This window comes from Aureimonas sp. AU40, from assembly GCF_001463785.1.
Taxonomy (GTDB): domain Bacteria; phylum Pseudomonadota; class Alphaproteobacteria; order Rhizobiales; family Rhizobiaceae; genus Aureimonas.
Window position 1 is genome coordinate 57,672 of record NZ_BBWL01000044.1, and the last position, 55,910, is coordinate 113,581.

Below are 55,910 nucleotides of genomic sequence, written 5' to 3' on the forward strand. Positions count from 1 at the left end.
CTCGGGTCGCCCGCACCCATCTTCCTGATCTTGATCGAAGATCGATCGCGAGACGCCTTGGGGAGGCTCAGGCGCTCAGGCGCTCGAAGTCGCTGGTGTCGTCTAGCGTCATGTCGAAGCCATTGGACGCGGCGGCAGGGGCGTTTGATGCGGTCGGCGCGTGCGAGACGGGCGCCGTCTTCGGCTTGGCGTAGGTGGCGCCGAAGGCCTGCACCTTGGCGCGCAGCTCGGCGACGTTGGCGGCCCGGTCGGCCTTGGCCACCTTGGCTGCGGCGGCCGCCTCCAGCTTGAAATGGCCCGCACTTTCTTCCAGGCGCCCCGCCTCGGCGGACAATTGGCTCGCCGTCGCCGCCATCTCGTTGGCCGCCCCGGCGTTGGACTGGGTCACCTGATCGAGTTGCTGGATCGCCTGGTTGATCTGGTCGATGCCGATCGATTGCTCCCGGCACGCCGCCGAAATCTCCGTCACCAGTTCCGCCGTGCGACGGATGTCGGGCACCAGCGCGTCCAGCATCTCCCCGGCCTCTTCCGAGGTCAGAAGCGTCTGCGTCGACAATTGCCCGATTTCCTGCGCGGCGATCTGGGAGCGCTCGGCGAGCTTGCGCACCTCCGAGGCGACCACCGCGAAACCCTTGCCATGGCTGCCGGCGCGGGCCGCTTCGATGGCCGCGTTCAGCGCCAGAAGGTCGGTCTGGCGGGCGATCTCCTGGATCACGGTGATCTTCTCGGCGATGGTGCGCATGGCGACCACCGAGGCGCCGACGGCCGCGCCCGACTTCTCGGCGTTCACCGAGGCCTGGGCTGCGATCTTCTCCGTGGTGCCGGCATTGTCGGCGTTCTGGCGCACATTGGCGCTCATTTGCTCGATCGCGGCCGAGGCCTGCTCGGAGGCGGCGGCCTGCTCGGTGGCGCCGGAGGAAAGCTGCTCGGCGGTGGCGGCGGACTGGGCCGAGCCGGACGAGACCTGGGCGGAGGATTCGCGGATCGCGACGATGGTCTCGTTCAGCTTGCCGCGCATCTGGCACATGGTGGTGAGGAGATCGCCGATCTCGTCGTTGTGCCTGACCTCGATCTTCTCGGAAATGTCGCCGTCGCCGATCTTGCGAGCGTGATGCTTGGCGAGGTTGAGGCCGCCCGAGATCGATCGCGCCAGCCAGATGGCGGCGCCCACGCCCATCAGGAGGGCGAGCGCGACCAGCACGATCATCGTCTCGCGAGTTGCCGTGAACTCGGTCTCGGTGTTCTTCGCCAGGGTCTGGGCAAAGGTCGTTTCTTCCGCGATCAGCTTATCGAGCTGGCCGAATATGACATACATGAGCGGGCGCGCTTCCGCCATGAACAGAGCGTTGGCGTGCTCGGCGTCGTTCGCGGTCCCAAAGGCGGCGATCTTCTGAATGACAGGCTTCAGGTGTTCCCAATTGCCACTCTGCTCGATGGCCGCGGCCGACAAGGGGGAGGTTTTCGCCTTCTCCACATAGGACGCGAACGCCTTGTCGAACGCGGCGATCTGGTTGTCCAGCGACTGTTTCGCGACCTGCAGGCGGGCATCGTCCTGCTCGGACAAGGCCGCCATCAGATTGTACATCATCTGCGGAAGGGAGAAACGGACCGCGATCAGAGCGCTTCGCAATTCGCTCGAGACACTCGGGTTGCCGTCGATCTTGCCGATCGTGTCCGTGAAATCGCCGGTGATCTCGTTGATCAACGGCACGGCCTCGCGAGCGTAAAGTTCGTTGGCGCGCGTCATGGAGTTGACCTGTGCAATGTCCATGATCTTGTCGATCATGACCTGCCAAGTCTTGAGATTGGCGATGACAGAATCGGCGACTTCCAACGCTGCGGGCGTCTCACCGCCCAAACCGGACTTGTAGTCGGCCAAAGCTTGGATTTCTTCGACAACGCCCTGGTCGATCTTCGATCGAAGATCCGCGATCTCCGCATCGTTTGTGATCGCCAGAAAGCGATTCATATTTCGACCCAGGCTGTGCATATTCTTCGCGGCGTCTTCTATGCGCTTGGTCTGTGCATAGGGACGGTCGATGAACGTCTGCATATTCTCGTTGGAAGACTGAAGGCTCAGAATACCGTAGTATCCAGCCGCCCCCATCATCCCCAGGACGCTGGCGAATGCTACACTGAGCTTCAGCTTGATGGACAGGCGCAATTCCACAACTCCCAGAGCAGACCTTTGCGAGATTTTTTCACGAAAATGTTGATAATGCGATAATAGTTAGTGCACCCTTTTGGTCAGGTTTTGACTGAGGAAGAGTTTCTATTGTACGTGGAGCTGACGGTTATTGTTGTTGGGGTGCTTCACCCGTCCAGCTCGGATGATATTACCTGAGGTTGGATAAAGCTGGGCGTCTCTGGTCGTCCGATGATCTTGCGACGGCTGGCTTTGCGGTGACAGGGCCCCGATCGGATGTGACAAGGCAAAGCTTCGCTTACTGCTTCCAGGTCTTGATCAGCATCTCGAGAAAGCGTTCAGAGGCGGGCGAAAGGCGGCCGCTCCGTCGCTGCACCAGGCCGATCGTGCGGGTGACGACGGGATCGACGATCGGCCGCGTGACGAGAAACGGGTGCTCACCTTGCGGGGTCGCCAGCTTGGGCAGAACTGAAATCCCCAGGCCCGCCTCCACCAGCCCCAGCGAGGTGTTGAGATGCGTCACCTCGTAGAACCAGTTCAGCCGCAGGTTGGCGCGGGCGAGCGTCGCGTCGAGAAGCGCCCGGTTGCCGCTTGACCGGTCCACCGTGATCAAGCGGTGGCCTTCGAGCTCCGGCCAGCGGATCACCTCCTTTTCCGCCAGCGGATGGTTCTTGCGCATCGCCAGAACGAACGGATCGTCGATCAGGGCTTCGAACGAAAGGTCGGGGTCGGAATTGCCCATGAGATTGATGCCGAACTCGACCTCGCCGCGCGCCACCGCCCGCAATCCGTCATTGGCCGTCAGGTCGAGAATCCGAAACCGGATGTGCGGGAATTCCTCGTTGAACCGGCGCACGACATTGGGAAGGAAGTAGAACGCCGCCGTCGGCAAACAGGCCATCGTGATCAGCCCGCGCCGCTGGCTGTTGGCGTCCTTCAGCGAGAAGAGCGAGGCGTCGAACTCCTCCAGCATGCGCCGCACCAGCGGCAGAAGCTCCTGCCCCGTGGCCGTCGCGGCGACGTGGCGCGTGGTGCGCTCCAGAAGCGGCGCGCCGATCGAGGCCTCCAGCTTCTGGATGCGGCGACTGAGCGCCGATTGCGACATGTGCAGCGCCTCGGCCGCGCGGTGGAAGCTCTCGAACTCCACCACGAGCTGGAACGCGCGCAGATCCAGGATCTCACAATTGATGTTCAAAACGCATTACTCCTCCCGATATTTGCATTTCACATTAGCTTCGTCCTTTGCCAAATTGCAACAGAACCACGGATTGATCCAGTGAGCGCATGAATGGGAGGGCTAGCGATGAACGACCTGATGCGGATCCCCTGCGTCTTGATGCGCGGCGGCACCTCTCGCGGTCCGTTTTTCCTGAGCTCCGACCTGCCGGCCGAGCCGGCGGCGCGCGACGCCGCGCTCCTGTCGATCATGGGCTCGGGCCATCCGCTGCAGATCGACGGGATCGGCGGCGGCAACCCGGTGACCTCGAAGGTCGCCATCATCGGCCCGGCGAGCGTGACGGACGCGGACGTGGACTATCTCTTCGCGCAGGTCCGCAACGACCAGCGGACCGTGGACTACGCGCCGAACTGCGGTAACATGCTGGCCGCCGTCGGGCCCTTCGCGATCGAGGCCGGGCTCGTTCCGGCCGCCGACCGGCAGACCCATGTGCGCATCCACAACGTCAACACCGGCAAGTTGATCGAGGCCAAGGTCCCGACCAGTGGCGGCCGCGTCACCTATCTCGGCGACGCCTCGATCGACGGCGTGCCGGGGCTTGCGGCGCCGATCGCGCTGACCTTCGTCGATGCCGCCGGGGGCAAGACCGGCAAGCTGCTGCCGACCGGCCTCGCCTCGGAGATCATCGATGGGGTCGAGGCGACCTGCATCGATTGCGCCATTCCCATGGTTCTCGTGCGCGCTGCCGATCTTGGCGTCACCGGCTGCGAGAGCGCCGCCGATCTCAGCGCCGACGCGGCGCTGGGCGCGCGTCTTGCCGCCATCCGCCTGGAGGCAGGAAGGCGGATGGGCATGGGCGACGTCGCCGACAAGGTGATCCCCAAGCCGGTCCTGATCGCGCCGCCCGCGCAGGGCGGAACGCTGGGCGTGCGCTATTTCATGCCGCACGAGTGCCACCCGGCCCTTGCCACCACCGGGGCCGTGGGCATCGCGACGGCCTGCGTCACGCCCGGTACGATCGCTTTCCAGGCGATCGGCGGGGCCGCCGTCCCCACGCGAATTTGTCTGGAACATCCGGGCGGACGTCTCGATGTCGAGCTCGAATTTCGTCAGGGTTCCATAGTAGCTGGCATCGTGAGAACCGCGCGTCGGTTGTTCGAAGGATTCGTCTTCGCCAAGCCCGCCGTCCGAATGGAACGGGCGGCCTGATCCAATCACCTGCCCGGCCGGGAGAGCCGGGTTCACTTTCCGGGAGGATATCTCATGCGTCGCATGCTTTTGGCTGCCGCAGCCGTGCTCGCACTCGTCGGCGCCGCCGACGCGCAGTCGGTCCGCATCAGCGTCGGCTCCTACAATCTCAACAATCTGCCCTTCCCGATCGCCGACGCGCTCGGCTTCTACGAGGCGGAAGGGCTGGACGTCACCACCGAGAATTTCGCGCAAGGCGGCTCGAAGGTCCTTCAGGCGCTGGTCGCGGGGTCCACCGACATCGCGGTCGGCTTCTACGATCACACGATCCAGATGCAGGCGCAGGGCAAGAGCGTCGTCGGCTTCGTCCAGCTGGCGCGCAATTCCGGCCTGGTTCTGGCAGGCACCAACGAAACCGATTTCGACCCCGCCAAGCCCGAGACGATCAAGGGCAAGAAGGTCGGCATCACCGCGCCGGGCTCCTCCTCGGACTTCTTCGTGCGCTACTATCTCCAGCGCCACGGCCTGTCGGAAAACGACGTGTCGATGATCGGCGTCGGCTCGGGCTCGGCGGCGGTCGCCTCGCTCCAGCAGGGCAAGGTCGATCTTCTCGTGAACTACGATCCCGCCGCGACGATCGTGGCGGAGCGGGGCCTGGGCAAGATCCTGATCGACGCGCGCTCGGACGCCGGCGCCGTGGATGTCTACGGCGGCATCTATCCGACCTCGGTTCTCTATGCCAGCCAGAGCTATATCGACAAGAATCCCGAGGTGATCCAGAAGGTCACCAACGCCACGGTCAAGGCCCTTCACTGGATGAAGGACCACAGCGCCGAGGAGATCGTCGACAAGCTCCCCTCCGACTTCGTGACCGGGGACAAGGCGACCTATGTGAAGGCCGTCGAGAACGCCAAGGCGATCTTCTCGCTGGATGGAACCTTCAAGACCGAGGATCTGCAGACCCCGCTCGCGGTGCTGAAGACGTTCAACGCCAGCGTCGAAAAGACCGACATCGACCTCTCCAAGACCTACACGAACGCCTTCGTGGAAAAGGTCGTGGTGCAGGCGTCGAACTGAGGGCCCCCGCCATGTCCGCCACCGTCAGAAAGCTCGCACCCGTGCCGAACGCCGACAACGGCCCCGCTCCTCCGTCCATGGTGACGATCGACCGGGTGACCATGGCCTTCGGCTCCTTCGTCGCCGTGGAGAATGTCGATCTGGAGGTTCGCGACGGGGAGTTCCTCGCCATCGTCGGGCCGACGGGCTGCGGCAAGTCCACGATCCTCAATGCCATCGCCGGCCTCCTGAAGCCCGCTTCGGGGCAGGTCGCCATCGACGGAAAGCCGGTCTCCGGCGTTCAGAACGACATCGGATATCTCTTCCAGCAGGACGCGCTCCTGCCCTGGAAGACGGCGATCGAGAATGTCGAGCTCGGCCTCCTGTTCCGGCAGGTCCCGGCTGGCGAGCGGCGCGCGAAAGCGCTGGCCTGGATGGAGAAGGTCGGGCTCAAGGGCTTCGAGGCCCGCTATCCCCACCAGCTCTCGGGCGGCCAGCGCAAGCGCGTGCAGATGGCGCAGGCGCTGATCACCGAGCCCAAGGTCATTCTGATGGACGAGCCGTTCTCGGCGCTCGACATCCACACCCGCCACCTCATGCAGAACGAGCTTCTGCGCCTGTGGCAGGAGGATCGCCGCGCCGTCGTGATGATCACGCACGATCTGGAAGAGGCGATCGCACTGGGAGACCGGGTCGTGGTTCTCGCCGCCGGCCCCAAGAGCCGCATCATCGAGAGCTTCCCGGTGGATCTGGCGCGGCCGCGCAATGTCGCGGAGATCAAGCTCGATCCCCGTTTCATGGACCTTTATCGCGACATCTGGGCGTCGCTTCGCGGCGAGGTGGAGAAGAGCTATGCGCGGCACTAACGTTCGCCTCATCCAACTCGCCCTTTTGGTCGTCGTCGTGGGCGGCTGGCAGCTCGGCGTCAGTGCCGGGATCATCGACCGGTTCTTCTTTCCCGCGCCGTTCGATATCGTCGGGCAGGTCGTGACCTGGGTCAGTGACCCCAGCTTCTACCAGCATGTCGGCATCACGCTCAGCGAGACCGTGCTCGGCTATGTCATCGGGACGGCCCTCGGCGTCGCCGCCGGCGTCTGGCTCGGCCTCAGCCCCTTCGCGGCTCGCGTGCTCGATCCGTTCATCAAGGGCTTCAACGCCATTCCCCGCGTCGTGCTGGCGCCGATCTTCGTGCTCTGGCTCGGGCTCGGCCTTTGGTCGAAAGTGGCCCTGGCGGTGACGCTCGTCTTCTTCGTCACCTTCTTCAACGCCATGCAAGGCGTGAAGGAAGTGAACCCGGTCGTTCTCTCCAACGCCAAAATCCTCGGCGCCACGCGCAAGGACCTGCTGCGCCACGTCTATTTCCCGGCGGCGGCGAGCTGGATCCTCTCGTCCCTACGCACCTCGGTCGGCTTCGCCGTGGTCGGTGCCATCATCGGCGAATATCTCGGCGCTTCGGCGGGCCTCGGCTACCTCATCGCCCGGTCGGAAGGCAATTTCGACGCGGTCGGCGTCTTCGCCGGCATCGTCATCCTGGCGGTCTTCGTCCTGATCATCGATCTCGTGCTGGACGTCGTGGAGCGCAAGCTCATCACCTGGCGCCCGAACGCGGGAGAAGAGCGCCCGGCCTGATACTAAGCATTCCAGATGTGAGTGACATGAACAGAGGCGGCCGGAAGGCCGCCTCGTTTTGTCTGCTGGGGCTGGTGCCGCACGACTGCAAACAGCCTGCGTGCCATGAGCACACGGCCTTTCGCTTGGGATGACCTTCGAGGCTTGCTATAGGCGGATAGCAAAACCCGGAGTGCCATCATGCTGGCCTCGCGACCACCATCCGAAGATCGAGACGCGTCTCAAGACCTTGACGAAGCGCATGGGGCGATGACTCCCAAACGCTTCGATCGGCTCCTGATCCGCGTCGTCGTCGGTTCCTTCACCTGGGCCGTGATGCTGCTACTCGTGTATGCGATCGAGCGGAGTTTCTAGGAAACTGTTCGAGACCCCGCCCGGTTCGTTCCGACGACTCCGGGGTCAAACGAGTTCGGCGAGAGCCTTGGCGTCGAAGCCGCGCAGGCCGGCGCTTTCGCCCGCGCGCACCTTCGCAACCCATTGCGGCTCCGTGATCAGCGCGCGGCCGACCGCGATCAGGTCGAACTCGTCCCGCTCCATTCGCTCGATCAGGCCGCCCAGCCCGACGCTCTCAGAGCTTTCGCCACCGAAGGCGGCCATGAAATCGCCGGACAGGCCGACCGATCCGACGCTGATCGTCCTGGCGCCCGTCAGCTTCTTAGCCCAGCCCGCGAAGTTCAAGCCGGTCTCGCCGTCGATCTCGGGGAACTCCGGTTCCCAGAACCGGCGCTGCGAGCAATGGAGAATGTCAACGCCGGCTTCCACCAGCGGCGCGAGCCAGTCTGTCATGAGGTCCGGCGTTTCGGCGAGGCGCACCGCGTAGTCCTGCTGCTTCCACTGGCTGACGCGCAGGATGATGGGAAAGTCCGGTCCCACCGCCGCGCGCACGGCCGAGACGATCTCGGCCGCAAGGCGCGAGCGCTCGCGCAGCGTGGCGCCGCCGTAGCGGTCGTCCCGCAGATTGGTGCCGGCCCAGAAGAACTGGTCGATCAGATAGCCGTGGGCGCCGTGGAGTTCGATCGTGTCGAAGCCGAGGCGCTTGGCGTCGGCGGCGGCCTTGGCGAAGGCCGCGACCGTATCGGCGATCGCCTCCTCGCTCATGGCCACGCCCCGCGCCACGCCCGGCGCGTCGAAGCCCGAGGGGCTCTCGACCGGCACGTCGGGCTCCCAGGACGTGAGGAAGCTCTTCACGGCGCCCGTGTGCCAGAGCTGCGGCCCCATGCGGCCGCCGGCGGCGTGAACGCCGTCGATGACGCCCTTCCAGCCAGCCAGCGCCGCCTCGCCATGAAAGAAGGGAATGCCGGGATCGTTGCGCGAGGCCGGGCGGTTCACCACCGTGCCCTCGGACAAGATGAGGCCGACGCCGCCTTCGGCCCTGCGCCGATAATATTCGGCATTGGCGGGGCCGGGCACGCCGCCGGGGGCGAAGGAGCGCGTCATCGGCGCCATGACGATGCGGTTGGGCAGATCGAGCGACCCGATCCGAATCGGGCGGAACAGGGTTTCGGTGGAGGAGGCGGACATACGCAAGGCTCCGTTGATCGTGACGGGCCTTAGGTATACTTTGTAGACCTAGCGTCAATTACGCACTCTCAGGCTCCCAGGTATACCGGAGGAAACCGAATGCCCGAATGCCAGCATTTCGCGGTGGACTGCCCCAGCCGCCTGCTCTTCGACCAGATCGCCGACAAGTGGTCGATGATGGTCCTGACCGTGCTGGACGCCGGGCCGAGGCGCTTCAATGCGATCAAGCGCCAGCTCGAAGGGGTGACGCAGAAGGCCCTGACCCAGTGCCTGCGCCGCCTGGAGCGAAACGGTCTGGTTTCGCGGCGGGTGATCCCGGTCTCGCCGGTGGCCGTGGAATACGAGATCACGCCGCTCGGCCGCTCGCTGCAGACGCCCTTCAAGGCGCTCTATGCCTGGACGCTGCAGAACATGGATGAGGTCGAGAGCGCGCGCCGGCGCTTCGACGGGCGCTTGGCGGCCTGAGCGGGATCGGTCACGGACGGCCCTCAGGCTAGGTTCTTGGCGACGACGAGAAGGCCGACGATCGCCGCCGTGACGGCCGCGAGGAGAACGGCGCCGGCGGCGACGTCCTTCGTCCGGCGCACGCTCTCGCTCCAGGCGGGGCAGACGACGTCGCAGAGATGCTCCATCGCCGTGTTCACGGCCTCCATGGCGAGAACGAAGCCGCAGGCAAGCGCCAGGATCATCCAGTCGGCGACGGTGATGGAAAGCGACCAGCCCACAGGAGCGACGACGGCGACGGCCAGGAGATGAAACCGGGCGTGCGGCTGGGTGGCGACCATATAGCCGATGCCCGAAAAGGCATGGCCGAAGCTCCCGATCCGCTTGCGCCAAATGGCTTGCAAGGCGGTCAGGGCCGGGGCGGGCGAAGTGGTCTTTCCAAGGTCAGGCGTGTTCACCGGTCCGGTCTCCAGTTCAATGGGTCTGTCCGCGTGCCGAACAGACGGCGGATCGCGCGCGCGAGGCCGAAGGCCGCGCCGAAGGCGAGGCCGGCCAGGATGCAGCAGGCCATCACGCGGCCTCGCGGATCGTGATGCGCCGCCGCTCGGTCAGGTGGAGGTCGATCGAGGCCCGCCCGTCCGGGCCGCTCGTGAAGGCGGAGGCGTCGTCGGAGCGCCGATAGACGCGCGACGGCCGCAGGCCGGCCAGATCCAGCGAAACACGCGCGGCGCCGGAGCCTGGAACCAAGGTGATGTCGAGTTGCCCCTCCGACGCAGCGGCTTTGGCGACCAGCGCCGCCGGGTAGGGGCAGGCGGAGATGTGAGGCGAGGTCTCGGCCCGGCTGGGGTCGACGGGATTCTGGACCAGATCGCGCAACCCGTCCTGGCGCCCGCACCGCGCCATGATCTCGAAAGCGTGCGACCAGATCGAGGCATCGGGGCGGTGTCCGGTCCCGCCCGATGTCGCCATGGGGTAGCGGGCGTCGAGCGCGCCCAGCATCGCCTCCGCGACCTCCTGGTCCCCCAGCTCAACCGCCGTGGCAGCCGCGCCGCAAAGACCGGCGATCCGGGTAAAGCGATAATTGCCGACATCGATCGGCCAGAATTGGCCGAGGCGCGCGCGAGTGCCGGCGCCCGTTTGCTCGATGAGATCGCCGCGCAGACGCTGCCAGTTCTCGGCGGCGAGGACGGGCAGGGTCGCGTTCAGAAAGAAGCTCGGCAGCAATTGCGTGAGCACGCCGCCGATGGCGGGCACGGCGAGCCCCGTATGGCTGGAGCGGCAGGTGACGAACCGCCCGCGACCATCCGTGAACTCGCTTCGCAGCATCGCCTGCTGGCGGGCGGCCATGCCGGCCCACACCCCCGAGCCGAACTGCGCATCATGCGCGGCGATGGCGGCGTAGCCGATGCTGTTGCAGACGGGAAAGAGCCAGTTCGGCTCGCAGGCGATCAGGCCGAAATCCGACCGGGCGTGTTGGCCCGCGATATTGCCGACCAGCGAGGGAAAATCCGCTTGGAACCTCCGGCCGGAGGGATGAATGAGCGAGAAGGCGCCCGGCACGCTGAAGCGCCTGTCGCCGGAGGCGGCCTGGAACAGGGCGATCTGCGTGGCGCAGAAACCGGTATACATGACGTTGTCGGCGGCGAACGGGTTCGGGTCGATCCGGCCGCGCCCCCAGAGGCTTTCCGCTGCCCAATAGCGCCAGACGCGGTGCGCTCGCGCCTTATCGATCAGGTTCGCCTGCGCGTCCGTGAGATAGGCCTGGAGGGCGGGCAGGTGGTTCCGCTGGATCATGGCGAGGGCGAAGCCGGCAAACTGCAACTGGTAGCGCAAGGCGGCGGACTGAAACGGATCGAGCCTTTCGAACCCGTCGAACCGGTCCAGCGGCTGCAAGGCGCGGTCGAGCAGAAAGCGCAGGCGCGCGAGATCGTCGTCGCCGAGTTCGCTGGGGGAGGCGGCTACTCGAACCAGGGGGCGCGCTGCCGGACGCTCCACCATGCCGGGCGTCGAAACCGGGACCGGGCGAAAGAAGGCGAGCCCCATCCCGGCCAGCCCCGCCGCCAGCGTGAGGCCGAGAACCGGCAGTCCGCCGCTCTCCGCCGCAAGGCAGCCGTGGTGGACGGCATAGAGCGACGCAGCGACGGCGGCGCCGAGCCAGACGGCGGGCGGCCCGAGCACGTTTCCGGTCGCGAAACAGAGAAACAGGGCGAGGCCGAAGGCGGCCGCCGACGCGCCGCCGATCCAGAGGGCCGTCATGTCCATGGCCGGCGCGGAAGCGCCGCAGATCACGAACCCGCCGCCGGGAAAGGCGAGCCCTAGCGCGAAGGCCTGCAACGCCGGAGAGGCGGAGACACTCCAGAGAAGGCTGGCGCCCGCCAGCACGAGACCCGCCACCAGCAAGCTCCGCCCGACCCGGCGGCGCGAGACCGGGCCGCGTGGGCCGAACCGCCGCGGCAGATCGAGGGCAGTCGGGTGCCCGGTTCGCTCCAAGCGGCTCACGCGGCGACCCTCTCGGCCGGCGCGGCGCCGAACCGGCGCTGCCGGCTGCGGAACTCCGCCAGGGCTTCGCGCAGGTGCCCGGGCTGGAAATCCGGCCACAGACGCGCCGTGAACAGGAGTTCGGCATAGGCGCATTCGTAAAGCAGGAAGTCGCTGAGCCGCTGCTCCCCGCCGGTTCTAATGACGAGATCCAATTCGGGCGCGCCGCCGGTGAGCAGGCGCGCGAACTCCTCCCGCGTCGTGTCCGACCGGGACCGGCGGGCGGCGTCGAGGATGGCGTCGCGGGAGGAATAGTCGAAGGCGATGCGCAGATGCAGCGCGCCGGCGCTCGCGGACCGCGCCTGCGCTTCCTCGATGCGTCGCGCCAGCGCTGGCGAGATCCGATCGCGGCGGCCGATCACGCTGAGGCGCACGCCCATAGCCACGAGGGTCTCGATCTCCTCGGCCAGATAGGATTTCAGCAGCGTCATCAGCACGGCGACCTCGGCGGGCGGGCGCTTCCAGTTGTCGCCGGAAAAGGCGTAGAGCGTCAGCGTGCCGACGCCCATGTCCTTCGCCGCCTCGACGATCGGCCGGATGGCGCGCACCCCGGCGCGGTGGCCCTGGCTGCGCGAAAGGCCGAGCCGCGTCGCCCATCGCCCGTTGCCGTCCATGATGATGCCGGCATGGATTTTGCTGTCGAGAGTGCTTTGCATTGCAAAGTCCTTGGATAAATGAATGGGCGGAGCAGGTCCGACGGCAAAGCGTAGCCGCTTCGCCGAGAAAAGCTCTAAGCGGGTTTGACCGAGAGATCGGAAGGGCTGCGCTTGGACGCGGCGGCGGCATCGCGCACGACCTGTTCCAGGATGGCGAGATAGTCGAGAAAGCTCTCGCGCCCCTTGTCGGTCAGGACGCAGGTCGTCACCGGTCGCTTTCCCGAAAAGCTCTTGTCGATGCGCACGAAGCCGGCTTCCTCCAGCACTTGGAGATGGCGGCTGAGATTGCCGTCGGTCAGCCCGCAGAGACGCTTGAGATCGGCAAAGCCCAAGCCCTTAGGCTGGCCGGCCAGCGAGGTCATCACGCCGAGCCGGGCCTTTTCGTGGATGACGCGATCGAGCCCGTCATAGGCGAAGGGGGCGGGCGCTTCAGATTTCGTCATAGCCATTCTCCGCCGCACGACGAACCACCAGGGCGAGGATGGTCTGGCCGATCGCGAAGGGAAGCGCCATGGCCCAGGGCGACAGCTCTCCCGGCCGCGCCGCCATCATCATCATCACGCCGAAACCGCAGACGAAATACCACGCGGCACCAAGCACGGCGCCTTTGGGAAGCGAGGGCGCGGCGGCGAAGACGCCGAGCCCCACCAGCACTTGCCAAAGGCCGGGGATCAACCAGGCGCTGTCCGGGGAGAAGCGGCCGATCACGGCGGCGAACACGCCGCCCGCGACCCCGGCGGGAAGAAAATGCTGGATGGCCTGATGCAGCATCGCGTCGGCGAGGCCGCCATGGGTGCGGCCCGTGCGCACGACCGTCTCCGCCGCGATCAACGCGGCGCAGAGGATCGCGGCCACGATCCAGGCCACGAAGAAGGCCAGCGGCGTGCCGGGCGGAAACACGCTCTGGAGCGTCGCGGTGGCGAGCGCGACGAGCGCCGTCGCCCCGAGCGCGAGCGGCCCGAACCCTCTGAACACGGTCCCGGCCGCCATCCGCCGGCGGATCGCCTCGATATCGGCCAGCGCGTCCTTCAGTTCAGACATCCTATCCCCCGAACACTTTATGATGCAAAGCATACTGCAATGCCAATTGAACGCAAGTGTCTGGTGTGGGCGATATGCGTTGAGATTCGGCGTCGCGGTCCGGGAAGGGATGCAGGCCTGGGCGAAGGAAAGCAGGGCCGGGGAGGGCTATGACCACGACTAGGGGAGGCGGGAGAGGTTGGCGGAAGGCCGCCGCTGAAAGGCCCTAATCGACGTTGCGCGACGGAGCGAGCCGCACAGACACGCCGTCGATCTTGCGCTCGACCGCAGACACTGTGCTGCCGACGGAACACGGGCGTCGCGTCCTGCCTCGCCCCGGCGCTTCAGGGCTCGGTGCCGCGACCACCAACGGCACGAAGCGCTGCTCCGTGGCTGGCTTTGATGCCAGCAAGAAAGGCGAGTGTCGATCGGCGTCCTTCACCGTTCCGCGAAGCTGGCGACGCCAAGTGAAGAGCTGGGAATGGGCGAGCGCATGGCAATGCGCGAGCGCGCCGACGGCCCGAGCGCACCTCGAACCGACGAACTGGCTCCGTGCCAGCATCGGCGCATGACATCGACATGGCTCCAAGCCCTCCTGCGACGGGAAGGGCAAAGACTCGACCCCTATAGCACCATCGGCAAGGTGCCGCCGGAACGACCCTTACGACGCTGGCTGGGGGCAAAGAGATGTAGCCCTCGCTGGCATCGCTACGGGTTGGCGCGGAACGGCCGCCTCCAAAAATATGGCAGTGGCCGTTCCAACGACTGGGCGGGGTGGTTTTCGGACGGTCCCCTTTCGGGCGGGAACCAGCGTAAGCTGCCATTCGTGGCCGCTATCGTCCCGTAAGTGAGATCGCTTCGAGGTTACGGGCGGACCGAATGAGTTCGGTCACAGGATATTGGCGATGAGAAGTTTGACACACTGCTTTCCCATGGTCGAGGTCATGCGCACTTTCGGACTTTGGTTGAAGGGTCGTGGCGCCCGTCAGGAACCCGTCGTCGTTACGACGTGAAGGACGCGCCACGCCGCAGTCCGCATCGAAAGAAACGCGATAGAGCGTAGAGATCGATCGAAATGGACGGGATGAATCAACAAAGACGACGACGCTATTGTCGACTCAAACCCGAACGACTGAATGGCTAGTCTCACGAGCTTGAAGTGACCCGCCAGTAGCCGCTCAAGCGAATACCACCGAGAGCGCCCCGTCGATCGCGGTGGTGATCGCGTCGATGTCGGCCGCAGTCGCGACAAGTGCAGGGGCGAGACAAAGGACGTTGTTCAGCCCTGGCACCGAGCGGTTGGAGGCGCCGATCATCACGCCGCGCGCCGTGGTCTCGGCGATCACCCGCGCGATGCTCTTCTCGTCCACCGGTTCCTTGGTCGCGCGGTCCTTCACCAGTTCCGCGCCTTGGAAAAGTCCCATTCCGCGCACGTCGCCGATCACGGCGTGCTTGTCCTTCAGGGCCACCAGATTGGCGCGAAGGCGGGCTCCCATGGCGAGGCAGTTTTCGAGGAGATGCTCGTCCTCGATGATGCGCATGTTCTCGAGCGCAGCCGCCGGCCCGCCCGCGCAGCCGCCGAAGGTCGAGATGTCGCGGAAATGGGCCATCGGATCGGCCCCGTCCTTGAACATCTCGAACACCGCTTCGGTCGTCACGGTGCAGGAGATGGCCGCGTAGCCCGAGGCGACGCCCTTGGCCATGGTCACGAAGTCCGGCCGGATGCCGAAGTTCTGGTAGCCGAACCAAGTGCCGGTGCGACCGAGGCCGCAGACCACCTCGTCGATATGGAGGAGGATGTCATACTTGGCGCAGATGTCCTGCACGCGCGCCCAATAGCCCTCAGGCGGCACGATCACGCCGCCACCCGCCGTGATCGGCTCCAGGCACAGGAGGCCGACCGTCTCCGGCCCTTCGCGCAGAATGACCTCTTCGATGGCGTCGGCCGCGCGCTCGCCGTAGTTCTCGACATCCCACTGCTTGCGGTACTCCATGCAGTGGGGAACCATGACGAAGCCATCGGGATAGGGGCCATACATGGCCGCGCGCTCCGGCTGACCGCCTGCGGCGAGCGTGCCGATCGTGGTGCCGTGGTAGTCGCGCTCGCGGTACAGGATCTTCCATTTGTTTCCGCCGTGATGGCGCTGCGCGATCTGGCGCACCATCTTGAAGACCTTCTCGTTGGCCTCGGAGCCGGAATTGTTGAAGTAGACGCGCGACAGGCCCGGCATTTTCTCGAGAAGCTTTTCGGCAAAGAGCGCGGCCGGGATCGAGCCCGCCGACTGGGCGAAATAGTTCATGCGTACGAGCTGGTCGCGCACGGCGTCCGCGATCGAGGTCCGGCCATAACCGACATTCACGGTCCAGACCCCGCCGGACAGTGCGTCGATATACTCCCGGCCCGCCGCATCCCAGACCTTCAGGCCCTTGCCCTCGACGATGATGCGCGGATCGTTCGTCTCCAGCGGCTTGTGCTGGAGCATATGGTGCCAGACATGCCGGCGGTCGGCTTCAATGATGGGGCGCAGGTCGTTGGGCTGAGGAACGGCGTTCATGGCGTGGCCTTCCGGAAAGCGGGAGAGGGAGGGACTGTCGTCAGTGCATGAAGTCGGGTTCGGAGCGGGCGAGCTGACGCTTGACGCTCTCGAGATGCAGCCGCGCGCTTTCCGGGTCGCCCTCGCGCATCTGGCGATAGGCGCGCTCGGCGATGGCGGGCGCGATGGGCTTCAGCGGGCGGCCGAGCGACATGGCCTTCACCTGCACCTCGGCGGCGCGCTCGAGATAATAGAGATCGTCGAAGGCCTCGGCGATCGTCGGCCCGAGCACCATGACGCCGTGGTTCTTTAGGAAGACGATGTCGGCCTCGCCGATCGTGCCGGCGATGCGCTGGCCCTCGCTCTCGTCGAGCGCGAGGCCGTTGTAGTCCTCGTCGACGGCCGTGCGACCGTAGAACTTGAGGGCCGTCTGTCCGGCCCAGACGAGCGGCGGGCCCTCCGTCATGGCAAGCGCCGTCGCATTGGGCATATGGGTGTGGAAGGCGGCCGTCGCGCGGGGCAGCGCCTTGTGCAACTGGGCGTGGATGTAGAAGGCCGTCGCCTCCGGCTGGCCCTCGCCTGCGATCACATGTCCCGCGAAGTCGCAGATCAGGAGTTTGGAAGCGCTGATCTCGGCGAAGGCCCAGCCGTAGGGGTTGACGAGGAAAAGATCGTCATGGCCGGGCACCACCGCCGAGAAATGGTTGCAGATGCCCTCCTGAAGCCCGAGCCGGGCCGCCATTCGGAAGCAGGCGGCCAGATCGATCCGGGCCTGCCGCACGGCCTCAGTGTCGAGCGACTGGTTGCGGATCAGCGCTGGAGCGTCGGACTGGACGGTGAATTCGTGGGCCAAGGCGGGTCGTCTCCTGAAAGGCGTTGGATGCGGCAGGCGAGGCCGCCTTCGCCGAACGGACGGTTCGGCGGCGATACGGTGTGGACGGATCAGGGCGACTCGCCCGGTTGATGGTCAGATGCGGTCCAGGGACTGCGCGAGAAGCTCGACCCCCTTGCCGATGCGGTCGGCCTCGATGGCGTTGAAGCCGAGGCGCATGAAATTGGTGGGGGCCGCGCCCTCGAAGAAGAACTGCTCGCCATACTCGAAGACGACGCCCTGGCGCGCGGCGGCCCAGGCGAGCTTTCGCGTGTCGATCGCGCCGGGCGCCGCGAGCCAGAAGGCGCTGGCCGTCGGCGAGCCGATCTGGCGGCACGCATCGAGGTCGCGGCTCAGCGCCGTGTGGAGGAGATCGCGCCGGCGGGCATGCTCGGCGCGGAAGGACCGCAGATGCGCGTCGTAGTACCCCTGCGCCAGGAACTCGCCCATCATGCGCTGGTTGTTGAGCGGCGGATGGCGGTACATCAGCCGGCGCAGCGACCGCAGTTCGTCCACCAGCTCCGCATCGGCGACGAGGTAGCCGAGCCGCAGACCCGGCGAGAAGGGCTTCGACAGGCTGCTGAGATAGATCACGCGCCCACCGGCATCGCCCGCCTTGATCGCCGGAAGGGCGTCGCGATCGAGGTTGAGCTCGGCGTCGTAGTCGTCCTCGATCAGGATCTGGTCGTTGCGGCGGATGTCGTCCATCAACCGGTCGCGCCGCTCGGAGCTCATCACGATGCCGGTCGGCACCTGGTGGCTCGGCGTCAGGTAGACATAGTCGCACTCGGCCATGCGGGGCGCGAGCACGATGCCGTCCTCGTCCATCGGGTGGAGTTGCACATCGGCGCCGTGCAGTTCGAAGATCGACAGCGCATCGCGAAAGCCCGGCGTCTCCATCGCCACGCGCGTCTGGCCGTTCATGAGAAGGGCGGCGATGAGATAGAGCGCGTTTTGCGAGCCGAGCGTGACGAGGATCTCGTTGGGCTTGGCCCAGATGCCGCGTTTCGGAAGCACGCGTGTGCGCAACTGCTCCACCAGCATGTCGTCGTCGCGGTCGAACCGGTCGTGCAGCCAGGACGGCGCGGTCTCGCGGCGCAGCGCCTTGCGCGAGGCCTCGCGCCAGCGCTCCAGCGGGAACAGGTCGCGCATCGGCTGGCCGTAGACGAAAGGATAGGGGAAGCGCGCCCAGTCCTGCGGCCGGAAGACGCCCGACGTCATGCCGGGCCGGAGCTTGAAGCGCCGCTCCCAGTCTGGCGCGCCGGCCTCGCTCGCCTCCGCCCCGGCGTCTTCCTCGCCCTCCGATGCGTGGCGGCCCGCTGCCGCGGCTGGCCCTTCGGCATAGGCGGGATGCAGGAAGAAGCCGCGGCGCGGCTGGCTGACGATATAGCCGCTGTCGAGAAGGCTCTCGTAGACGAGGTTCACGGTGTTGCGGGAAACGTGCAACTGGTCCGCCAGCTTGCGGCAGGACGGCAGTGGCTCACCGGCCGGAAAGCCGCCGCCGAGGATCGCGGAGACCAGTGCCTCGCGCAGCTGTTCCTGCAATCCACGCCCCGCCTCGAAGCGGACGGGGAGGAAGTGGTCGATCATCTCTGGCTCCGCATCACCTGCGGAGGAAAAGCATGCAAAAACCGCGCCAGCCCGCCAGATCCCAAGCGTCGTGCTTGACACCTGCCGGAAGCGTGCATGGCGGGCTCCACGTTCGGTCCGCCGAGGATTTGGGCAGCGGGGCGGGGGCGCTCCCGGCTCGGAGGCGCCCAGACTGCCTGCAGGATGTGCAGCATGCATGGGTCAAGGTCCTGTCCCGCAACCGGCGGGATGTGATCGTGCAGGCAGCAATCCCCCGTCTCCAGGTGTCGCCGCCGGTTGTCCGCGATCCTAGGAGCGGGATTTTGTCCGGCGATAGGACCAGTTTCGTCGGCGGTTGGGGCCAGAGCGACATCTGAATGCAGGAGAACCCTGCCGTGCGCGGCGCCGGGACAGTGCGACGCAACCTGACACGAGCGCATTGCAAAACTGGTCCTATCGCTGTCGGAATAGGCATTCCTATGATCCGCTCATTCCGGCAGCACTTCCCTCGACCTGCCGCCCGCTTTCCCAGAGCGTTTCGAAGAACAGGAGCCCCCGATGCCGAAGACGACGATGGCGAACGCCGTGAGGCCGTTGAATCTCCTGCGCGGGCTTGCCTTGGCAGGGGCCGTTCTGTCGTCCCTGTCCACCGCCCACGCCGACATGGCCGACATCAAGGCCAAGGGCGCCATGACGGTGGCGACGGAAGACGACTACGCCCCGTTCAACTTCATCGTCGACGGCCAGCCGGAAGGCTTCCACAAGGAACTTCTGGAAGACCTGCAGGCCTTCGCGAAGAGCCAAGGCGTCGAGGTCCGCCAAGAAATCCTGCCCTGGACCGGCCTCCTGGCTTCGGTCTCGTCGGGCCAGTACGACATGGCCTTCACCGGCGCGCTGGTCACTGACGACCGGCTTCGCGTCTTCAACTTCGCCCCGCCCTTCGCCTCGGCCCAGCATTTCTACGTAAAGCGCAAGGGTGACGAGCGGATCGGCGACATCGCCAGCCTCTGCGGCAAGACGGTGGGCCTCCAAGCCGGCAGCGCGCTCCTGGCCCGCCTGCCGGAGCTCAAGAAGATGATGGCGGACAAGAGCTGCGAGATCGGCGAAGTCGTAGAGTACCAGTCCTATCCGGAGGCCTATGCGGACCTTGCCAACGGTCGCCTCGACTACGTCGTCAACGCGCTGATCTCGATCAACGATCTCGTCAAGAATCGCGGCGACGTGTTCGAGAAGGGCATCGCCGTTTCGGGCGCGGGCTTCGCGGCCTGGCCGATGCCGAAGGAAAGCCCCGAACTTCTCGAATTTGCAACGGCCTTCATGAAGGAGGTCCGCGACAATGGCAGGCTGGCGGCCCTTCAGGCGAAGTGGTTCGGCGAAGCGTTCCCCGACCTGCCGACCGAACCGGTCACGGAGGTCGATCAGTTCCATAAGCTGGCCGGCCTGAACTGAGGCCATCGGCCGCCGCCGCCCGCCGCCGGCGCATCGCGCGGCGGCGGCAAGCTTCGCCCTCCCGGGGCAGCCGCGCCCACCGGGCGACCGGCCCCGATCCGGCCCTTCAAGCGACGACGAGCGGACATGACGCAAAAAGCCTGGCTACTGCTTCTGGAAGGCGCCTGGGTCACGCTTTGGATCTCAGGCGTGTCCATCGCTCTCGGCCTTGTCATCGGCCTGGCCATCGCACTCGTGCGCGCCGCCAAAATCCCCGTGCTCGATCAGGTGCTCGCGATCTATACGAGCCTTGCCCGCGCTACACCGCTCGTCACCCTGGCGCTCTTTCTGTTCCTGGCCGCACCCCGCTTCGGCATGCCGCTCGACCGCACGGCGGCGGCGATCCTCGCGCTGACGCTCAACACGACCGCCTTCAACGCCGAAATCTGGCGCACCGCCTTCCTCAACTTCTCGCGCGAGCAACGCGAGGCGGCGCTCGCCTGCGGCATGACGCCCGTCACCTTCTTCCGACACATCATGCTGCCGCAGATGATCACGACCAGCCTGCCGGGCCTCGTCAACGAGATGTCGTTTCTCGTCAAAAGCAGCCCGGCCATCGCCATCATCGGCCTCGTCGATCTCACGCGCGTCACCAACCGCATCAGCGCCGTGACCTACCAGCCGCTGCCGCCCATCCTCGCCGCCGGACTTCTCTACATGATCATTATCGGCATTCTCATCAAACTGCAGTCGCTGGCCGAGCGGAAGGCCAACCGGCTGGCGATGTAGGGAGGGCGCCATGACCGAATGGACGATTCTCTGGGAAGGGCGAGGCCTGGTCCTGTCGGGCCTCTGGCTGACGCTCTTGATCTTCGCGCTGTCCACCGCAGGCGCCTTCCTCATCGGCTGCCTCACCGTCTACGGCATGGAAGGAGGCGCGGTCCTCGCGTCCGCCCTGCGCGGCTTCGTCGATGCCATGCGCGCCCTGCCCTTCCTGGTGCTTGCCTATCTCCTCTATTACGGCCTGCCGCAGCTGGGCCTGCGCATGTCGGCCGTGACCGCCGGCCTCCTCGCCATGACGATCTATCACGGCGCTTACTTCGCCGAGATCCTGCGGGGCGCCCGCATGGTGCTGCCGCCTGGAACGGTCGAGGCGGCCAAGGCCTATGGCTTCCTGCCGCACAAGACCTTCCTGCGCATCATCCTGCCGCAGCTCCTTCTGCGCACACGTCCAATGATCGGCAACCAGCTGATCTACGCGCTGAAGGATACGTCCTTCCTCGCCATCATCACCGTGCAGGAGCTGACCGCAGCGGCCAACGCGCTCCAGGCCCGGTACTTCATCCCGACCCAGGCCTTCGTCGTCGTCATCGCCCTCTATTGGGCCGTCACCGTCTGCCTCGAGCTCGCCGTGAAGAACGCCGGCGCGCTCGGCACCAAGCGAGGCTTCGAGAATGTCTGACCGGCCGGCCGTCGAGATCCACAAACTCTGCAAAAGCTTCTCAGGCTTCGAGGTTCTGCGCGACATCGACCTCACCGTCGCCAAGGGCGAGGTCGTCAGCGTGCTGGGCTCCTCGGGGTCGGGCAAGTCGACCATGCTTCGCTGCATCAACTGGCTGGAAGAGCCCGATAGCGGCGCGATCCGCATCGCGGGGGAGCGCATCGGCTTCAACGAAGCCAGGAAACGCAAGATGACCAACCGGGAGATGGCCGCCATCCGCGCCCGGGCCGGCATGGTCTTCCAGAGCTTCAACCTCTGGCCCCATCTCAACGTCGTCGAGAACGTCATGATCTCGCCCGTCCAGGTGAAGGGCGTATCAAAGGCGCAGGCCCGCGAGGAGGCGATGCAGCTCCTGGACAAGGTCGGCCTTCTGGACAAGGCGGAGGTCTATCCCTTCACCCTGTCCGGCGGACAGAAGCAACGCGTCGCCATCGCTCGCGCGCTTGCCATGAGCCCGGAGGTGATCCTCTTCGACGAGCCGACCTCGGCGCTCGACCCGGAGCGCGTGGGCGAGGTGCTGCAGGTGATGCGCGACCTCTCGGCGGAAGGGTACACGATGATCGTCGTCACCCACGAGATGGACTTCGCCAGAGCCGTATCCGACCAGGTCGTGTTTCTCGACAAGGGCCTCATCATCGAGAAGGCGCCGCCGGAGAAGTTCTTCGGCAACCCGGATTCGGAGCGGGTGCGCAAGTTTCTCGAGCGAATGGACTGACGCCCGCCGACCGTCCGGCCGCCTCGTTCCCCGCATGCCATTGCGCCGCGCGCCCGCGCGGCCGAGACCATTCGACCCGAAGGACCCCTCATGACCAACGTCGCCTTCATCACCGGCGCGACCTCCGGCTTCGGCCGCGCCGCCGCCCGCCGCTTCGCCCGCGAAGGCTGGGCACTCGTCCTCACCGGCCGCCGCGTCGAGCGACTGGAGGAACTGGCGGCCGAACTGAACGATCAGGTGCCGGTCCACATCGCCGCGCTCGACGTGCGCGATGCCGCGGCCGTCCAGGCCGTGGTGGACGCGCTGCCGGCGGACTTCCGGAGCATCACCGCGCTCGTGAACAATGCGGGCCTCGCCCTCGCGCCGGAACTGGCGCCGCACGTCGCGCTGGCGGATTGGCATACGATGATCGACACCAACGTGACGGGCCTCGTCAACACGACCCATGCCGTCCTGCCGCTGCTGATCGAAACGGGCAAGGGCGCAAGCATCATCAACATCGGATCGGTGGCGGGCGAATGGCCCTATCCCGGCAGCCACGTCTACGGGGCGACCAAGGCCTTCGTGAAGCAGTTCAGCCTCAACCTGCGCTGCGATCTCCTGAAGACGGGCGTGCGTGTGACCGACATCGCGCCGGGCGCGGCCGAGACCGAGTTCACGCTGGTGCGCACGCGCGGCGATCAGGCAGCGTCCGACGCCGTCTATCGCGACACCACGCCGCTGACGGCGGAAGACATCGCGGACCAGATCGTCTACGTCGCCACCCTGCCGGCGCACATCGCCATCAACCGGCTCGAGATCATGTCCCAGCGCCAGGCCTGGTCGCCCTTCGCCGTCGATCGGGACGCCTGAGCCGCGCGCGGCGGCAGGGTCCCCGGCCATGGACATCATCGGCACCATCATGGCGGCCGGGCGCTCGGCGGTGGAGCTGTCGCTCTTCACGCTCCTCCCGGTGATGGTCGTCATGCTCTCGATCATGCGACTGGCGGAGGCGGCGGGCCTCCTCGACGGACTGACGCGGCTCCTCGCCCCGACCCTGCGTCCCTTCGGGCTGGCCGGGCTCAGCATCATCGCGCTCCTGCAGGTCAGCTTCGTCAGCTTCGCAGCTCCGGTCGCCACGCTCGCCACCATGGATCGGCAAGGCGTCTCGGACCGACATCTCGCCACGACCTTCGCCATGGTCCTGGCGATGGGGCAGGCCAACGTCGTCTTTCCCATGGCCGCGCTCGGGCTCGACGTCGGACGGTTCCTGGCGATCTCGTTGCTGGGCGGCCTCATCGCGGCGACGATGACCTACCACGTCTTCGGCCGCCATCTGTCGAGCGAGGGACCGGGCGAGGACGCCGTCGCGCGTCATGCGATCGTGGAGGACGCGCGTGGCATTCTCGCGATCATCAACCGCGCCGGCGGCGAAGCCTTCCGGATCGCCACGGGGTCCATCCCCATCATGGCGCTCTCGCTCAGCATCATCGCTGCGGTACGGGCGGCCGGCGGCCTCGACGGCCTGAACTGGCTGCTCTCACCGCCCCTCGACTGGCTCGGGATCGATCCGCGCCTCATCACGCCGACCTTGAGCAAGTATCTTGGCGGCGGCGTTGCAGCCCTCGGCGCCATGGCCGACCAGAAGGCCGCCGGCGAGATCGACGCCCAGTTCGTCAACCGTGCGGCGGGTTGGCTCGTCCATCCGCTCGACCTGCCCGGCATCGCCATCCTGACCACGGCTGGCACTCGAGTGGCCAAACTCTGGGTGATCGCGTCGGTCGGCGCATCGGCGGGAATTTTCGCTCGCGCGACGATCGGCATGATCGGCGGAGCCTGATCGGGATGCCAGGTGCGATCGTGTCGCGGCGCCCCGGGCGGGGCAGGAGCCATGGCAGGGGATCGGTCCACTTGTCCATGTTGGTCGCGCGCGCGTGTAGTAGGGAGGCCCTGCACCGTAAGCATCGATCAGGCTCCTGGCATTCAGTCAGACGACAGCGGCCAGAGGCATGAGGGCCGGGCTTGTCCGCACGATCCAAGTCCTCGACCCCTGGCGCCTCATCCCGCGACGACGTCCACGAAGCGGCTATGCACCCAGCCCGAGCGGCAAGGGCCGCGATAGGGCGAGCGCGTTGCTTGCGGAGAGGACACGCCGCAATCAGCCTCCGTCCCAGGAGCGGGGTAGACGATCCCGCGCCAGGGACCGCGTTCGTCGCAGATCGTCACGAGTGCGCCGGTGCTGAGGCGATCGCGTTCCCGGTGCTTCGAACTCGGACCTTCGCGGACCGAAAGGAAGTTGTCGCCCTTCGGGTCGAGCCGGGCGATCCGCCCGAGGCTGGCGCAGGCATCGAGCTCGGGATCACCGCCGACCTCGACGGTCTCCGGGCCTTGCGCATTTGCCGGCACCACGCACGCACCGGCCAGAAACGCCATGATGGGTAGAAGCGGGATGGCAAGCTTCATGGAATATCCTCGTCGGTTGAAGTGAGGCCATTAGCGACGGTTTGGCAACTCGACGGCGAAGGGCCGGCAAGGAATTTCGGTGCGTCGCGAGGCGCCAAACTTGAGTGATGCGCGGGCGCATCGGCGAGGATTGGCAACGGTCCATGCGGACGGGCGAAACATCTGCCGCGCCCGCGCGGCTCTGATGCGCTTGCGCAGCACTGACGCGCTTGCGCGGCGTGTCTCGCCCTGGGGTGACGGCGAAAAAGAACCGTCGGACCGACCCGACCGAGTTTCCAAACAGGCTCTTGGCGCCTGCCGCCGCCAAATGCGCTCGTCGCACCATCGTTCAACGTCGCCCCGTGCCGGGTCGGGCGGCCGATCGAACCGCATGGAACGCAAGACCGCATTCGCGGTCCATCCGATCTCCCCGCCCATCTTGCCGTAAAGCTGGTGCGGGGCGAAGACCCGAGACACCGGCAACGGCTCCGTGATCGTCTCGCGGGACGATCCACCCGGGCGCGTGCGATCCGCCACCCGGCATGGCTGGAAAGACGAGGCGACCGACGATCGCCGGGCTCCATGGACCAGCAGGCTGTGCTTGCCACGGCCAGGGGCACGCCGACCACCACGGTCGAACCCAAGCCACCGGATCCATCGGGCTCGGCGCGTCAGGGACGCGTCGGCGCGCTGAAGGCAACGTCCGCGTCGCGAAGCCAACCCGTTACAGGTCCTCCGGCGGCTGCGAGATACTCGACGCGGATCCAGCCGGGACGTTGCGACACCACCGCGACGGGATCGAACTGGACGAGATAGGGACGCTTGCGTCCCGGCGCGTCGATGGGTTCGGGATGCAGGACTGCCCGCTCGGCGGTGACGAGCCCCGCTCCGATCCAGTCCGCCCGCCGCTCGTCCAGATGGAGTTCGTAGGGCGCATCCTTCATGTCGCCGCTCGCCATCAGGCAGCCGCCGTGGTTTTCCTCGAGCCGAAGGCTGGGCGCCGCGCCCAGACGAAGCTCTCCGCGAATATGCTCGACCTCGCCCGGAAACCACGTGTCCACGCGCGCCCGCTCACCCTCCATACGGCCCTCGAGAAGAAACAGGCAGCCGAACTGCGGCGCGTCCGCCGTGCCGTTGCCGAGCCGTTGCTCGGCAAACACGCCGTGGACCGCCCCGTCGTCGCGCACGATCAGCGCGAGTGGGCCGTAGCGTCCCGACTGCGACTGGGAGGCGCTCGACGGGACGACGGACACGAGAAGCAGCGAGACGAGGCCGATGAAAGAAAGCTGGCGGCGCATGACATCCCTGGAGGCTTGTTTGGAAACTCGGCGGCGCAGGGCCGGCGAAGGATTTTCGGGGGTCGCGAGGCGCCAAACTCGAGGGGGGCGAGGGCGCACGGGCGAGGAGGGGCAGCGGCCCATGCGGATGGTTCGCCTTGGCGTGACGGCGGAATTAGGACCGTCGAACCGACCCCACAGAGTTTGCGAACAGGGTTTTCAGTTCGATCCCGCAAAGACCGTTCTTTCCACCGGCCTGCATTCCGCGTCCTTCCGAACGGGCCGAACGCGGATCTGGCTCGCAGGCGCGGTTCCCGGCGCCCCCCATTTCGCATGGCCGACGAAGACCCCGCCCTTCAGCAGGAGAAGGGTTGGTTGAGCTGGAGGATCATCATGGAGAAGTTCTGCTGGAGGCGGCTGTAATCCTGCTGCAGGATGAAGGACGGCGTGCCGGAGTTCGGATCGAACCGGCCCTCCCCGGCACTCTGGACCGCCTTGCGTCCGTCCGCGATCACGGAGTTGAAGCTCCCCTGAAGCGCCGGGCATCCTTCCGGCTTCTCGGCCCTGACGACACGGTCCCAGTTCTCGACCATCCCCGCCATCTCGTCGAGATTCTTCGCGAACGCCTGGCGTGTGGCGAGGTCGGCCGGGTCGGTGAAGACGGTCAGAGCCTCCTTCATGGCCGCCTTGCCGCGCAGGACGATGCCCGCGCGGTAGCGCTCCACGCTACCCTCCGGCGCCTTGTCGTAGGCCTCGCGCATCAGACGCTCGTCGCGCGCCTCGATCTTGTCGTAGAAGACGGTCTCCGCGTCCGCGACCTTGGCGAGCGATGCGACGAAGGCGGGGTCCTCCGCCCGCGCCTTGGCGCCGCCGTCCGTCAGGAAGCCCTTGGATTGGGCATAGTTGGACAGGCCGTTGTTGACCGGCTCGAAGGCGGCGATGGCGGCGGCATAGTCGCGGGCCGCCGGGTCGAGCTCCGGGATCGAACCCTGCATCGCGCCCGCAGTCTCCAGACGGGTGCGGATCTTGGTCACGAGCTGAACCGGAACGACGGCGTAGGTCTCCAGCGGGCGGTTGCCGGAAAGCTTGGGAGAAACCGTGTCCCGGTACGTCGCCAGGGCGTTGCCGAACGCACCCGAACTCTCGTTCGCGGCCGTGATGTAGGCGTTGGACTTGGCGAGCTCCGCCTGCTCGGCCGACGACAAGCTTTGCGTCGCAGTCCCTTTCGCCGCGCCGTCTTTGCCCTCGCCGTTGCAGCCGGCAAGGCAGGCGGCTGCCAGCAGTGCAAAACCCAACATCTGTGCGCGATCGCGATGTCGCATGTCCAACCCCTCTCCTCTGCCTGACCGATGGCGACGGGACGCCATCCCTACGTCTCTCGGCGAAAGGACCGCAACCCCAGCGTTGGTGGTCCCTTCAGGCAGCGCATGTATCGCGGCCGCGGGGCCCTGCCAGATCGCAGGTAAGACGCTGTTTGCGAGTGAGGTCGGCTTGGGACGGCCAGGGGTCGGAAGCGGCGTCGACCGGGCGTCTGGCCCGCGAAGCACTCAACCATTCGTTCAGCAAGACACGAACGGGTAGCGGGATCACGGAAGGAGGATCAGGACGACGATCGGTCCGAACGCCGCCAGGAAGTGCGTCCATCGGAAGATGCGGACGCCGGCTCGTACCCTCATCCAGCCGCGACGCCGGGACCACCATTCGAGAAGGGCGCAAACGGCCATGGAGGGGATGAAGAGGATCATCGCGAGGTAGCCCTTGAACCACCAGGACGCTTCGATCTCCTCCATCGTCGCGTTGCCGCCCAAGCCCATCACCCACACCGCGAAGCCGAAAGGCGTGGCAAGGATCGCCAGATAGGGAACGAGGTTCAGCACTTGGCCGAGTTCGCGCAGGAGGTCCCGGGGACGCCAGACGAACCGATCAGGCAGTTTCAAGCTTTCGCCCCCCTTTACAACCTTGCCGCTATGCGATCGGGTCCGCTAGAGGCCGGTCGCGGCGCGTACATCATCCAGCGTGATGTTGGCCAGAGCGTTTTCGAACGCCTGTCGGCCCGTGTCGAGTGCGCCCGCGATCGCCTCGTTGGCCGCGCGCTCGACCTTGCACGACGCCGCCATGGCGCCGGCATCGATGGCGAAGACGGATGACTGTAGCGCTCGATGGACTTCGAGAAGGGTAATATCTCGAAGCTCGCGCGTCAGCTGCCAGCCGCCGCGCGCTCCCGCCGTCGACCGGACGAGGCCCGCGTTTCGCAACAGACCCATCATCCGTCGCACGACGACCGGGTTTGTTCCAAGCATCTCGGCAATCCGATCGGAGGCTGCCAGACCGCCGTGCTCGGCCATATGGACGAGAACGTGCGTGACCCGCGTCAGTCGAGCGTCCTTGGCCACGGTGCGGCTTCCCTTCTCTTCGCTACCGCATTCGTCATAACCGGAACTTCGAAAGTTGCAATTCTTTCCGTCCACCCTAACTGCTACTCATAGAGTTGCAGTTATGGTGGCAGGTATGGACGACGCGATCATCATCGGCGGCAGCTTTGCGGGATTGACGGCAGCCCTTTACATCGCTCGCGCGCGGCGGCGAGTGTGCGTGATCGACGATGGCACTCCCCGAAACCGCTTCGCTTCACGCTCCCACGGCTTCTTGACCAGGGACGGCAGCGACCCCCTGGACATGCTGTCCCAAGCGCGTGAGCAGCTTGGAGCCTATCCCACGGCCCGGTTCGTCAAGGGTCTGGCGACCGGGGTCAGTGGCGGGATCGACGACTTCGCGGTCACCCTTCGGTCCGGCGACGTCCTGAACTCGCGTCGGATCGTTCTCGCCTTCGGTGTGAGCGATGTCCTGCCGGATCTCCCGGGCCTGGCGGAGCGGTGGGGCAAGACGGTGTTGGCCTGTCCCTATTGTCATGGGTACGAGTTCGCGGACCGACAGCTCGGGGTCCTCCAGTCGCATCCCATGTCCGCGATGCAGGCGAACCTCATCGCCGACTGGGGTCCGGTGACTTTTTTCTTGGATGGCCATGCCCCTCCGGAAGGCGAGATGATGGCGCGGCTCGCCTCTCGCGGAGTGCGCGTCGAGCCCGCGTCGGTCCGCGCGTTGGAGGGCGAAGGCACCAGTCTCTCCTCGATCCTTCTTGCCGATGGGCGCAGACTCCCGATCGACGCCTTGTACGTGGCTCCCCGATCACCGCTGAGAAGCGGGATAGCGGAGCAACTCGGCTGCACCATCGAGCAGGGGCGTTTCGGACCCATCATCACGACCGATGCCGCGCGGATGACGAGCGTTGCGGGCGTCTATGCCGCCGGCGACATCGCGCGTGCGAACAATGCGCTGATCGCGGCGGCGTCTGGAGCGGAAGCTGGCATCGCTCTGCACGCCGGACTGGTGTTCGAAGCGATCGGAAACTGACGAGCGAGGCCCGGCGTCCGCCAAATGGGTTTCAAACCGTCCGCTATCTCTCAGGATTGGGTGAGAGCGTATCCGAAGCTCAGGAATGCCGAAGCTGGGGGAGCGACCGAGCTTCCATCCCGAGCTCAGGGGACCGCCAGCGGCTTGAACGGTTAGCGTTTAGCATGTGGTCGAGCTTGTGCCCGTGACGCATTCCTCCGCTCCGGCCTCTGAGGGAGGGTGCGGGGATCATGCCGGGTTTCCAGTCTCGGGAACGAGGGGCGTTGCCGCCCGCTTGCGCTGGGCGAGCCGCATGACGAGCACGAAAAAGACCGGCACGAAGAGGACGGCAAGGACGGTGGCCGAGATCATCCCGCCGAGGAGGCCGGTGCCGAGCGCGTTCTGCGTTTCCGAACTCGGGCCGTGGGCGATCACCAGCGGCACGATGCCGAGCGCGAAGGCGAGCGAGGTCATCACGATCGGCCGCAGGCGCAGGCGGGCCGCCTCCCGCGCCGCCTCGGCAAGACTATGCCCCTCCGCGTGCAGCTTGCGCGCGAACTCCACGATAAGCACCGCGTTCTTGGCCGACAGGCCGATCAGCGTGACGAGCCCGACCTTGAAGAACACGTCGTTCTCCAACCCGCGCAGATGCACGGCCGCGACGGCGCCCAGGATGCCGAGCGGCACGACCAGCATCACCGAGACCGGAATCGCCCAGCTCTCGTAGAGCGCCGCCAGCACCAGGAACACGACCGCGAACGACAGGGCGACGAGGATCGGCGCCTGCGAGGCGGACTGGCGCTCCTGAAAGGACTGGCCCATCCATTCCACGGCGAAGCCGGACGGAAGCTGCCCCGCGAGCCGCTCCATCTCGTCCATCGCGCTGCCGCTCGACACGCCCGGGGCGGCATCGCCCGAGATGCTTAGCGAGGGGTAGCCGTTGGTGCGATTGAGCTGAAGAGGCCCGACCGACCATTCCGGTGTCACCACCTCGGCGAGGGGGACCATCCCGCCCCGGTCGTTGCGCACGTGGAGCTTCAGGACATCCTCCACCTGCATCCGGTCTTCCGCCCGCGCCTGGACGATGACCTGCTGGAGCCGTCCGGCGCGCGGGAAGTCGTTGACGTAGGTCGAGCCCATGGCTGCGCCGAGGGCGTCGCTGATAGTGGCAAAGGAAAGCCCGAGAGCACCGGCCTTTTCGCGGTCGACACGCAGCTTCACGGTGGGGCCGCCGGGCAGGCCGTCGACGCGCACGTCGCGCAAGGCGCGGCTTCGCCCGGCAAGGTCGATCAGCGTGTCGGCCGCCGTGCGAAGCGCCGCCGCATCGCGGGCCGCCCGGTCCACGAGCCGCAGCGAGAAGCCCGAGGTCGTACCGAGTTCCTCGATGGCGGGCGGCTTCATGACCAAGACCTCGCCCTCCGTCGCATCGCGCATCGCCTGCGTTGCAGCCTCGACTTCGCCGTCGGTGCTCCCGGTGCGCTTGTCGAAATCGCGAAGCGTGGTGAAGGCCATGGCCGTGTTGGGTCCCGAGCCCGTGAAGCCGAAGCCCAGGATCGAGAGGTTGTTCTCGATGTCGGGGCGCGAGGCGGCATAAGCGTCGAACCGCTTCACCAGCTTTTGCGTACGCTCGGCCGTCGCGTCCGCCGGGAGGGTGAACGAGGTCATGAACGTGCCCTGGTCCTCGTCCGGTACGAAGGCGGTCGGCAGCGCGCCGTATCCGAACACCAGCGCCCCGACGATCGCGCCGTAGACCAGCATGACGCGCCCGCAGCGCTGGACGAGCCAGCCGACCCAGCGGCTGGTGCCGCCGGTCAGGCGGTCGAAGCCGCGGTTGAACCAGGCGAAGACGCCCCGGCGCTCGTCGTGAGGGGCGACCGGCTTCAGGATGGTGGCGCACAAGGCGGGCGTCAACGTGAGGGCCAGAAAGGCCGAGAAGAGGATGGAGACCGCAAGGGAGACCGTGAACTGGCGATAGATCGCCCCGACCGCGCCGGTGGCGAGGCCCATCGGCAGGAACACGGCCACCAGCACCAGGGTGATGCCGACCACCGCTCCCGTGATCTCGCGCATGGCGCGGCGCGTCGCCTCGCGCGGCGACAGCCCTTCGCTCGCCATCAGACGCTCGACGCTCTCCACCACGACGATCGCGTCGTCCACGATGATGCCGATGGCGAGCACCATGCCGAACATCGTCAGGACGTTGACGGAATAGCCGATGGCCCACATCGCCGCGAACGTGCCGAGAAGCGCGATCGGCGCGACGATCGTCGGGATCAGCGTGTAGCGGACGTTCTGCAGGAACAGGAACATGATCAGGAACACCAGCACCATGGCCTCGGCGAGCGTCTTGGCGACCTGGACGATCGAGAGCTTCACGAAGGGCGCGGTGTCGTAGGAGACGGCGTAGGCGACACCCTCGGGCATGGAGGGCTGGAGCTCGGCGAGGCGCGCGCGCACGTTCTGCGAGGTCGCGACGGCATTGGCGCCGGGCGCAAGCTGGATGGCGGCGGCCGTTGCGGGCTTTCCGCCGTCGCGGATCGAGAATCCAAGGGTCTGGGCGCCGACTTCGATCCGCGCGACGTCGCCCAACGTCAGCTTCGAGCCGTCCGGATTGGAACGCAGGACGATGGCGGCGAACTCCGCTGGCGTCTCCAACTGGCCGCTCAGCGTCAGCGGAACGCTGACCGCCTGGCCGGGTACCGCCGGCGCCTCGCCGAGACGACCGGGCGCGACCTGCACGTTCTGCGTCTGAATGGCCTGTGTGATCTCGGCGATCGATGTCGAGAAGGACACGAGGCGGCCGGGGTCCACCCAGACCCGCATGGCCGCTTCCGAGCCGAAGGACTGGACGCGGCCGACGCCGGGCACGCGCTTGAGCTCCGGCGCCAGGGTGCGGGCGAGATAGTCGTCGAGCATCAGGGGATCGACGCTGCCGTCACGCGAGCGCAGCGAGACGATCATCAGGAAGCCCGACGAGGCGGACTCGACGGAAAGACCGGCGCGGCGCACGGCCTCCGGCAGCCGTGGCTCGACGGCTTTCAGCCGGTTCTGGACGTCGACCTGCGCAAGCTCCGGGTCGGTGCCGCTCTTGAAGGTGACCGTGATACTGGCATTGCCCGAAGCGTCGGCGGACGACTCGAAGTAGAGAAGGTCCTTCACCGCCGTCAGTTCGCGCTCGATCGGCGCGACCACGCTGTCGCTGACGGTCTGCGGACTGGCCCCGGTGTAGGACGCGCCGATGCTGACGCTGGGCGGAGCGATCGAGGGAAAGCGCGACACCGGAAGCTGCGGGATCGCGGCCAGCCCCGCCAGTGTAATGAAGATCGCGATGACCCATGCGAAGACGGGCCGCTCGATGAAGAACTGGGGCATGGGATCGACCGATCAGCTTTCGCTCGCGGGACCTGCGGCGGTACGGTAGGGCACGGCGTCGAGCTTGCGCCCCGGCTCGGCGCGGTCCTGCCCTTCCACGAGGACGGTCTCGCCGGCGGACAGGCCGGACAGGATCACGTATTGGCGCTCCACCAGGGGGCCCAACTCGACGTCGCGACGCGCGGCGGTCTTGTCCGCGTTCAGGATCGTCAGGTGCGTGCGACCCTCGCCGTCGCGGCCGACCGCCTGCTGCGGCACGCTCAAGGCTTGAGGATAGACCGCGCTCGGCACGCGGGCACGCAGATACATGCCCGGCAGGAGCTGGCGGTGAGGATTGGGCACCTCGACGCGCAGCGCGATGCTGCCCGTGCCGGGATCGGTTGTGCTTTCGGAATAGAGCGCCTTGCCGAAGAACTCGTAGGGTCGGCCCGCGATCGTCAAGATGGCGACCGGCAGTGTTCCGGCTCCCTCGCTCCCGCCGCTCGCCATCAGATCCTCGATAGCCTCGCGGCGCGTGGCGGACTGGCGCAGGTCGAGATACACGCGGTCGAGTTGCTGGACGACGGCGAGCGCCGACGCCGCGCCGACCGAGGCAAGGCCGCCCTCCGTGACGAAGGCCTGGCCGATGCGCCCGGGGATAGGGCTGCGCACGGTGGCGTGCGCGAGTTCCAGCTTGCGACGCGTCAGATTGGCTTTCGCCTCGGCGACGCTGGCCTTGGCCTGGGCGAGCGCGGCCGTGGCATCGCCGAGCGCGGCGGCGCTGGCGGTTCGAACGTCCGACAAAGCCTGGATGCGCTCGAACTTGAGGCCGGCGTTGAGACGATCGGCCTCGGCCCGGGCCAGAACGGCCGAGGCAGCCTCCACGTCGGCGGCGAGCGGGGCGGGGTCGATCTGGAACAAGGGCTGGTCGGCCGCGACCTCGGACCCTTCCGCAAAAAGCACCGTCTGGATCAACCCACCGACCTGCGGACGGATTTCGGCGGTGCGAAGGGCCAAGACCCGCCCCGGCAGCTCGTCCACCACCACGACCCGATGCGGCCGAACCGTCACCACCGCGACGCGCGGCGGCTGCGTCCAGACCTCGCCCGGAACCGGGTCGGTTCGCGCCTCGGTGCAGGCCGCGAGGCCGGCTGCGGCGGCAAGGAGAAGGGCCAGGGTCAAGAAGCGGGGCGGGCGCGTCATCGCGAACATCCATGGAGAGCATCGCTCGGATGCGACGCGGCCCTTATCGTGTCGCCGGGTGGGTGCGGTGTGGAGCTTGTGTTGCGGTTTCGTGGAGGCCGGCAGGAAGCGCTCGACGCCCGGCGATGCGGATGGCATCCAAGGGGCAAGGAGAGCACCCCGCATGTCAGCCCTGGTTCTGATCGCCGAAGACGACGACGAGATCGCCGCGATCCTCGACGCCTATCTCGTGCGCGAGGGCTTCCGCACGGTGAAGGCGCGCGACGGGCGCACCGCGCTCGACCTTCATCTCTCTCTGAAGCCCGATCTTCTGCTGCTCGACGTCACCATGCCGCGTCTCGACGGCTGGGAGGTTCTGGCCGAGCTGCGTCGACGAGGCACGACGCCCGCGATCATGATCACCGCGCTGGACCAGGACATCGACCGGTTGCAGGGCCTGCGTATCGGCGCGGACGATTACGTGGTGAAGCCCTTCAACCCGATCGAGGTGGTGGCGCGGGCCAAGGCCGTGCTGCGTCGCTCGGGGCTGGCCGGTTCGGGCGGCGTCCTGCGCGTGGGCAAGCTGTCGATCGACCTCGATGCCTACCGCGCCAGTCTCGACGATGCGGCCATCCAGTTGACGCTGACCGAGTTTCGCATTCTCGCGCACATGGCCCGCAGCCCCACGAAGGTCTTCACGAGGGGCGAGCTGGTGGACGCCTGCCTGCCGGGCTCGGACGCGCTCGACCGCACCGTGGACAGCCATCTCTCCAAGCTGCGCCGAAAGCTCGAACAGGCCGGCGCGGTCGGCTTCCTGCCGGGCGTGCGCGGCGTCGGCTACCGGCTTCTGGACTAAAGCCATGAGGCTACCCGCCGGATTGAGCCGCCAGATCCTTCTCGCCATGTCCGCCATCACCGTGGTGGCGAGCCTCGTCGTCTTCTTCGGCACCTATCTCGCCTACATCGTGATCATGGTTTTCTATCCCCGGTTGGATACGGGGGACGAGTGGCTGACGGTCACCGATCTCGCGATCCTTTCGGCCGCCATCCTCATCGCCCTGCCGATCGCGGCCGTGATCGCCCTTCGGCTGGCGCGTCGTATCCTTCAGCCCCTCGAAACGGTCGTCCAAGGCGCGCGCCGGATCGCCGGCGGCGACTTGACGGCGAGAGCCGAAGCGGGCGATCGCTCGCTGGGCGAGACGGCCAGCCTCGTCGACGACTTCAACATCATGGCGCAGCGCCTGGAAGACATGGCGGCCGACATGGCGGTGTGGAATGCCACGATCGCCCATGAGCTTCGCACGCCGCTCACCATCCTGAAGGGTCGGCTCCAGGGCATCATCGACGGCATCTTCGAGCCCGACGAGCGCTCACTGCGTGGCCTCGTCCTGCAGGTCGATAATCTGGCGCGGTTGGTGGAGGACCTTCGAACGGTGACACTGGCCGACAGTGGCCATCTCGATCTGCGCGTCGAGCCCGTTCGTCTGGCGGGCGGCGTCGCGGAGATGGCCGAGCTCCTGGCGCCCGATCTCAAGGCCGAGGGCCTGGAGCTACGGCTGGAGCTGACCGACATCTGCGTTCAGGCCGACGCAGCGCGCATCCGCCAGGCGCTCCTGGCCCTCGTCACCAATGCACGCCGTCATGCCGTGCGGGGTGCGATCACCCTCTCGCTGAGGGCATCGGAAGACGAGGCCATCCTGGGTGTCGCCGACGAAGGTCCGGGGCTGCCGGCCGAGATGGCGACGCGTGTCTTCGAACCCTTCGTGCGCGGCGACCCGGTCCGCTCCCGAGAGCTCGGGGGAAACGGGCTGGGCCTGTCGGTCGTGCGCGCCATCGTCGAGGCGCACGGCGGACATTTGCGATATCGACCATCGCCGGCGGGAGGGGCCTTGTTCGAGATGGCCTTGCCGTTGGGCAACGCGCCTCGACCGCCCCGGCGGCCCGGCATCTCGTTCCCGCTCGCCGATCCTTGAGCGATTTGGGGACCGTCACCATCCTCGCCATCGCTCTGCCGCGTCTGACGCCAGGGCTTTCGGCGAGAGGGGCGATGGGCCTGCCGCGCTCTTCGCTCTTCCTCGGAGACCGTCCGATCCGCTTGCTTGGGACAAATCGGTCTCTCCACCGAGCCTCCATCGAACCTGCACAGTCGGGCAATGGGCCGATGGTTCCATGGCTCGCCGACGGGACGGCGCCGCGTGCGCAGCAAACGGTAGGGAAGTCCGATGCTTCACAATAGAGAGCCGACCGCGATTCGATACCCGTTATCGATCCGGGTCCTGCACTGGACGCGTGCGGTCTTGATCCTGGGGCTTCTTGCGTGCGGCTGGTTCATGACGGGACGAGAGGGAGGGGATGCCGTCGCCGCTTTCCTTTATCCCAACCACAAGCAGTTTGGGGTCCTGGTCTGGCTGTTGGCGCTGGTTCATCTGACCCTTCGTTGGCGCATGCGCTCGACCTTGCCGCAGGAGCCCCACGGTCTGAAACCATGGGAGCGCTTCCTGTCCGCCACCGTGCAGCGCCTGATGATCGCCTTGACGATAGCAACGCCGTTCTTCGGCTATGCAATGTCGAGCAGCTTCTCACAGAGCGACGGGGTTCCGTTCTTCTTCGTCTCGCACATCCCCGAGATCATCCCGAAGAGCGACCGGCTGTTCGAGATCTTCACCGCGCTTCATATGTACAGCGCCTATCTCCTCCTCGCGTGCGTCCTGCTGCATGTGTCGGGTGCCGTCTTGCACAGACTCCAGGACAAAGGCGGCGAGACCGACGTTCTCGCGCGCATGCTTTGACGGAGCACGAGAACATCCCTCAAGACGAGAACAGAACCGGCATGCGCTGGCGCGTTTTGGAAACGCGTTCGAGGTCGAGGTCCTGAAGCAGTATGTGGGGAGGGCGGTGACCTGAGAGGGCTCGGTTACGGAAAGCCGCTCGGGTCGCAATGATCCTGTTCTGTCCCAGTTTCAGGCGATGAAGACTTGGAACAGCCTTCCGATGCATCGGGCTTCGGATCCCGCGACCAAGCTGCTCATCCTCAAGCGAAACTGGCCTTTGAGGACCATCCGCATCGTCTCGAAGCCGCTTGTGGCGTTTGCGCGCGGTCCTTTGCGACTGAAACCCACGCACAGCACGAATCCGCTGCGTCAGCTCGCCATGATCCGACCCGAGCCGGTTGTTCAAGACTTTCACCCGCCTCTGTCGGCAGTTGGGAGCGAGCTGTCCTTTCCTTCGCAGGCAGGCGATGGCTTCATTGGGATGTGTGTTCTTGTGCGTCGAAATTACCGAAGTCCTTTCGTGCGGTGAGCAGCTCAACGCCTTGGTCAGGAAACGCTTGGCAGCCTTCGTCGTACGCGTTCGCAAGCGGTGAGGGTCCAGTGTTTCGCCGCTCTCACCGGTCGCGCGATCGAGAACCATCCATTCGCAACGCACCTTCACCGACCTACCGACTGCCGCTCCAGCGATTTGCGACAGCATCGAACGCGGCGGTCCAGTTCGGGAGAACCACCAACACCAGTAGATGCAAATCGGATGATTTCGGGCGCAAAGTGCCGACCTTTGACCGCTCCGCGCCCTTTACCCGTCGCCGCGCGGTTCGGACGTATCACGCCGCTCCCGTGAGTTCTCAAGCAAACTTAGAAGAGTTTCGAATTAGAACTATAATAATTCCATGTATGAGAATTAAAACAACAGCTATTGACTGCCGATTACGCAGAATTTATTTAGCTCTCGTCCAGAACTTTGAATCCATCAACCAGCACCTTTTGAACTTCGCGCAGCCTGAGAAGGGATTTGCCGATGCCTTGCTGTCTCTTGGATCTTTTCTGTCTTGTTGCAACCGAGGATATCGATCCTGACCGCGCGAGCGAACTCGAACGCCAGATCGTTCGCCAGCAACGATGGACGCAGCCGATCGCGGTTCATAAGCGTGACTTCTTCGTCATGGATGGCCATCACCGGCTGACGGTGGCGCATCGTCTAGGTCTCGATCGCATCCCGGCCGTTCTCCTCGATTATGGTGAGGTGGACGTCGAGGCATGGCGGAAAGGCGAGATCATCAAGCCGGCCGATATCATCGCAATGGCCCGTAGCGGGAGGCGTTTTCCCGCCAAGACCACACGGCACATCTTCGATCCCCCGCTTCCCCTCTGCGACATTTCTCTTTCGGACCTTCGTTCGGTCAGGAACGGACACGAAACGAGCGGCACGAGACCGCTCGTCGTCCGAGCCTGATTTCAGGCCCCCACCAAAGCCAAGGCAATGTCCGCTCTGCCAGCGTCCGCGTTCCTCGCGGCGAACGCCTCATCGCGCGTCGCTTGGCCCATCCATTTCGACGAGGAGGTTCTTCCCGATGTCCAGCGCCTACCTGCACACGCCCGCCGTTCATGTGATCGCGCGAAGCGAATTGTCCGACATCGATATTCCGCCGGCCGAGGTCATCGCCCTTGTCGAGGACGCCTATCGATCCTTCGCAGAAGGCGCGTCCCGCTGCCCGACGAAGATCATGATGCCGCTGCCCGAGCCCGAGCGCGACGCGGTGTCCTACACGATGCTCGGCTATGACGGCGCGATCGAGCAGGTCGGGTTCAAGACCTCCTACCGGCAGGGAAGCGAGAGCGCCGAGAAATACTACACGACGATCAGCCTCTACGACGACACGACCGGGCTGCCGTCCGTCTTCATGGATTGCCACCGCGTCGGCGCCTCGCGCACGCCCGCGACGACGGCCATCATCGCGAAACATTGCGCGCGGGAAGGCGCCCGCTCAGCCCTGATGATCGGCACCGGCGCGCAAGGGTTGAACACGCTTCCCTATCTCCTCACCGCGCTTCCCCAGCTCGAAACGCTGCGGCTCTTCGGAACGCATCCCGACGGGATCGCCGCCAGCCACGAGACCCTGGCGCGCCATTTTCCCGATCGGCGCATCGAGATGGTGGACGATGTTCCCGATGCGGTCGGGCGATCCGACATCGTGGTGGTCGCGTCGGGCCGCGCGGCGCATCCCAAGGTCAGAACGAGCTGGCTGCCGCCCGGCGGACTTCTCGTCTCGGTCGCCAGCAAGGGGCTGGAGGTCGGCGCGCTGCATGAGGCCGACTACGCGATCGCGACCAGCGAGGGGCAGTTGGGCGTCACGGGCAAGCGCCTCGCCGGCCCGGACGGCATCGCTCGGATCGACGCCGAGCTGCCCGACATCGTGGCCGGGCGCAAGTCGGGTCGCCGGTCGGCGGAGGAGCGCGTCTTCGCCTTTTCCAGCGGCATGATCATCACCGACATTCCCGTCGCCCATGCCTTAGCCACCCGCGCCATTTCGGCAGGGCGCGGCCGGAGGATCGAACTGTGGACATGACCCCCGTTCTCCAGGCGCGCGAAGCTCCTTGGGCGAAAGCCGCGCGTCAGGACACAGCCCTGCTCGATGCCATCGCCCACGCCGTCGCCGGGCCGTTCCATCTGATCTATCCCGAGCGGTTCGCGGAAAATCTCCATGCCTTCCAAAGCGTGCTGCACGACCATGGCGTCCGGGGCAGCGTTTATTTCGGCAAGAAGGCCAACAAGGCCGGCGCTTGGCTTCGCGAGGTCGCGCGCCTTGGCGGTTCGGTCGATGTCGCGAGCGTGCCGGAACTCGTCCACTGTCTCGCCAACGGCATCCGGGGCGAAGACATCGGCGTGACCGGGGCAGCCAAGAGCCGCGATCTTCTCTGGCTGGCGTCGCGCCATGGCTGCACCGTCGCCATCGACGCGCTGGACGAACTCGATCGGGCCATGGCCATCGCTGGGGGCGATCGGCCGCTGCGCATCCTGCTGCGCGTGCTTCCGCCAAACAATCCAGACAGCCGGTTCGGTCTTAGCGAACGCGATCTCGAAGCGGCGCTGATGCGCTGCGCGGAGTGCAGGGGCAGGATCGAGATGCGCGGCTTCTCCTTCCATCTCGACGGCTATGCGGTCGCGCCCCGCGCCGAGCTCGCCGCCGCGCTGGTGGACCGATGTCGGGATGCGCGCGAGCGCGGCTTTCCGGTCTCGGCGATCTCGATCGGGGGCGGCTTCGCCTGCGCCTATCTCGAAGAAGACGACTGGCGCTCGTTCCAGGAGACGCTCGATCCCTCGCAGTTTCACGCCGGCAAGCGCTTCGACCGCTTCTACCCTTACTTCCAGGCGCCGACCGGCGCGGCCATGCTGGACGCGATCCTGCAAAGCCCGGCTGGGGCTGCGTCCCTGGCGGCCCGGCTCTCGGCGGCGGGGATCGACCTTTATCTCGAACCCGGCCGGGCGCTTCTGGACGGCGCCGGCATGAGCGTCTTTCCCGTGCAGGGGTTCAAGCGCAACGACGCGCACGGAATCGTCACCGTCGCCGGCCTTAGCATGAGCCTGTCCGAGCAATGGAAGGGCAGCGAATACCTGCCGACGCCGATCCTCGTGCAGCGCGGCCCGGCGCGGGAGCAGACGCCGGTCCAGGCGGCCGTCGGCGGGTCGAGCTGCATGGAATACGACGTCCTGACCTGGCGCAAAATCCTGTTTCCCGCCGTGCCGCGCCATGGCGACCTTCTCGTCTATCCCAACACAGCCGGCTATCAGATGGACAAGAACGAGAGCGAATTCCACCAACTCCCCCTGCCGCCCAAGATCGTCCTGACGGAGCAGGACGGGCGCTTTCTCTGGAGGACGGACGAGCGATGAGCCTGACATCCATGAAGAGCGAGCGCGTGGCCGCAAACGCGGCGGAGCTGATCGGCCGAACGCCGCTTCTGGAACTGACGCGCACGGGAGCGGGTAGCCGCCTGCTTCTGAAGCTCGAACAGTTCAACCCGACGGGATCGACCAAGGTCCGCATGGCGAGCGAGATGATCCTCGCGGCCGAACGGTCGGGCGCGCTGAAGCCCGGTGGGACCATCGTCGAGCCGACCTCGGGCAACACGGGCACGGGCCTTGCCCTCGTCGCGATCGAACGGGGCTACCGCTTCATCGCCGTGGTCGATCACCACGCATCGAAGGACAAGCTGCGCGCGATGCAGGCGATGGGCGCCCATCTCGTCGTGGTGGGCGGCAACGGCGAAGGGCCGAGCACGGTGGAGCGGCGCCGCGTCGCCGGCGAGATCGCGCGCGACACGGGCGCCTTCTGGCCCGATCAGCATCACAACCCCAACAACAATGCCGGCTATGCCACTCTCGCGGCCGAGTTGCTGGAGGATCTTGCGGGCGACATCGACTATCTCGTCGGCGCGGTCGGGACGGGCGGCACGCTGTGCGGCACGGTCCGTGCCCTGCGCGAGCGGGGATCGGCCGTCACCAGCATCGGCGTAGAGCCCAAAGGCTCGATCATTTTCGGCGGCCCCGGCGGCAAGTATTGGCAGACGGGCGCGGGCGCGCCCGCGGGCTTCACGGTCGGGCCGAACGTCGTGCACGCGCTGATCGACGAGGGCGTGACCGTCTGCGACATGGATGCCTTCACCACGGCGCGGGTCGTGGCGCGGCGCACGGGTCTCCTCGTCGGCGGAACGGCGGGCGCCGCGATCTTCATCGCCTTGAAGCGGCTGGCCGTGGTGGAACCGGGCAGCACGATGGTCGTGCTGGTCTGCGATGCCGGCGAGAAATATCTCGACACGTTGTATGACGACGATTGGCTGAGGGAGCGGGGTCTTCTGAACGAGCCGGCCCATCAACGCCTCCACCGCCTGCTGGCGGCCTTCGAGGAATCGCGGCGGCTCGCGGCGATCGACCACGCGCGGACGGGAACGTGACACCGATGTCCTCCACCTCCTCCCGCTACCGCGAGATCATCCAGCTCTCCGTGCCGATCGCCGGCATCCAGTTCGCGCAGGTCGCGCTGACCACGGTCGATCTTCTGATGATGGGCCTTCTCGGCCTCGGCGCGGTCGCCGCCGGCGGGCTCGGGCTGCTTCTCTACAACCAGCTGCGCACGATGGGCGTCGGCATGGTGACGGGGGTCGGCAATCTCGTCGCGGGTGCGGTCGGCCGCGCCGAGAAGCGCGGCGGATCGGCCGCCATCGACGCGCAGGGGCGCGAGGGGATCCGCGATCTCGTCCGCGCGTCGCTGCTGATCGCGACCGCGACGGGCCTCGTGGCGGGCGTCCTTCTCGTCGCCCTCGGCCATGCCCTGCCCATTCTCGGGCAGGACGCGGGCGTGGCGGCGATGGCGCGGCCCATCATGCTGGCGCTCGCGCCGGGGCTGGTGCCTATGCTCTGGATGAACGTCCTGCGCCAGTTCGCCGTCGGCATGCGCAGGCCCGGCTCGCTGCTCGCGGTGACGCTGGTCTCGATCGGCGTCAACGCGCTTCTCAACGCCGTCTTCGTCTATGGCTGGCTCGGGTTTCCGAAGCTCGGGCTCGCCGGCATCGGCCTCTCCACCACGCTGGTTCAGCTCTGGACCCTCGCGGTCTATTGGCGGATGGTTCGGCGCGACGCGGCGATGCGCGACCTGCTCGCCCTCGACGCCTGGCGCGCCCGTCGGGAGACGGTGATGCGCATCGCGCGCATGGGCACGCCGATCGCGCTAACCTACGGATCGGAAGCGGCGATCACCTCGATCGCCTCGCTCTTCATGGGCACATTCGGCCCCGTCGCGCTGGCGGCGTCCAACGTGGTCAACCAGCTCGCCTATATCGTCTATCAGGCCAATATCGGCCTCTCGCACGGCACCTCGATCCTGGTCAGCCGGGCACTGGGGCGGGGCGAGCGGGACGAGATCGGCCAGATCGGCGTACAGGCCCTCGCGATCAGCCTCGCGCTCATGAGCGCGATCGGCCTCCTCTACGTCCTCGCGCCGCAGACGGTGCTTCTGCCCTTTCTCGGGGAGCGGGGCGACGGCGCGGTGCTGGCGGTCGCCTCGACGCTGCTCTGGTTCGCCATCGCGCACCAGATCTTCAAGGGCTCGCAGAACATCTGCGTCGGCCTTCTGCGCGGGCTCGGCAACACCAAGGCGGGCCTCGTCAACACGCTGATCGGCTATTGGCTGATCGGCATCCCGGCCATGGCCTTCTGCGCCCATGCGACGGGATGGGGCGCCTATGGCGTCTGGTTCGGCCTGTGCCTCGGCTTCGGGGCGACCAGCCTCCTTCTGTGGCTGCGTTTCACGGTGGAACTGCGCCGCCTCGCGGCCGCTCACGCCGGGGGAGAAAGCGTCCCGGCGGCCTGAGGCGCGACACGCACAGAGCCATGCCGTCGCAGGAGATCGACGTCGAAATGCGGGGGCGCGTCGGGGGCCAGATCCACGAAGCGTCCCTGCACGCGGAACACGCGCTCGATCAGCCCGCTGGCCGCAAGCGCGCCGGGCTCGCCGTCGAAGACGCGGCGCCCCGCTTCCAGAACGCTGATCCGATCTGCCACCGACAGGGCCTGGTTGAGATCGTGGATCGCCATGACGACCGCGACCCCGCGCTCGCGGCTCAGCCGATACACGAGATCGAGAAGCTCGACTTGATGGCCGATGTCGAGAAAGGTCGTCGGCTCGTCCAGAAACAGGATGCGCGCTTCCTGCGCGAGCGCGGCGGAAATCCAGGCACGCTGCCGCTCGCCGCCCGAAAGATCGCTCAAGGGGCGCTGGGAAAAGCTCGAGAGCCCGGTGCATTCGAGCGCCCAGGCGATCGCCGCCTCGTCGCCCTCGCCGTAGGTCCTGAACAGACCGACATGGGCGAAGCGCCCCTGCCGCACGAGCTGCCCGACCGTCATCTCGTCGGGCGCCACCGGCTGCTGGGGCAGGAAGGCCAGCTGGCGCGCCAGATCCCGCCGCCCCATGGCGAAGACGGAACGACCCTCGATCTCCACCCAGCCGCCGGCTGCCCGCACGAGTCCGGCCAGGGCCTGAAGCGCCGTGCTCTTGCCCGAGCCGTTGGGCCCGATCAGCGCCCGGACCTCGCCGGGTTCGAGCTGGAGGGAAAATCCGCTGAGGGCCGTTCTCTGGCCATAGCGGACGGTGAGGTCGCAAGCGTTGAGAATCATGGGTCGCTCATGGCGTTCGACGCAGAAGGACGATCAGGAGCGGCACGCCGCACAAGGCGGTGACGACGCCGATCGGAATTTCGTCGGCCCGGCCGAGAAGGCGGCCGAGGAGGTCGCAGAAGGTGACCGTGCTCGCGCCGAGCACCACGGTCAACGGCAGCACGAGCGGGAAATGCCCGCGCGCCAGCCGGCGGGCGAGATGGGGCACGATCAGCCCGACGAAGACGATGGGTCCGACCGCGCCGACCGCGCTCGCGGCAAGCGCGCAGGACACGAGCAGCACCAGCGAGAAGCTCCTGGCGTAGGCGAGGCCGAAGGAGCGCGCGACAGCGGGTTCGAAGCGCAGGAGTTCGAGCGGGCGCCGCAAGAGCGGCAGGATCGCCAACCCCGCGAGCGTGAAGGGCGCGAGGAAGACGGCATGTTCCCAGCGCCGCGCGTAGAGGCTGCCCGACAGCCATTCGAGCAGGACCTCCATCCGCGTCGAGCCCCAGCCCGCCACGATCCCCAACGCCACGGCCTGCAACAGCGCGCCCATCGCGACGCCGCAAAGCGTCAGCCGCAGGGCTCCGAGATCGTGGCGCAGGGTCATGAGATAGATGAAGCCGCCGGCCGCGAGCCCGCCCAGCATTCCCACCGCCGGGAGCCAGGACGAGGGAAGCTCGACCACGGTGTTGGAGCCGGGATCGTGGCTGTAGACCGCGATCATCAGGAACAGGGTAACCGCGAGCGTCGCCCCTTGCGACACGCCCATCAGCGAGGGATCGGCGAGCGGATTGCGGGTGATGGTCTGGAGCAGGAAACCGGCGGTGGCGAGCTGCATCCCGGCCAGCATGCCTGTCGCGATCCGGGGCAGGCGGATGTCGAGGATGATCGAGCGCGCTCCGGCGCTCCCGCCCCCGGCCAGAACGTCGGCGACATCGCGCAAGGGCAGGTCCGCGACGCCGAAGAGCACCGCGACGAGCGGGGCGGCCAGCGTCAGCCCGACCAGTGCCGGCAGGAGCCACCGTGCCGGCGGGCGGGCGGAGAGCGAGGGTGCCAGCGGCGTCATCGGCTTGCCTCGACAGCCAGGGCGCGCGGGCGCTGAACGAGATACAGAAAGACAGGGCCGCCGATCAGCGCGGTGACGAGGCCGACCGGCAGTTCGCGCGGCGCGGCGATGCTGCGGGCGATGAGATCGGCGAGCACTGTCGTCAAACCGCCGATCGCGGCAGCGAGCGCCATGGCCCATCCCGATCCGGGCGGACGAAGAAGCCGGGCGATATGCGGCGCGGCAAGGCCCACAAAGGCGATGGGACCGGCGACCGGCACGATGCCGGCGACCGGCAGCACGGCGAGAAAGAGCACGACGGGCCGCCAGAGCGCCAGCCTCAGGCCCATGCCCATGGCCGCGCCGTCGCTTAAGGAAAGAAGATCCACGACGCGGTGGATCGACAGGGCGGCCGCCAGCGCAACCGCCACGAAAGGCGCCATGGCGGCGAGCTGCGACCAGGATCGGCCCTGCAATCCGCCTGCCAGCCAGAACAGGAGCGAGGGAACCTGCGGGCCGCTCAGAAGCAGGACATAGGTCGTGACGGCATGAAGGAAGAGCGACACGCTCATGCCGCCGAGCGCCAGATGAAGCGGGCTCGCCATCCGCCCCGAGGCGATCAGGAAGGTCGCCGAGGCCGCCGCCATGCCGCCCGCGAAACCGACCAGCGGATACCAGACCGACGAAAGGGCCGGCCAGAACACGAAGGCGGCGACGATCGGGGCCACCGCGCCGGCGCTGACGCCGGTGAGACCCGGCCCGGCGAGCGGATTGCGCGTCAGCGCCTGAAGCAGAAAGCCGGCCAGCGCCAGTCCCGCCCCGGCCAGAAAGGCCGCGAGGCTGCGCGGCAGGCGCAGCGTCCAGACCAGGATCGTGTCGACGCGCCCCGCCTTCGAGACAAGCGCGTCGAGCACGGTGCCGGGGGGCAGCGTGCGATCGCCGATCGCCAGCCCGCCGGCAATCGCCAGTGCGGCCAGCAAGAGGAGCAGGCCGATCAGGACCGGCATCCGAAGCGCCTCGCCGCGCGGCGGCGAGGCTGCGCGGCGGGTTGTCATTTCCGGATGTCGGCGGGGATCAGCTTGGCCGCCTCGGCCCGAACGTCCACGGCCGGGAACGTGTCGGGATAGAGATAATGCGCGGCCTCGCGCAGCACGATCTCGCGGGCGATCGGGCCGTTGGTCTCCACCCATTGATCGCCGACATAATGGACCCGCTTGTTCTTGACGGCGGAGAGTTGGCTCCAGATCGGGTTGTTCTCCTGCGGGCGATCCGGGCCGCTATCGTAGACGAAGATGACCTCGGGGTCCTTCTCCAGCATGGCTTCGAGACTCATCTCCATGCCGAAGCGGCCGCCCTGCGTCATCGGCCCGACGATGTTGTCGCCGCCGAGCGCGGCGACGATCGAGGCGGCCGTGTTCTCTGTATGGAAGGAGAAAGGCGTGTCGCCCGCCCACATGATCTGGAAGCGCGGATGGACGTCATTAGGAGCCTTGGCGACATAGTCCGCGAGATGCTGCCTGAAGGCGGCGTTCAGCGCCTCGCCCTTCTCCGGCTGCCCGAAGGCCTTGGAGAGTTCGGCGACTTCCCGGAAGCTCTCGTCGTACCGCTCGATATTGAAGGCGAGATAGGGGGCGATCTTCTCGTAGGAGGCGGCGTTGCCGACGGTGTAGCGCTTCATCGCGACGATGAGATCGGGCTTGGCCTGGCTGACCAGCTCGAGATTGGGCTTGGCGCGCTGGCCGAGCGAGGCCATGTCCTTGGTCAGGCCAAGCAGAAACTCGGGATCGCGCCCCTTGGTCATGTAAGTGACGGCGAAACGACTGGGAGCGACGCCGAGCGCCAGTCCGACATCTACAGCCAGATACGAGACGGCGGCAATGTTGCGGGGGTCTGAAGGAACCTCGACAATGACGCCGCGATCATCCGTGATTGGAATCGTTCTGTCATCTGCCAATGCCGGACAAGCGAGGGACAGGACAAGGAGCGAAGCGGACAATACTTTAGAATGTTTCCACATCTGCTACGACTTTCTTTCGCAACGTCGATCGTTGCGACTGTTAGCCGCATAACATGATAAATACAATCATATTTTAGGATGGCAAAAACGTCCCGTTGCGAAGCCAAATCGTTGCAGGGTGATCCCCTTCTGTTCCGTATCGAGGTGATGGAGACCTGAGATGGTTTCCGAGGTGCGGAGCTTTTGGTCCGCCACGAGCCTAACGCGCAGCGATCGGCATCCCCGGCGTGTTCTGGCGCGACGCAAGCGAAGCGACGATGCGCCGGCCGGTCAGAACGCTTGCCCCCAACTCGTAGACCTTGGACAAGCTGCGGATCAGGGTCGAACCGAAATGCTCTGTCTCGCAGCCCTTTGGAAAAACCAGGGTTGGGTTGGAGGAGTGCGGCCGTTGACTGCTTCTTAAGCAAAATAGACACCGGCGCCTCCTCGTGCAGCGCGCGCTTCTTAAAATCAGGTCGCACTATCCAGACGGGTAGGATGGTGAAGCCAAACGCCGAAATCCCGCGCTACCAATCGAGGGCAGGCCTATCCATCTGCGCGATTTCGCGAGAGGCCGAACCGGCGCACCATTCCGTTACGACGAAATCGGATGAGGGTGCCATGCACGATCGCTCCGTTCATGTTCGGGTGGTTTCACCGATCACCACGCGCGGCTTTCGCCGCGTCGAGGATCTGGAAGCCTTGGGATATCCGGGGCTTATGGTGTCGGGGTCGCAGATCGACTTCGGGCCGGGATCGATCGAAAGCGAATTCGAGACCGCCGTCTGCGCGCCCGATACGATCCGCAAGATCGTCGAGGCCGAGCGCGAGGGGGTGGACGCGGTCGTGATCGACTGCATGGCCGACCCGGCATTGCGCGCCGCTCGCGAGGCGGTTCGCATTCCCGTGGTCGGGCCGAGCCAGGCAGCCATGCATATCGCCGCCATGCTCGGTCACCGCTTCTCCGTCATCACCGTCATGCGGCGGCTGCGCGCCCAGTTCGAGAACGCCGCAGCCGTGCATGGTCTGGCGTCGCGCATGACTTCTGTCCGCCATGTCGACATCCCCGTTCTGGCGCTGGAGGACGATCTCGATGCTACGAAGCGCCTTCTGGTCGAGCAGGCGCGGCTCGCGGTCGAGATCGACGGCGCCGAGGCCGTGATCGTCGGCTGCACCGGGCTGCTCGGCTGCGCCAGCGCGGTTCGCGACGGGCTCCTCTCCCACGGCATCGACATTCCGGTGGTGGACCCGATCCCCAACGCGGTGAACATCGCGGCGGCGCTTGTCCGCTCGGGCCTGACGCAGAGCGCGCTGACCTATCCGCCGCCGCCGGAAAAGGAACTGCTCGGCTTCGAGCCGCTGAAGGCGAGCCGCCTCTTGGCGGCGGAGTAAGGCATTCCCGAGGTTCAGCAAAGAGAAGCGAGCGGCATGGATGCAACCCAAGCTCTGAGAACGCCACGGGACCGAGCGAAAGCCTCCGTCCTCAGCCGTCTCCCGCGCCCCGGCCTCTGGCTCCTGGCCTTGCCCGCCTCCCTGTTCTTTCTGGTGTTCTTCGTCCTGCCCACGGCTTCGCTCTTTGCCCTGTCCTTCAACAAGGGCGTCGCGGGCAGCGTCGCCTTCACCTCGGCCCTGACGCTCGAGAACTATGTTCGGGTGTTCACCCGCGCGATCTACTACGAGGCGATCGGCCGCTCGGTCGGGATCGGAATTCTGGTCTCGCTCCTGTGCCTCGCGCTCGGCTATCCCCTGGCCTATGTCATCGCCAAGACCACGCATCCCGGGCGCAACGCCTTTCTGATGATCCTGGTCCTGTCCTCCATGCAGCTCGACATGGTGATCCGGCTCTACGGGCTGATGGTGCTGCTCGGCGACAACGGCCTCGTGAACGGCGCGCTGGTGGCGTCGGGCCTCGTTTCCGGTCCGCTGCCGCTCATGTACAATCTGTTCGGCGTGGTGGTCGGCCTCGTGCAGGTCACGCTGCCCTTCATGGTGATCTCGCTGATCGGCGTCATCAAGGCGATCCCGCCCTCCTACGAGGAGGCGGCGCGCTCGCTCGGCGCCTCCCGCTGGGCCGCCTTTCGCGCCGTGGTGCTGCCGCTTTCCATGCCGGGCATCCTGTCGGGATCGCTTCTCGTCTTCGCGCTGTCGATCTCCTCCTATGTCGTGCCCGCCCTCATGGGCGGCTGGAAGGTGGTGACGCTGCCGATCCACATCTACCAGCAGATCGCCGAGGCGGGCCGCTGGCAGTTCGGCGCCGCGATCGCCGCTGTTCTGTTCCTGACCAGTCTCCTGGCGGTCGCGGTCTATCAGGTCGCCGCGCGGCGCACGGCCGGAGGGCGAGCCTAATGCGCGACGGCGAGACGATCCCCCTGCCGTTCAAGATCGGCGCCGCCATCGCGCTGACGGTGCTTTTGGTTCCCGTTCTGATCGTGATCCTGACCGGGCTGAACTCGGGCGACTATCTGACCTTTCCGCCCCAGGGCCTCTCCTTCCGCTGGATCGAAGCCTTTCTGACTTCGCCGACCTTCGTTCCCGCCTACCTCTTCTCCTTCAAGCTCGCGGCGGCGGCGACCCTCGTCTCCACCCTGATCGGCACGGCGGCGGCGGTCTGGCTGTCGCGCACGCTCAGCCCGCTCGGCGCGGTTCTGCGCACGCTCTTCGTCCTGCCGCTGGTTCTGCCGGGCGTCGTTCTCGGCCTTGCGCTCTACGTCTTCTTCACGACGAGCGGGATCGGCCTCGCCCGATCCTTCACCGGCCTTCTCGTCGGGCACGTCATCGTCACCACGCCGCTGGTGATCGCCACCGTGACGGCCGCGCTGGTGGATTTCGACCGTTCGTTGGAGGAGGCGGCCCGCGCGCTCGGCGCGTCGCCGCTCGGCGCCTTCCGCCGCATTACCCTGCCGATCATCATGCCCGGCATCTCGGCGGGCGCGCTCTTCGCCTTCATCGTCTCCTTCGGCCAGTTCGAGGTGACGCTCTTTCTCGCCTCGCCCGACACCCAGCCCCTGCCGATCGCGATCTACACCTCGCTGCGCTACCGCTTCGAGCCGACCGCCGCCGCCGCCGGCATCTTCGCGATCCTTCTGGTGATCGCCTCGACCGTCCTGACCTCACGCCTCGTCAATTTCCGCCGCCTGTTCGGCGGACGCTGAAGGCCGCACGCCGTTTCCACCCCGGAGAAGAACGCCATGACCGACACCCATGACAAGACCTCCCTGCAGCCCAACCGGCGGCAGATCCTCAAGGCCGGCGCCGCCTTCGGACTGGCGGCCTCCGGGGTCAATCTCTTCGCCATCAACCAAGCCTTCTCGCAGGACGTGGCCTATGACGGCACCCCGTTCGACGCCGGCGGCGCCACGATCACGATCGCGGAATGGGGCGGGTTCTGGCAGGAAACGCAGCGCAAGCTGCTGCTCGACCGGTTCGAGAAGGACTTCAACTGCCGCGTCCAGTACGACAGCTCCTTCCCTTGGTTCCCCAAATTCGTGGCCGGCGGGCCGAAGAGCCCGGCCTACGCCGTGACGAACTGGAACCTGCCGGAAATGTTCAAGACGGCCGGGGCGGGGGACTATTTCCTGCCGCAGGAGGAACTGCTGGCCAACATGCCCAACGCCAAGGGCGTCTGGCCCTTCGCGACCGCCAACGGGCTCGGCGTGACCTGGGCCTTCTCGCGCTATTGCTGGGTCTACCGCACCGACACCGGGATCGCCCCGCCCACCAGCTTCAAGGATTTCTGGGACGCGCGCTATGCCGGCAAGCGCGGCACCTATGTCACCACCAACACGCTGCAGATGGACTTCTTCCTCGCCGCCGCCATGAATTTCGGCAAGGACCAGTACGATCTCGACGCCGGATACGAGGCCATGCGGGCGGCGGTGCCGCTGAAGATCTCGGACTTCACCGGCAACATGCAGGCGCTGGTGGAACGCGGCGAGGTCGAGATCGCCGTCCAGAACGACGGCGAGGTCTATCTGCAGAAGGCCAAGGGCGTGCCGGTGGACGCCTGGATCTGGGACAATCCCAAATCGATCCTGACGCAGACCAAGACCGTCAGCCGCTATCTCGAGCCGACGCAGAAGAAGCTGGCGCTCGCGCTGGTCGATCGCACGCTCGACCCGGCCTATCAGACCGCGATCGGCGAAGTGTTCTTCTACCGGCCGAGCCACCGCGACGCCAAGCTGCCCGAAGGCCTGAAAAGCCAGGGCGTCGAAAACACCGCCAACGCCCTCGACGGCCTCTTCATGCCGGACTGGAAGAGCTATCTCGAAAACGAGGACGACATCGTCGAGACCGTCAACGAGATCTTCGCCTCCTGACGCCTTGCCGGGCTGGCTCGAAGGCCGGCCCCTTCGCCTCGCACCCCGCCGCAGGACCCGCGCCCGTGACCGACATCCGGCTCATCAAGCTGACCAAGAGCTACGGCGCCTCGCGCGCCGTCGACAACGTCGAACTGCACATTCGCGACGGTGAGTTCTTCTCGCTTCTCGGCCCGTCCGGCTGCGGCAAGTCCACGACGCTGCGCATGATCGCGGGCTTCGTGGACCCGAGCGACGGGCGCATCTGGCTGGGGGAGGACGATGTCACCCAGCGGCCGCCCGAGCAGCGCAACATCGGCATCGTGTTCCAGAACTACGCGATCTTTCCGCATATGGATGTTGCGGCCAACGTCGCCTTCGGCCTGCGCATGCGCAAGGTCGCCAAAGCCGAGATCGGGCGCAAGGTCGAGGCCGTGCTCGCGCAGGTGGGCCTGACGGGATACGGGGAGCGCTACGCCCGGCAGCTGTCCGGCGGCGAGCAGCAGCGCGTGGCGCTGGCGCGCGTTCTCGTCACGCAGCCTCGCATTCTGCTGCTCGACGAGCCGCTGTCGGCGCTCGACAAGAACATGCGCGAGGAGATGAAGTTCTGGATCAAGGATCTCCAGCGCTCGCTCGGCATCACCACCGTCTACGTCACCCATGATCAGGACGAGGCCCTGACCATGAGCGACCGGATCGGCGTGATGCAGCGCTCTCGGCTCGTGCAGGTCGGCACGCCGGAGGACATCTACGAGCGGCCCGAAACGCTTTTCGTCACCAGCTTCATCGGCCATTCCAACCTGATCGACGTCGAGATCGCGACCGTCTCCGAACGGCGCTGCCGCGTGCGCTTCGGCGGAACCGAATTCGAGGCGCGGGCGGGCGAGGGGGTCGAGGTTCAGCGGGGCGCCAAGCTCGTGGTGCGCCCCGAAAACGTCCTGATCGACGGCCAGGCGCTGCCCCCCGGCGTCGTGCCGTTTCCCGCCAAAATCCTGTCGGAAACCTACCAGGGTCCGATCGTGCGCTACCGGCTCGCTGTCGGCGGGGCCGAGATCGTGGCGGAGCGGCAGAACCAGATTCATCAGCCACGCTTCGCGCCCGGCGCCTCCGTCCTGGCGGGATGGGACCCCGGGCGCTGCGAGGCGCTCGCCGTCTGACCGCCGGCCCCTTTCAAACTTCAGTCCCAGACCTTCGAGGAAACACCCCATGCGGATCGGAATCGACGTGGGCGGCACCAACACGGATGCCGCTCTCATGGACGGCCTGCGCGTCGTCGCCGCCTGCAAGTCGCCCACCACCGCCGACGTCTCGTCCGGCGTCGTGGCCGTCCTGCGCGAGGTTCTCCAGCGCAGCGGCGTCGAGGCGGGCGCGATCCAGGCCGTCATGATCGGCACCACGCATTTCACCAATGCCGTGGTTGAGCGGCGGCGCCTGCTGGAGGTGGCCGCGATCCGGCTGGGCCTGCCGGCGACGCGCGCCCTTCCGCCCATGACCGACTGGCCCGACGACCTCGCCACGACGCTCGGCCGCCACGGCTACATGGTTCGGGGCGGACACGAGTTCGACGGGCGCGAGATCGCGCCGCTGGACGAAGCTGAGATCCTGCGCATCGCGCGGGAAATCCGCCAGAAGGGCCTTCGCTCGGCTTCCATTACGTCGGTCTTCTCGCCCGTGACGCCGATCATGGAGCAGCGCGCCGCCGAGATCCTGCGCAACGAGGTGCCCGATATCGCCCTTTCGCTCAGCCACGAGATCGGCCGGGTCGGCTTTCTGGAGCGCGAGAACGCGGCGATCATGAACGCCTGCCTCGCCGACCTGTCCCGGCACGTCGTCGCTTCGTTCCGCCAGGCGCTGCGCGACATGAACATCTCCGCCCCCTTCTTCATCAGCCAGAACGATGGGACGCTGATGACGCCCGAGCATGTCGAGCGCTATCCCGTTCTCACCTTCGCCTCCGGTCCCACCAACTCGATGCGCGGCGCGGCCATGCTGGCGGGCGAGAAGGAGGCGATGGTGGTCGATATCGGCGGCACGACCTCCGATGTCGGCATGCTGATGCAGGGCTTCCCGCGCGAGTCGGCCGTGGCGGTGGATATCGGCGGGGTGCGCACGAATTTCCGCATGCCGGATGTGCTCGCCGTCGGGCTCGGCGGCGGCTCGCGGGTGCGCGAGGACGGGCGGCGCATCGGGCCGGACTCGGTCGGCTACGAGATCACCTCCAAGGCCCTCGTGTTCGGCGGCGACACGCTGACCACGACCGACATCGTCGTCGCCGCCGGGCTCGAAGACATCGGGGACCGCTCGCGCGTGGCGCATGTTCCGGCCGCAACCGTGGAAGCCGCGCTCGCCACGATGCACCGGATGGTGGACGAGGCGGTGGATCGGATGAAGACGTCGGCCCAGCCGCTTCCGGTGGTGCTGGTGGGCGGCGGCTCGATCCTCGTGTCGCGCGATCTTCCCTCCGCCTCGCGCGTGATCCGGCCCGAAAACGCCTCGGTCGCCAACGCGATCGGCGCCGCCATCGCGCAGGTCGGCGGCGAGGTGGACCGCATCTATTCGCTGGAGGGCACCTCGCGCGACATCGTTCTCGACGGCGCGAAGAAGGAGGCCACCGAACACGCCGTTCGGGCCGGCGCGGCGGCGGGTTCGGTGAAGATCGTCGATATCGAGGAGGTGCCGCTCGCCTACCTGCCGGGCTCGGCGACGCGCATCCGCGTGAAGGCCGTCGGCGACCTCGTGATCGGAGCCTGACGATGAAGCTCAATTCGGAAGACCTGAAGGACCTGGCGCTGGGCGCGGCCTTTCTGGGAACGGGGGGCGGGGGCGATCCCTATGTCGGCCGGTTGATGGTGCAGCAATGTCTCGACGAGGGGCTGGAGGTCGAGGTGATCGACCCCTCCGAATTGGACGACGATGCGCTGGTGATCCCGACCGCCATGATGGGCGCGCCGACCGTCCTGGTGGAGAAGATCCCGAGCGGCGACGAGGCCGTGAATTCGCTGCGCTCGCTGGAGCGGCATCTCGGCCGAAAGGCTCAGGCCACGATGCCGATCGAGATCGGCGGCATCAACTCCACCATTCCGCTCGTGGTCGGCGCGCGCCTCGGCCTGCCGATCGTGGATGCCGACGGGATGGGGCGCGCCTTCCCGCAACTCGAAATGGAAACCTTCGGCGTCTACGGCGTGTCGGGCAGCCCGATGGTCGTCTCCGACGAGGACGGCGATCAAGCGCTGATCATGGCGCGCGACAACCGCGAGATGGAATGGCTGTCGCGCGGGGTCGCCATCCGTATGGGCGGCTGCGCCTATATCGCGGAATACGCCATGTCCGGCGCGGACGTGAAGCGCACCGCCATTCCCAACACGCTGACGCTCGCCATGCGCATCGGCCGGACCCTGCGCGAGGCCAAGTCGCGCCATCTCAACCCGTTCGACGCCCTGCTCGAGCTCCTGCCCCAGACGCTCTACCATCACGGCCGCATCATCTTCACCGGCAAGATCGCCGACATGAGGCGGGAAACGCGCAACGGCTTCTCGCTCGGCTCCGCCCGCATCGAGGGGCTGGGGCGCTTCTCTGGCACGATGGAGATCGAGATCCAGAACGAGAACCTCATCGCGCGTGTCGACGGCGTGGTGAAGGCCATCGTGCCCGACCTGATCTGCATCATGGATTCCGAGACCGCCGAGCCGATCACCACGGAGAACCTGCGCTACGGACAGCGCGTGTCGGTCATGGCCGTGGCGGTTCCCGAGATCATGCGCACGCCCGAGGCGCTGGCCGTGTTCGGACCCTCCTGTTTCGGCCTCGACCACCCCTTCATTCCTATCGAGACGATGGCCCTCTGATGCGCACGATCACCATCGACGATCTGGACGACCTCGCCGTCGGCGCGGCCATTCTCGGCACGGGCGGGGGCGGGGACCCCTATATCGGCAAGCTCGTCGCCCGCGCCGCGCTGGCCGAGCATGGGCCGGTGCCGCTTCTGGCCCTGGACGACGTGCCGGACGCCACGCAGGTCGTCGCCTGCGGCGCCATGGGCGCGCCCACGATCCTGATCGAGAAGCTGCCGGGCGGCGACGAGATGGAGGCGGCCTTCGCGGCCTGGGAAAACCGGACCGGGAAACGGGTCGAGGCGGTGATCCCGTTCGAGGCGGGCGGCGTCAACTCCATGGTGCCGATCGCGATCGCCGCGCGGCGCGGCCTTCCCGTGATCGACGCCGACGGCATGGGCCGCGCCTTTCCCCAGCTCGAAATGGAAACCTTCAACGTCTACGGCGTGCCGGCCTGCCCGACCGCTGTCGCCGACGAGAAGGGCAATGTCTCCGTCATCGAGACGCGCGGCGCGGCCGAGGCCGAATGGATCGCGCGCGGCCTGACGATCCGCATGGGCGGCCAGTCCTATGTCGCCAATTACGGGATGGACGGCGCCACCGCGCGCCGCGTTTCCGTGCCCGGCACCATGTCGCTGGCAATCGGCATCGGCCGGACGCTGCGCGAGGCGAAGGCGGCCAAGCGCGATCCGATCGAGGCGCTGGTCGCCTTCTTCGCGCAAACCCATTACGGCTATGCCCGCCTGATCGGCGCCGGCAAGGTTGCCGACCTGTCGCGGCGCGAGGTCAACGGCTGGTCGGTCGGAACCGTGCGCATCGAACCTTTTGAGCTCGACGCCGAGCCCATTCTGGTCGAGATCCAGAACGAGAATCTCGTGGCCGAGCAGGGGGGGCGGGTGCTCGCCGTCGTGCCCGACCTGATCTCGATCCTTGATCTCGACACGGCGGAGGCCATTCCGACCGAGCGCCTGCGCTATGGGCAGCGGGTCAACATCCTGGCCGTGCGCGTGCCGCCGATCATGCGCACGCCCGAGGCTCTGGCCGTGTTCGGCCCGGCCGCCTTCGGTCTCCCGCATACCTATCGTCCGCTCGCGGCGGACTGATCGGCCCTTGCGTCCCGGCGAGCCAAGTCTGATCCTGGAGCTTACCGGAATCAAGGGAGCGATCGGCGGGGTGAGGGCGGTTTCGAGCTTGGCCCATGGG

The 55,910-nt window shown here is 66.7% G+C and carries 51 protein-coding genes; 28 read left to right on the forward strand and 23 right to left on the reverse strand.

Annotated elements, in window-relative coordinates:
• Positions 1-67 precede the first annotated feature (67 nt).
• A complete protein-coding gene (locus AUL32_RS17350) occupies positions 68-2,164 on the reverse strand; it encodes a HAMP domain-containing methyl-accepting chemotaxis protein (protein ID WP_082659777.1) in 2,097 nt (698 codons plus the stop codon).
• 280 nt (positions 2,165-2,444) lie between these two features.
• A complete protein-coding gene (locus AUL32_RS17355; RefSeq protein ID WP_062117646.1) occupies positions 2,445-3,341 on the reverse strand; it encodes a LysR family transcriptional regulator in 897 nt (298 codons plus the stop codon).
• Between the two features lie 108 nt (positions 3,342-3,449).
• Between AUL32_RS17355 and AUL32_RS17360 the strand changes: the two genes are divergently transcribed.
• Genes AUL32_RS17360 through AUL32_RS17375 form a run of 4 tightly spaced genes read left to right on the forward strand, consistent with a single transcriptional unit; the run spans position 3,450 to position 7,196 of the window.
• Positions 3,450-4,532, forward strand: a complete 1,083-nt coding sequence (locus AUL32_RS17360) for a 4-oxalomesaconate tautomerase (protein WP_062117649.1) — start codon at positions 3,450-3,452, stop codon at positions 4,530-4,532.
• 54 nt (positions 4,533-4,586) lie between these two features.
• Positions 4,587-5,588 carry an ABC transporter substrate-binding protein gene (locus AUL32_RS17365; RefSeq protein WP_062117652.1) on the forward strand — a complete coding sequence of 334 codons (1,002 nt, stop codon included), beginning with the start codon at positions 4,587-4,589 and terminating at the stop codon, positions 5,586-5,588.
• Between the two features lie 11 nt (positions 5,589-5,599).
• Positions 5,600-6,433: an ABC transporter ATP-binding protein gene (locus AUL32_RS17370; RefSeq protein WP_156421517.1), complete on the forward strand. Its 834-nt coding sequence runs from the start codon at positions 5,600-5,602 to the stop codon at positions 6,431-6,433.
• A complete protein-coding gene (locus tag AUL32_RS17375) occupies positions 6,420-7,196 on the forward strand; it encodes an ABC transporter permease (RefSeq protein ID WP_062117657.1) in 777 nt (258 codons plus the stop codon). The genes AUL32_RS17370 and AUL32_RS17375 overlap by 14 nt, the downstream gene beginning before the upstream one ends.
• Before the next feature lie 399 nt (positions 7,197-7,595).
• Here the strand turns inward: AUL32_RS17375 and AUL32_RS17380 are convergent, their stop codons facing one another.
• A complete protein-coding gene (locus AUL32_RS17380) occupies positions 7,596-8,717 on the reverse strand; it encodes an NADH:flavin oxidoreductase (RefSeq protein ID WP_062117660.1) in 1,122 nt (373 codons plus the stop codon).
• A 99-nt stretch (positions 8,718-8,816) separates the two neighbouring features.
• Here AUL32_RS17380 and AUL32_RS17385 point away from each other — a divergent pair, with 99 nt between their 5' ends.
• Positions 8,817-9,182, forward strand: coding sequence for a winged helix-turn-helix transcriptional regulator (locus tag AUL32_RS17385; RefSeq protein WP_061978376.1), 366 nt, complete (start codon positions 8,817-8,819; stop codon positions 9,180-9,182).
• Between the two features lie 23 nt (positions 9,183-9,205).
• Here the strand turns inward: AUL32_RS17385 and AUL32_RS17390 are convergent, their stop codons facing one another.
• From AUL32_RS17390 to AUL32_RS17425, 8 genes are all read right to left on the reverse strand, one after another.
• Positions 9,206-9,619 carry a diacylglycerol kinase family protein gene (locus AUL32_RS17390; RefSeq protein WP_202814406.1) on the reverse strand — a complete coding sequence of 138 codons (414 nt, stop codon included), beginning with the start codon at positions 9,617-9,619 and terminating at the stop codon, positions 9,206-9,208.
• A 112-nt stretch (positions 9,620-9,731) separates the two neighbouring features.
• Entirely contained in the window at positions 9,732-11,660 is a 1,929-nt protein-coding gene (locus AUL32_RS17395) for a linalool dehydratase/isomerase domain-containing protein (protein WP_062117662.1), read from the reverse strand.
• Complete coding sequence (locus AUL32_RS17400; protein WP_062117665.1) at positions 11,657-12,355, reverse strand: di-trans,poly-cis-decaprenylcistransferase; 699 nt, start codon at positions 12,353-12,355, stop codon at positions 11,657-11,659. The genes AUL32_RS17395 and AUL32_RS17400 overlap by 4 nt, the downstream gene beginning before the upstream one ends.
• A 74-nt stretch (positions 12,356-12,429) precedes the next feature.
• Positions 12,430-12,798 (reverse strand): winged helix-turn-helix domain-containing protein, encoded by a 369-nt coding sequence (locus tag AUL32_RS17405; RefSeq protein ID WP_062117684.1) that lies wholly within the window; start codon positions 12,796-12,798, stop codon positions 12,430-12,432.
• Positions 12,785-13,396 carry a hypothetical protein gene (locus AUL32_RS17410; RefSeq protein ID WP_062117687.1) on the reverse strand — a complete coding sequence of 204 codons (612 nt, stop codon included), beginning with the start codon at positions 13,394-13,396 and terminating at the stop codon, positions 12,785-12,787. The genes AUL32_RS17405 and AUL32_RS17410 overlap by 14 nt, the downstream gene beginning before the upstream one ends.
• A gap of 1,157 nt (positions 13,397-14,553) precedes the next feature.
• Entirely contained in the window at positions 14,554-15,930 is a 1,377-nt protein-coding gene (locus tag AUL32_RS17415) for an aminotransferase family protein (RefSeq protein WP_062117690.1), read from the reverse strand.
• 40 nt (positions 15,931-15,970) lie between these two features.
• A complete protein-coding gene (locus AUL32_RS17420) occupies positions 15,971-16,762 on the reverse strand; it encodes an aldolase (RefSeq protein WP_062117693.1) in 792 nt (263 codons plus the stop codon).
• Positions 16,763-16,876: 114 nt separating this feature from the next.
• Complete coding sequence (locus AUL32_RS17425) at positions 16,877-18,370, reverse strand: aminotransferase-like domain-containing protein (protein WP_062117696.1); 1,494 nt, start codon at positions 18,368-18,370, stop codon at positions 16,877-16,879.
• A gap of 537 nt (positions 18,371-18,907) precedes the next feature.
• Between AUL32_RS17425 and AUL32_RS17430 the strand changes: the two genes are divergently transcribed.
• The 6 genes from AUL32_RS17430 to AUL32_RS17455 all read left to right on the forward strand — a co-directional run bounded on the left by AUL32_RS17430 (position 18,908) and on the right by AUL32_RS17455 (position 23,812).
• Positions 18,908-19,798 carry a transporter substrate-binding domain-containing protein gene (locus AUL32_RS17430; protein WP_082659779.1) on the forward strand — a complete coding sequence of 297 codons (891 nt, stop codon included), beginning with the start codon at positions 18,908-18,910 and terminating at the stop codon, positions 19,796-19,798.
• A gap of 126 nt (positions 19,799-19,924) precedes the next feature.
• On the forward strand, positions 19,925-20,566 hold the full coding sequence (locus tag AUL32_RS17435; protein WP_062117699.1) for an amino acid ABC transporter permease: 642 nt from the start codon (positions 19,925-19,927) through the stop codon (positions 20,564-20,566).
• Between the two features lie 10 nt (positions 20,567-20,576).
• Positions 20,577-21,239, forward strand: a complete 663-nt coding sequence (locus tag AUL32_RS17440; RefSeq protein WP_062117702.1) for an amino acid ABC transporter permease — start codon at positions 20,577-20,579, stop codon at positions 21,237-21,239.
• Complete coding sequence (locus AUL32_RS17445) at positions 21,232-21,993, forward strand: amino acid ABC transporter ATP-binding protein (protein ID WP_062117705.1); 762 nt, start codon at positions 21,232-21,234, stop codon at positions 21,991-21,993. Before AUL32_RS17440 ends, AUL32_RS17445 begins: the two co-directional genes overlap by 8 nt.
• Before the next feature lie 90 nt (positions 21,994-22,083).
• Entirely contained in the window at positions 22,084-22,845 is a 762-nt protein-coding gene (locus AUL32_RS17450) for an SDR family NAD(P)-dependent oxidoreductase (RefSeq protein WP_062117707.1), read from the forward strand.
• Between the two features lie 28 nt (positions 22,846-22,873).
• Positions 22,874-23,812 carry a hypothetical protein gene (locus AUL32_RS17455; protein ID WP_062117710.1) on the forward strand — a complete coding sequence of 313 codons (939 nt, stop codon included), beginning with the start codon at positions 22,874-22,876 and terminating at the stop codon, positions 23,810-23,812.
• 218 nt (positions 23,813-24,030) lie between these two features.
• On the opposite strand, the gene AUL32_RS17460 is transcribed toward AUL32_RS17455, so the two are convergent.
• The 5 genes from AUL32_RS17460 to AUL32_RS17480 form a co-directional block, all read right to left on the reverse strand.
• Positions 24,031-24,435 (reverse strand): hypothetical protein, encoded by a 405-nt coding sequence (locus tag AUL32_RS17460; RefSeq protein WP_062117713.1) that lies wholly within the window; start codon positions 24,433-24,435, stop codon positions 24,031-24,033.
• 650 nt (positions 24,436-25,085) lie between these two features.
• A complete protein-coding gene (locus AUL32_RS26050; protein WP_062117716.1) occupies positions 25,086-25,712 on the reverse strand; it encodes a hypothetical protein in 627 nt (208 codons plus the stop codon).
• A gap of 335 nt (positions 25,713-26,047) precedes the next feature.
• Positions 26,048-27,013, reverse strand: a complete 966-nt coding sequence (locus tag AUL32_RS17470; protein ID WP_062117719.1) for a DUF3829 domain-containing protein — start codon at positions 27,011-27,013, stop codon at positions 26,048-26,050.
• A gap of 264 nt (positions 27,014-27,277) precedes the next feature.
• Positions 27,278-27,628 carry a hypothetical protein gene (locus AUL32_RS17475; RefSeq protein ID WP_061978388.1) on the reverse strand — a complete coding sequence of 117 codons (351 nt, stop codon included), beginning with the start codon at positions 27,626-27,628 and terminating at the stop codon, positions 27,278-27,280.
• Between the two features lie 45 nt (positions 27,629-27,673).
• The gene (locus AUL32_RS17480; RefSeq protein ID WP_156421518.1) at positions 27,674-28,084 is read right to left on the reverse strand and encodes an Rrf2 family transcriptional regulator; all 411 of its coding nucleotides are present in this window, start codon (positions 28,082-28,084) and stop codon (positions 27,674-27,676) included.
• A gap of 115 nt (positions 28,085-28,199) precedes the next feature.
• Between AUL32_RS17480 and AUL32_RS17485 the strand changes: the two genes are divergently transcribed.
• Positions 28,200-29,102, forward strand: coding sequence for an NAD(P)/FAD-dependent oxidoreductase (locus tag AUL32_RS17485; protein WP_062117775.1), 903 nt, complete (start codon positions 28,200-28,202; stop codon positions 29,100-29,102).
• Between the two features lie 228 nt (positions 29,103-29,330).
• On the opposite strand, the gene AUL32_RS17490 is transcribed toward AUL32_RS17485, so the two are convergent.
• Positions 29,331-32,453 (reverse strand): multidrug efflux RND transporter permease subunit, encoded by a 3,123-nt coding sequence (locus AUL32_RS17490; protein ID WP_062117721.1) that lies wholly within the window; start codon positions 32,451-32,453, stop codon positions 29,331-29,333.
• Positions 32,454-32,465: 12 nt separating this feature from the next.
• Positions 32,466-33,635, reverse strand: a complete 1,170-nt coding sequence (locus tag AUL32_RS17495) for an efflux RND transporter periplasmic adaptor subunit (RefSeq protein WP_062117778.1) — start codon at positions 33,633-33,635, stop codon at positions 32,466-32,468.
• A 163-nt stretch (positions 33,636-33,798) separates the two neighbouring features.
• On the opposite strand from AUL32_RS17495, the gene AUL32_RS17500 reads away from it, so the two are divergent.
• The 3 genes from AUL32_RS17500 (at position 33,799) to AUL32_RS17510 (ending at position 36,403) form a co-directional block, all read left to right on the forward strand.
• Positions 33,799-34,470, forward strand: coding sequence for a response regulator (locus tag AUL32_RS17500; RefSeq protein ID WP_061978390.1), 672 nt, complete (start codon positions 33,799-33,801; stop codon positions 34,468-34,470).
• 4 nt (positions 34,471-34,474) lie between these two features.
• Positions 34,475-35,587: an ATP-binding protein gene (locus AUL32_RS17505; protein ID WP_062117724.1), complete on the forward strand. Its 1,113-nt coding sequence runs from the start codon at positions 34,475-34,477 to the stop codon at positions 35,585-35,587.
• A 249-nt stretch (positions 35,588-35,836) separates the two neighbouring features.
• The gene (locus tag AUL32_RS17510; RefSeq protein ID WP_062117727.1) at positions 35,837-36,403 is read left to right on the forward strand and encodes a cytochrome b; all 567 of its coding nucleotides are present in this window, start codon (positions 35,837-35,839) and stop codon (positions 36,401-36,403) included.
• Between the two features lie 19 nt (positions 36,404-36,422).
• Here AUL32_RS17510 and AUL32_RS26460 read toward each other — a convergent pair whose 3' ends face one another.
• Complete coding sequence (locus AUL32_RS26460) at positions 36,423-37,085, reverse strand: DDE-type integrase/transposase/recombinase (RefSeq protein WP_082659785.1); 663 nt, start codon at positions 37,083-37,085, stop codon at positions 36,423-36,425.
• Between the two features lie 321 nt (positions 37,086-37,406).
• Here AUL32_RS26460 and AUL32_RS17515 point away from each other — a divergent pair, with 321 nt between their 5' ends.
• The 5 genes from AUL32_RS17515 (at position 37,407) to AUL32_RS17535 (ending at position 42,756) form a co-directional block, all read left to right on the forward strand.
• Positions 37,407-37,841: a ParB N-terminal domain-containing protein gene (locus AUL32_RS17515; protein ID WP_062117730.1), complete on the forward strand. Its 435-nt coding sequence runs from the start codon at positions 37,407-37,409 to the stop codon at positions 37,839-37,841.
• 118 nt (positions 37,842-37,959) lie between these two features.
• Positions 37,960-38,955, forward strand: coding sequence for an ornithine cyclodeaminase (locus AUL32_RS17520; RefSeq protein WP_062117733.1), 996 nt, complete (start codon positions 37,960-37,962; stop codon positions 38,953-38,955).
• Positions 38,952-40,280 carry an amino acid decarboxylase gene (locus AUL32_RS17525; protein WP_062117781.1) on the forward strand — a complete coding sequence of 443 codons (1,329 nt, stop codon included), beginning with the start codon at positions 38,952-38,954 and terminating at the stop codon, positions 40,278-40,280. The genes AUL32_RS17520 and AUL32_RS17525 overlap by 4 nt, the downstream gene beginning before the upstream one ends.
• Positions 40,277-41,341 carry a PLP-dependent cysteine synthase family protein gene (locus AUL32_RS17530; RefSeq protein WP_244497947.1) on the forward strand — a complete coding sequence of 355 codons (1,065 nt, stop codon included), beginning with the start codon at positions 40,277-40,279 and terminating at the stop codon, positions 41,339-41,341. Before AUL32_RS17525 ends, AUL32_RS17530 begins: the two co-directional genes overlap by 4 nt.
• A 5-nt stretch (positions 41,342-41,346) precedes the next feature.
• Positions 41,347-42,756, forward strand: a complete 1,410-nt coding sequence (locus AUL32_RS17535) for an MATE family efflux transporter (RefSeq protein WP_062117736.1) — start codon at positions 41,347-41,349, stop codon at positions 42,754-42,756.
• Here AUL32_RS17535 and AUL32_RS17540 read toward each other — a convergent pair.
• Genes AUL32_RS17540 through AUL32_RS17555 form a run of 4 tightly spaced genes read right to left on the reverse strand, consistent with a single transcriptional unit; the run spans position 42,723 to position 46,603 of the window.
• A complete protein-coding gene (locus AUL32_RS17540) occupies positions 42,723-43,559 on the reverse strand; it encodes an ABC transporter ATP-binding protein (protein ID WP_062117739.1) in 837 nt (278 codons plus the stop codon). The two genes, AUL32_RS17535 and AUL32_RS17540, sit on opposite strands and share 34 nt — an antisense overlap.
• A gap of 7 nt (positions 43,560-43,566) precedes the next feature.
• Positions 43,567-44,607 (reverse strand): FecCD family ABC transporter permease, encoded by a 1,041-nt coding sequence (locus AUL32_RS17545; RefSeq protein WP_062117742.1) that lies wholly within the window; start codon positions 44,605-44,607, stop codon positions 43,567-43,569.
• Positions 44,604-45,641: a FecCD family ABC transporter permease gene (locus AUL32_RS17550; RefSeq protein WP_082659786.1), complete on the reverse strand. Its 1,038-nt coding sequence runs from the start codon at positions 45,639-45,641 to the stop codon at positions 44,604-44,606. The genes AUL32_RS17545 and AUL32_RS17550 overlap by 4 nt, the downstream gene beginning before the upstream one ends.
• Complete coding sequence (locus tag AUL32_RS17555; protein ID WP_062117745.1) at positions 45,638-46,603, reverse strand: ABC transporter substrate-binding protein; 966 nt, start codon at positions 46,601-46,603, stop codon at positions 45,638-45,640. The genes AUL32_RS17550 and AUL32_RS17555 overlap by 4 nt, the downstream gene beginning before the upstream one ends.
• A 600-nt stretch (positions 46,604-47,203) precedes the next feature.
• On the opposite strand from AUL32_RS17555, the gene AUL32_RS17560 reads away from it, so the two are divergent.
• The 8 genes from AUL32_RS17560 to AUL32_RS17595 all read left to right on the forward strand — a co-directional run bounded on the left by AUL32_RS17560 (position 47,204) and on the right by AUL32_RS17595 (position 55,810).
• Positions 47,204-47,974: an aspartate/glutamate racemase family protein gene (locus tag AUL32_RS17560; RefSeq protein WP_062117748.1), complete on the forward strand. Its 771-nt coding sequence runs from the start codon at positions 47,204-47,206 to the stop codon at positions 47,972-47,974.
• A gap of 129 nt (positions 47,975-48,103) precedes the next feature.
• Positions 48,104-48,928, forward strand: coding sequence for an ABC transporter permease (locus tag AUL32_RS17565; protein WP_244497949.1), 825 nt, complete (start codon positions 48,104-48,106; stop codon positions 48,926-48,928).
• Complete coding sequence (locus AUL32_RS17570; RefSeq protein WP_062117753.1) at positions 48,928-49,734, forward strand: ABC transporter permease; 807 nt, start codon at positions 48,928-48,930, stop codon at positions 49,732-49,734. Before AUL32_RS17565 ends, AUL32_RS17570 begins: the two co-directional genes overlap by 1 nt.
• A 36-nt stretch (positions 49,735-49,770) precedes the next feature.
• Positions 49,771-50,898, forward strand: coding sequence for an ABC transporter substrate-binding protein (locus AUL32_RS17575; protein ID WP_062117756.1), 1,128 nt, complete (start codon positions 49,771-49,773; stop codon positions 50,896-50,898).
• A gap of 65 nt (positions 50,899-50,963) precedes the next feature.
• Positions 50,964-52,034, forward strand: a complete 1,071-nt coding sequence (locus AUL32_RS17580) for an ABC transporter ATP-binding protein (RefSeq protein ID WP_062117759.1) — start codon at positions 50,964-50,966, stop codon at positions 52,032-52,034.
• A gap of 49 nt (positions 52,035-52,083) precedes the next feature.
• Positions 52,084-53,628: a hydantoinase/oxoprolinase N-terminal domain-containing protein gene (locus tag AUL32_RS17585; RefSeq protein WP_062117761.1), complete on the forward strand. Its 1,545-nt coding sequence runs from the start codon at positions 52,084-52,086 to the stop codon at positions 53,626-53,628.
• A 2-nt stretch (positions 53,629-53,630) separates the two neighbouring features.
• Positions 53,631-54,722 carry a DUF917 domain-containing protein gene (locus AUL32_RS17590; protein ID WP_082659787.1) on the forward strand — a complete coding sequence of 364 codons (1,092 nt, stop codon included), beginning with the start codon at positions 53,631-53,633 and terminating at the stop codon, positions 54,720-54,722.
• On the forward strand, positions 54,722-55,810 hold the full coding sequence (locus AUL32_RS17595; protein ID WP_062117764.1) for a DUF917 domain-containing protein: 1,089 nt from the start codon (positions 54,722-54,724) through the stop codon (positions 55,808-55,810). The genes AUL32_RS17590 and AUL32_RS17595 overlap by 1 nt, the downstream gene beginning before the upstream one ends.
• The last annotated feature ends 100 nt before the right edge of the window (positions 55,811-55,910 follow it).

What these genes read in the sequence shown, in the direction of transcription:
- AUL32_RS17500 (WP_061978390.1), top strand. Translation starts at nt 33,799, where the DNA reads ATGTCAGCCCTGGTTCTGATCGCCGAAGACGACGACGAGATCGCCGCG.
- AUL32_RS17470 (WP_062117719.1), bottom strand. Translation starts at nt 27,013, where the DNA reads ATGCGACATCGCGATCGCGCACAGATGTTGGGTTTTGCACTGCTGGCA.
- AUL32_RS17380 (WP_062117660.1), bottom strand. Translation starts at nt 8,717, where the DNA reads ATGTCCGCCTCCTCCACCGAAACCCTGTTCCGCCCGATTCGGATCGGG.
- AUL32_RS17450 (WP_062117707.1), top strand. Translation starts at nt 22,084, where the DNA reads ATGACCAACGTCGCCTTCATCACCGGCGCGACCTCCGGCTTCGGCCGC.
- AUL32_RS17430 (WP_082659779.1), top strand. Translation starts at nt 18,908, where the DNA reads ATGCCGAAGACGACGATGGCGAACGCCGTGAGGCCGTTGAATCTCCTG.
- AUL32_RS17510 (WP_062117727.1), top strand. Translation starts at nt 35,837, where the DNA reads ATGCTTCACAATAGAGAGCCGACCGCGATTCGATACCCGTTATCGATC.
- AUL32_RS17545 (WP_062117742.1), bottom strand. Translation starts at nt 44,607, where the DNA reads ATGACGCCGCTGGCACCCTCGCTCTCCGCCCGCCCGCCGGCACGGTGG.
- AUL32_RS17405 (WP_062117684.1), bottom strand. Translation starts at nt 12,798, where the DNA reads ATGACGAAATCTGAAGCGCCCGCCCCCTTCGCCTATGACGGGCTCGAT.
- AUL32_RS17375 (WP_062117657.1), top strand. Translation starts at nt 6,420, where the DNA reads ATGCGCGGCACTAACGTTCGCCTCATCCAACTCGCCCTTTTGGTCGTC.
- AUL32_RS17440 (WP_062117702.1), top strand. Translation starts at nt 20,577, where the DNA reads ATGACCGAATGGACGATTCTCTGGGAAGGGCGAGGCCTGGTCCTGTCG.
- AUL32_RS17485 (WP_062117775.1), top strand. Translation starts at nt 28,200, where the DNA reads ATGGACGACGCGATCATCATCGGCGGCAGCTTTGCGGGATTGACGGCA.
- AUL32_RS17585 (WP_062117761.1), top strand. Translation starts at nt 52,084, where the DNA reads ATGCGGATCGGAATCGACGTGGGCGGCACCAACACGGATGCCGCTCTC.
- AUL32_RS26460 (WP_082659785.1), bottom strand. Translation starts at nt 37,085, where the DNA reads ATGCTGTCGCAAATCGCTGGAGCGGCAGTCGGTAGGTCGGTGAAGGTG.
- AUL32_RS17415 (WP_062117690.1), bottom strand. Translation starts at nt 15,930, where the DNA reads ATGAACGCCGTTCCTCAGCCCAACGACCTGCGCCCCATCATTGAAGCC.
- AUL32_RS17515 (WP_062117730.1), top strand. Translation starts at nt 37,407, where the DNA reads ATGCCTTGCTGTCTCTTGGATCTTTTCTGTCTTGTTGCAACCGAGGAT.
- AUL32_RS17535 (WP_062117736.1), top strand. Translation starts at nt 41,347, where the DNA reads ATGTCCTCCACCTCCTCCCGCTACCGCGAGATCATCCAGCTCTCCGTG.
- AUL32_RS17385 (WP_061978376.1), top strand. Translation starts at nt 8,817, where the DNA reads ATGCCCGAATGCCAGCATTTCGCGGTGGACTGCCCCAGCCGCCTGCTC.
- AUL32_RS17555 (WP_062117745.1), bottom strand. Translation starts at nt 46,603, where the DNA reads ATGTGGAAACATTCTAAAGTATTGTCCGCTTCGCTCCTTGTCCTGTCC.
- AUL32_RS17590 (WP_082659787.1), top strand. Translation starts at nt 53,631, where the DNA reads ATGAAGCTCAATTCGGAAGACCTGAAGGACCTGGCGCTGGGCGCGGCC.
- AUL32_RS17550 (WP_082659786.1), bottom strand. Translation starts at nt 45,641, where the DNA reads ATGACAACCCGCCGCGCAGCCTCGCCGCCGCGCGGCGAGGCGCTTCGG.
- AUL32_RS17495 (WP_062117778.1), bottom strand. Translation starts at nt 33,635, where the DNA reads ATGACGCGCCCGCCCCGCTTCTTGACCCTGGCCCTTCTCCTTGCCGCC.
- AUL32_RS17410 (WP_062117687.1), bottom strand. Translation starts at nt 13,396, where the DNA reads ATGTCTGAACTGAAGGACGCGCTGGCCGATATCGAGGCGATCCGCCGG.
- AUL32_RS17575 (WP_062117756.1), top strand. Translation starts at nt 49,771, where the DNA reads ATGACCGACACCCATGACAAGACCTCCCTGCAGCCCAACCGGCGGCAG.
- AUL32_RS17560 (WP_062117748.1), top strand. Translation starts at nt 47,204, where the DNA reads ATGCACGATCGCTCCGTTCATGTTCGGGTGGTTTCACCGATCACCACG.
- AUL32_RS17505 (WP_062117724.1), top strand. Translation starts at nt 34,475, where the DNA reads ATGAGGCTACCCGCCGGATTGAGCCGCCAGATCCTTCTCGCCATGTCC.
- AUL32_RS17445 (WP_062117705.1), top strand. Translation starts at nt 21,232, where the DNA reads ATGTCTGACCGGCCGGCCGTCGAGATCCACAAACTCTGCAAAAGCTTC.
- AUL32_RS17370 (WP_156421517.1), top strand. Translation starts at nt 5,600, where the DNA reads ATGTCCGCCACCGTCAGAAAGCTCGCACCCGTGCCGAACGCCGACAAC.
- AUL32_RS17530 (WP_244497947.1), top strand. Translation starts at nt 40,277, where the DNA reads ATGAGCCTGACATCCATGAAGAGCGAGCGCGTGGCCGCAAACGCGGCG.
- AUL32_RS17540 (WP_062117739.1), bottom strand. Translation starts at nt 43,559, where the DNA reads ATGATTCTCAACGCTTGCGACCTCACCGTCCGCTATGGCCAGAGAACG.
- AUL32_RS17435 (WP_062117699.1), top strand. Translation starts at nt 19,925, where the DNA reads ATGACGCAAAAAGCCTGGCTACTGCTTCTGGAAGGCGCCTGGGTCACG.
- AUL32_RS17525 (WP_062117781.1), top strand. Translation starts at nt 38,952, where the DNA reads ATGACCCCCGTTCTCCAGGCGCGCGAAGCTCCTTGGGCGAAAGCCGCG.
- AUL32_RS17490 (WP_062117721.1), bottom strand. Translation starts at nt 32,453, where the DNA reads ATGCCCCAGTTCTTCATCGAGCGGCCCGTCTTCGCATGGGTCATCGCG.
- AUL32_RS17595 (WP_062117764.1), top strand. Translation starts at nt 54,722, where the DNA reads ATGCGCACGATCACCATCGACGATCTGGACGACCTCGCCGTCGGCGCG.
- AUL32_RS17425 (WP_062117696.1), bottom strand. Translation starts at nt 18,370, where the DNA reads ATGATCGACCACTTCCTCCCCGTCCGCTTCGAGGCGGGGCGTGGATTG.
- AUL32_RS17365 (WP_062117652.1), top strand. Translation starts at nt 4,587, where the DNA reads ATGCGTCGCATGCTTTTGGCTGCCGCAGCCGTGCTCGCACTCGTCGGC.
- AUL32_RS17460 (WP_062117713.1), bottom strand. Translation starts at nt 24,435, where the DNA reads ATGAAGCTTGCCATCCCGCTTCTACCCATCATGGCGTTTCTGGCCGGT.
- AUL32_RS17360 (WP_062117649.1), top strand. Translation starts at nt 3,450, where the DNA reads ATGAACGACCTGATGCGGATCCCCTGCGTCTTGATGCGCGGCGGCACC.
- AUL32_RS26050 (WP_062117716.1), bottom strand. Translation starts at nt 25,712, where the DNA reads ATGCGCCGCCAGCTTTCTTTCATCGGCCTCGTCTCGCTGCTTCTCGTG.
- AUL32_RS17455 (WP_062117710.1), top strand. Translation starts at nt 22,874, where the DNA reads ATGGACATCATCGGCACCATCATGGCGGCCGGGCGCTCGGCGGTGGAG.
- AUL32_RS17570 (WP_062117753.1), top strand. Translation starts at nt 48,928, where the DNA reads ATGCGCGACGGCGAGACGATCCCCCTGCCGTTCAAGATCGGCGCCGCC.
- AUL32_RS17400 (WP_062117665.1), bottom strand. Translation starts at nt 12,355, where the DNA reads ATGCAAAGCACTCTCGACAGCAAAATCCATGCCGGCATCATCATGGAC.
- AUL32_RS17520 (WP_062117733.1), top strand. Translation starts at nt 37,960, where the DNA reads ATGTCCAGCGCCTACCTGCACACGCCCGCCGTTCATGTGATCGCGCGA.